The sequence below is a fragment of the Streptomyces sp. NPDC006435 genome (assembly GCF_040612315.1).
Taxonomy (GTDB): domain Bacteria; phylum Actinomycetota; class Actinomycetes; order Streptomycetales; family Streptomycetaceae; genus Streptomyces.
The window spans coordinates 57,045-110,730 of the sequence record NZ_JBEXPY010000022.1 but is presented as its reverse complement, the minus strand read 5'-3'; the positions used below and the strand labels follow the sequence as shown (position 1 = coordinate 110,730).

General features: G+C 71.3%; 66 protein-coding genes (2 of these 66 only partly in view). 7 read left to right on the top strand and 59 right to left on the bottom strand.

Features of this window, described 5'->3' with window-relative positions:
• Positions 1-681: the 3' portion of a class I SAM-dependent methyltransferase gene (locus ABZZ04_RS22135; RefSeq protein WP_356933895.1), read on the top strand. Its footprint begins 630 nt before the window's first position; the window shows 681 of its 1,311 coding nt (coding positions 631-1,311); its start codon lies off the left edge, out of view; it ends in the stop codon at positions 679-681.
• A gap of 44 nt (positions 682-725) precedes the next feature.
• On the opposite strand, the gene ABZZ04_RS22130 is transcribed toward ABZZ04_RS22135, so the two are convergent.
• The 4 genes from ABZZ04_RS22130 to ABZZ04_RS22115 form a co-directional block, all read right to left on the bottom strand.
• Complete coding sequence (locus tag ABZZ04_RS22130; protein ID WP_356933894.1) at positions 726-1,391, bottom strand: hypothetical protein; 666 nt, start codon at positions 1,389-1,391, stop codon at positions 726-728.
• 11 nt (positions 1,392-1,402) lie between these two features.
• Positions 1,403-2,791 (bottom strand): DUF6596 domain-containing protein, encoded by a 1,389-nt coding sequence (locus ABZZ04_RS22125; RefSeq protein ID WP_356933893.1) that lies wholly within the window; start codon positions 2,789-2,791, stop codon positions 1,403-1,405.
• A 100-nt stretch (positions 2,792-2,891) separates the two neighbouring features.
• Positions 2,892-3,260, bottom strand: coding sequence for a YciI family protein (locus ABZZ04_RS22120; protein ID WP_356933892.1), 369 nt, complete (start codon positions 3,258-3,260; stop codon positions 2,892-2,894).
• Positions 3,261-3,300: 40 nt separating this feature from the next.
• On the bottom strand, positions 3,301-4,932 hold the full coding sequence (locus ABZZ04_RS22115; protein WP_356933891.1) for an MFS transporter: 1,632 nt from the start codon (positions 4,930-4,932) through the stop codon (positions 3,301-3,303).
• Positions 4,933-5,009: 77 nt separating this feature from the next.
• Here ABZZ04_RS22115 and ABZZ04_RS22110 point away from each other — a divergent pair, with 77 nt between their 5' ends.
• Entirely contained in the window at positions 5,010-5,888 is an 879-nt protein-coding gene (locus ABZZ04_RS22110) for a TetR family transcriptional regulator (RefSeq protein ID WP_356933890.1), read from the top strand.
• A gap of 40 nt (positions 5,889-5,928) precedes the next feature.
• On the opposite strand, the gene ABZZ04_RS22105 is transcribed toward ABZZ04_RS22110, so the two are convergent.
• The 4 genes from ABZZ04_RS22105 to tsaB are packed head-to-tail and all read right to left on the bottom strand — an operon-like array spanning position 5,929 to position 8,478.
• Positions 5,929-6,189: a hypothetical protein gene (locus tag ABZZ04_RS22105; protein WP_356933921.1), complete on the bottom strand. Its 261-nt coding sequence runs from the start codon at positions 6,187-6,189 to the stop codon at positions 5,929-5,931.
• Between the two features lie 20 nt (positions 6,190-6,209).
• Positions 6,210-7,316 (bottom strand): tRNA (adenosine(37)-N6)-threonylcarbamoyltransferase complex transferase subunit TsaD, encoded by a 1,107-nt coding sequence (gene tsaD, locus ABZZ04_RS22100; RefSeq protein ID WP_356933889.1) that lies wholly within the window; start codon positions 7,314-7,316, stop codon positions 6,210-6,212.
• Positions 7,316-7,801: a ribosomal protein S18-alanine N-acetyltransferase gene (gene rimI, locus ABZZ04_RS22095; RefSeq protein WP_356933920.1), complete on the bottom strand. Its 486-nt coding sequence runs from the start codon at positions 7,799-7,801 to the stop codon at positions 7,316-7,318. The genes tsaD and rimI overlap by 1 nt, the downstream gene beginning before the upstream one ends.
• A gap of 29 nt (positions 7,802-7,830) precedes the next feature.
• Positions 7,831-8,478, bottom strand: coding sequence for a tRNA (adenosine(37)-N6)-threonylcarbamoyltransferase complex dimerization subunit type 1 TsaB (gene tsaB, locus ABZZ04_RS22090; RefSeq protein ID WP_356933888.1), 648 nt, complete (start codon positions 8,476-8,478; stop codon positions 7,831-7,833).
• Between the two features lie 170 nt (positions 8,479-8,648).
• On the opposite strand from tsaB, the gene ABZZ04_RS22085 reads away from it, so the two are divergent.
• Positions 8,649-9,215, top strand: a complete 567-nt coding sequence (locus ABZZ04_RS22085) for a hypothetical protein (protein ID WP_356933887.1) — start codon at positions 8,649-8,651, stop codon at positions 9,213-9,215.
• Between the two features lie 123 nt (positions 9,216-9,338).
• Here the strand turns inward: ABZZ04_RS22085 and ABZZ04_RS22080 are convergent, their stop codons facing one another.
• The 11 genes from ABZZ04_RS22080 to lanA form a co-directional block, all read right to left on the bottom strand.
• A complete protein-coding gene (locus ABZZ04_RS22080; protein ID WP_356933886.1) occupies positions 9,339-9,518 on the bottom strand; it encodes a hypothetical protein in 180 nt (59 codons plus the stop codon).
• Between the two features lie 283 nt (positions 9,519-9,801).
• Positions 9,802-10,332, bottom strand: a complete 531-nt coding sequence (gene tsaE / locus ABZZ04_RS22075; protein ID WP_356933885.1) for a tRNA (adenosine(37)-N6)-threonylcarbamoyltransferase complex ATPase subunit type 1 TsaE — start codon at positions 10,330-10,332, stop codon at positions 9,802-9,804.
• 59 nt (positions 10,333-10,391) lie between these two features.
• Positions 10,392-11,615 carry an alpha/beta hydrolase gene (locus ABZZ04_RS22070; RefSeq protein WP_356933884.1) on the bottom strand — a complete coding sequence of 408 codons (1,224 nt, stop codon included), beginning with the start codon at positions 11,613-11,615 and terminating at the stop codon, positions 10,392-10,394.
• 108 nt (positions 11,616-11,723) lie between these two features.
• On the bottom strand, positions 11,724-12,878 hold the full coding sequence (gene alr / locus ABZZ04_RS22065; protein ID WP_356933883.1) for an alanine racemase: 1,155 nt from the start codon (positions 12,876-12,878) through the stop codon (positions 11,724-11,726).
• 106 nt (positions 12,879-12,984) lie between these two features.
• Positions 12,985-13,371: a DUF488 family protein gene (locus ABZZ04_RS22060; protein WP_356933882.1), complete on the bottom strand. Its 387-nt coding sequence runs from the start codon at positions 13,369-13,371 to the stop codon at positions 12,985-12,987.
• Positions 13,372-13,452: 81 nt separating this feature from the next.
• On the bottom strand, positions 13,453-14,964 hold the full coding sequence (locus ABZZ04_RS22055; RefSeq protein WP_356933881.1) for an NAD(P)H-hydrate dehydratase: 1,512 nt from the start codon (positions 14,962-14,964) through the stop codon (positions 13,453-13,455).
• A 4-nt stretch (positions 14,965-14,968) separates the two neighbouring features.
• Entirely contained in the window at positions 14,969-15,337 is a 369-nt protein-coding gene (locus ABZZ04_RS22050; protein ID WP_356933880.1) for a holo-ACP synthase, read from the bottom strand.
• A 20-nt stretch (positions 15,338-15,357) separates the two neighbouring features.
• Positions 15,358-17,205: a glutamine--fructose-6-phosphate transaminase (isomerizing) gene (glmS, locus tag ABZZ04_RS22045; RefSeq protein ID WP_356933879.1), complete on the bottom strand. Its 1,848-nt coding sequence runs from the start codon at positions 17,203-17,205 to the stop codon at positions 15,358-15,360.
• Between the two features lie 261 nt (positions 17,206-17,466).
• Complete coding sequence (locus tag ABZZ04_RS22040) at positions 17,467-18,918, bottom strand: lanthionine synthetase LanC family protein (protein ID WP_356933878.1); 1,452 nt, start codon at positions 18,916-18,918, stop codon at positions 17,467-17,469.
• Positions 18,915-21,998: a lantibiotic dehydratase gene (locus tag ABZZ04_RS22035; RefSeq protein ID WP_356933919.1), complete on the bottom strand. Its 3,084-nt coding sequence runs from the start codon at positions 21,996-21,998 to the stop codon at positions 18,915-18,917. Before ABZZ04_RS22035 ends, ABZZ04_RS22040 begins: the two co-directional genes overlap by 4 nt.
• Positions 21,999-22,269: 271 nt before the next feature.
• Positions 22,270-22,428: an SCO0268 family class II lanthipeptide gene (gene lanA / locus ABZZ04_RS22030; protein WP_356933877.1), complete on the bottom strand. Its 159-nt coding sequence runs from the start codon at positions 22,426-22,428 to the stop codon at positions 22,270-22,272.
• A gap of 483 nt (positions 22,429-22,911) precedes the next feature.
• On the opposite strand from lanA, the gene coaA reads away from it, so the two are divergent.
• Positions 22,912-23,907, top strand: coding sequence for a type I pantothenate kinase (gene coaA / locus ABZZ04_RS22025; RefSeq protein ID WP_148838722.1), 996 nt, complete (start codon positions 22,912-22,914; stop codon positions 23,905-23,907).
• Between the two features lie 50 nt (positions 23,908-23,957).
• Entirely contained in the window at positions 23,958-24,938 is a 981-nt protein-coding gene (locus tag ABZZ04_RS22020; RefSeq protein ID WP_356933876.1) for a DUF389 domain-containing protein, read from the top strand.
• A gap of 195 nt (positions 24,939-25,133) precedes the next feature.
• On the opposite strand, the gene glmM is transcribed toward ABZZ04_RS22020, so the two are convergent.
• From glmM to ABZZ04_RS22000, 4 genes are all read right to left on the bottom strand, one after another.
• Complete coding sequence (glmM, locus tag ABZZ04_RS22015) at positions 25,134-26,492, bottom strand: phosphoglucosamine mutase (protein ID WP_356933875.1); 1,359 nt, start codon at positions 26,490-26,492, stop codon at positions 25,134-25,136.
• A gap of 231 nt (positions 26,493-26,723) precedes the next feature.
• On the bottom strand, positions 26,724-27,251 hold the full coding sequence (gene rpsI / locus ABZZ04_RS22010) for a 30S ribosomal protein S9 (RefSeq protein WP_072486701.1): 528 nt from the start codon (positions 27,249-27,251) through the stop codon (positions 26,724-26,726).
• A 44-nt stretch (positions 27,252-27,295) separates the two neighbouring features.
• Complete coding sequence (gene rplM / locus ABZZ04_RS22005; protein ID WP_148838718.1) at positions 27,296-27,739, bottom strand: 50S ribosomal protein L13; 444 nt, start codon at positions 27,737-27,739, stop codon at positions 27,296-27,298.
• A gap of 286 nt (positions 27,740-28,025) precedes the next feature.
• Positions 28,026-29,654: an ATP-binding cassette domain-containing protein gene (locus ABZZ04_RS22000; protein WP_356933874.1), complete on the bottom strand. Its 1,629-nt coding sequence runs from the start codon at positions 29,652-29,654 to the stop codon at positions 28,026-28,028.
• Positions 29,655-29,735: 81 nt separating this feature from the next.
• Between ABZZ04_RS22000 and ABZZ04_RS21995 the strand changes: the two genes are divergently transcribed.
• Complete coding sequence (locus ABZZ04_RS21995) at positions 29,736-30,590, top strand: hypothetical protein (protein ID WP_356933873.1); 855 nt, start codon at positions 29,736-29,738, stop codon at positions 30,588-30,590.
• Positions 30,591-30,607: 17 nt separating this feature from the next.
• Positions 30,608-32,551 (top strand): hypothetical protein, encoded by a 1,944-nt coding sequence (locus tag ABZZ04_RS21990; protein ID WP_356933872.1) that lies wholly within the window; start codon positions 30,608-30,610, stop codon positions 32,549-32,551.
• A gap of 7 nt (positions 32,552-32,558) precedes the next feature.
• On the opposite strand, the gene truA is transcribed toward ABZZ04_RS21990, so the two are convergent.
• The 36 genes from truA to rpsJ form a co-directional block, all read right to left on the bottom strand.
• Complete coding sequence (truA, locus tag ABZZ04_RS21985; protein ID WP_356933871.1) at positions 32,559-33,413, bottom strand: tRNA pseudouridine(38-40) synthase TruA; 855 nt, start codon at positions 33,411-33,413, stop codon at positions 32,559-32,561.
• 154 nt (positions 33,414-33,567) lie between these two features.
• A complete protein-coding gene (gene rplQ, locus ABZZ04_RS21980) occupies positions 33,568-34,071 on the bottom strand; it encodes a 50S ribosomal protein L17 (RefSeq protein ID WP_356933870.1) in 504 nt (167 codons plus the stop codon).
• A 209-nt stretch (positions 34,072-34,280) separates the two neighbouring features.
• On the bottom strand, positions 34,281-35,303 hold the full coding sequence (locus tag ABZZ04_RS21975; RefSeq protein ID WP_003966937.1) for a DNA-directed RNA polymerase subunit alpha: 1,023 nt from the start codon (positions 35,301-35,303) through the stop codon (positions 34,281-34,283).
• Positions 35,304-35,440: 137 nt separating this feature from the next.
• Positions 35,441-35,845: a 30S ribosomal protein S11 gene (gene rpsK / locus ABZZ04_RS21970; protein ID WP_125496499.1), complete on the bottom strand. Its 405-nt coding sequence runs from the start codon at positions 35,843-35,845 to the stop codon at positions 35,441-35,443.
• Between the two features lie 104 nt (positions 35,846-35,949).
• Positions 35,950-36,330: a 30S ribosomal protein S13 gene (gene rpsM / locus ABZZ04_RS21965; protein ID WP_148838713.1), complete on the bottom strand. Its 381-nt coding sequence runs from the start codon at positions 36,328-36,330 to the stop codon at positions 35,950-35,952.
• 194 nt (positions 36,331-36,524) lie between these two features.
• Complete coding sequence (gene rpmJ, locus ABZZ04_RS21960; RefSeq protein WP_003956441.1) at positions 36,525-36,638, bottom strand: 50S ribosomal protein L36; 114 nt, start codon at positions 36,636-36,638, stop codon at positions 36,525-36,527.
• Positions 36,639-36,697: 59 nt separating this feature from the next.
• The gene (gene infA / locus ABZZ04_RS21955; RefSeq protein ID WP_003956442.1) at positions 36,698-36,919 is read right to left on the bottom strand and encodes a translation initiation factor IF-1; all 222 of its coding nucleotides are present in this window, start codon (positions 36,917-36,919) and stop codon (positions 36,698-36,700) included.
• Positions 36,920-37,182: 263 nt separating this feature from the next.
• Positions 37,183-38,019: a type I methionyl aminopeptidase gene (gene map / locus ABZZ04_RS21950; protein WP_356933869.1), complete on the bottom strand. Its 837-nt coding sequence runs from the start codon at positions 38,017-38,019 to the stop codon at positions 37,183-37,185.
• A gap of 140 nt (positions 38,020-38,159) precedes the next feature.
• Positions 38,160-38,816 carry an adenylate kinase gene (locus ABZZ04_RS21945; RefSeq protein ID WP_356933868.1) on the bottom strand — a complete coding sequence of 219 codons (657 nt, stop codon included), beginning with the start codon at positions 38,814-38,816 and terminating at the stop codon, positions 38,160-38,162.
• Positions 38,816-40,135 carry a preprotein translocase subunit SecY gene (gene secY, locus ABZZ04_RS21940; RefSeq protein WP_356933867.1) on the bottom strand — a complete coding sequence of 440 codons (1,320 nt, stop codon included), beginning with the start codon at positions 40,133-40,135 and terminating at the stop codon, positions 38,816-38,818. Before secY ends, ABZZ04_RS21945 begins: the two co-directional genes overlap by 1 nt.
• A 225-nt stretch (positions 40,136-40,360) precedes the next feature.
• Complete coding sequence (locus tag ABZZ04_RS21935) at positions 40,361-41,101, bottom strand: class I SAM-dependent methyltransferase (RefSeq protein WP_356933866.1); 741 nt, start codon at positions 41,099-41,101, stop codon at positions 40,361-40,363.
• A gap of 8 nt (positions 41,102-41,109) precedes the next feature.
• Positions 41,110-41,640 carry a hypothetical protein gene (locus ABZZ04_RS21930; RefSeq protein WP_356933865.1) on the bottom strand — a complete coding sequence of 177 codons (531 nt, stop codon included), beginning with the start codon at positions 41,638-41,640 and terminating at the stop codon, positions 41,110-41,112.
• Positions 41,625-42,638 carry an alpha/beta fold hydrolase gene (locus ABZZ04_RS21925; protein ID WP_356933864.1) on the bottom strand — a complete coding sequence of 338 codons (1,014 nt, stop codon included), beginning with the start codon at positions 42,636-42,638 and terminating at the stop codon, positions 41,625-41,627. Before ABZZ04_RS21925 ends, ABZZ04_RS21930 begins: the two co-directional genes overlap by 16 nt.
• Positions 42,635-43,504, bottom strand: a complete 870-nt coding sequence (locus ABZZ04_RS21920) for a hypothetical protein (protein WP_356933863.1) — start codon at positions 43,502-43,504, stop codon at positions 42,635-42,637. Before ABZZ04_RS21920 ends, ABZZ04_RS21925 begins: the two co-directional genes overlap by 4 nt.
• Before the next feature lie 154 nt (positions 43,505-43,658).
• Positions 43,659-43,925: a hypothetical protein gene (locus tag ABZZ04_RS21915; RefSeq protein WP_356933862.1), complete on the bottom strand. Its 267-nt coding sequence runs from the start codon at positions 43,923-43,925 to the stop codon at positions 43,659-43,661.
• Positions 43,926-44,299: 374 nt separating this feature from the next.
• Positions 44,300-44,755, bottom strand: a complete 456-nt coding sequence (gene rplO, locus ABZZ04_RS21910; protein WP_018519290.1) for a 50S ribosomal protein L15 — start codon at positions 44,753-44,755, stop codon at positions 44,300-44,302.
• 1 nt (position 44,756) lies between these two features.
• Positions 44,757-44,939, bottom strand: coding sequence for a 50S ribosomal protein L30 (rpmD, locus tag ABZZ04_RS21905; protein WP_005313525.1), 183 nt, complete (start codon positions 44,937-44,939; stop codon positions 44,757-44,759).
• A complete protein-coding gene (rpsE, locus tag ABZZ04_RS21900) occupies positions 44,939-45,544 on the bottom strand; it encodes a 30S ribosomal protein S5 (RefSeq protein ID WP_072485533.1) in 606 nt (201 codons plus the stop codon). The genes rpmD and rpsE overlap by 1 nt, the downstream gene beginning before the upstream one ends.
• 46 nt (positions 45,545-45,590) lie before the next feature.
• Positions 45,591-45,974: a 50S ribosomal protein L18 gene (rplR, locus tag ABZZ04_RS21895; RefSeq protein WP_093540756.1), complete on the bottom strand. Its 384-nt coding sequence runs from the start codon at positions 45,972-45,974 to the stop codon at positions 45,591-45,593.
• 2 nt (positions 45,975-45,976) lie between these two features.
• Positions 45,977-46,516, bottom strand: coding sequence for a 50S ribosomal protein L6 (rplF, locus tag ABZZ04_RS21890; RefSeq protein WP_148838709.1), 540 nt, complete (start codon positions 46,514-46,516; stop codon positions 45,977-45,979).
• A gap of 21 nt (positions 46,517-46,537) precedes the next feature.
• On the bottom strand, positions 46,538-46,936 hold the full coding sequence (gene rpsH, locus ABZZ04_RS21885; RefSeq protein WP_148838708.1) for a 30S ribosomal protein S8: 399 nt from the start codon (positions 46,934-46,936) through the stop codon (positions 46,538-46,540).
• A 224-nt stretch (positions 46,937-47,160) separates the two neighbouring features.
• Positions 47,161-47,346: a type Z 30S ribosomal protein S14 gene (locus ABZZ04_RS21880; RefSeq protein WP_003948630.1), complete on the bottom strand. Its 186-nt coding sequence runs from the start codon at positions 47,344-47,346 to the stop codon at positions 47,161-47,163.
• Positions 47,347-47,348: 2 nt separating this feature from the next.
• Entirely contained in the window at positions 47,349-47,906 is a 558-nt protein-coding gene (rplE, locus tag ABZZ04_RS21875) for a 50S ribosomal protein L5 (protein ID WP_189544134.1), read from the bottom strand.
• Entirely contained in the window at positions 47,906-48,229 is a 324-nt protein-coding gene (gene rplX, locus ABZZ04_RS21870) for a 50S ribosomal protein L24 (RefSeq protein ID WP_073786786.1), read from the bottom strand. Before rplX ends, rplE begins: the two co-directional genes overlap by 1 nt.
• 2 nt (positions 48,230-48,231) lie before the next feature.
• Positions 48,232-48,600 (bottom strand): 50S ribosomal protein L14, encoded by a 369-nt coding sequence (gene rplN, locus ABZZ04_RS21865; RefSeq protein ID WP_003966950.1) that lies wholly within the window; start codon positions 48,598-48,600, stop codon positions 48,232-48,234.
• 109 nt (positions 48,601-48,709) lie between these two features.
• Positions 48,710-48,994 carry a 30S ribosomal protein S17 gene (gene rpsQ, locus ABZZ04_RS21860; protein WP_030977953.1) on the bottom strand — a complete coding sequence of 95 codons (285 nt, stop codon included), beginning with the start codon at positions 48,992-48,994 and terminating at the stop codon, positions 48,710-48,712.
• Positions 48,994-49,218 carry a 50S ribosomal protein L29 gene (gene rpmC, locus ABZZ04_RS21855; RefSeq protein WP_014047786.1) on the bottom strand — a complete coding sequence of 75 codons (225 nt, stop codon included), beginning with the start codon at positions 49,216-49,218 and terminating at the stop codon, positions 48,994-48,996. The genes rpsQ and rpmC overlap by 1 nt, the downstream gene beginning before the upstream one ends.
• The gene (gene rplP / locus ABZZ04_RS21850; protein WP_072485538.1) at positions 49,218-49,637 is read right to left on the bottom strand and encodes a 50S ribosomal protein L16; all 420 of its coding nucleotides are present in this window, start codon (positions 49,635-49,637) and stop codon (positions 49,218-49,220) included. Before rplP ends, rpmC begins: the two co-directional genes overlap by 1 nt.
• 5 nt (positions 49,638-49,642) lie before the next feature.
• Positions 49,643-50,482, bottom strand: coding sequence for a 30S ribosomal protein S3 (gene rpsC, locus ABZZ04_RS21845; protein WP_148838707.1), 840 nt, complete (start codon positions 50,480-50,482; stop codon positions 49,643-49,645).
• The gene (rplV, locus tag ABZZ04_RS21840) at positions 50,482-50,829 is read right to left on the bottom strand and encodes a 50S ribosomal protein L22 (protein ID WP_004571827.1); all 348 of its coding nucleotides are present in this window, start codon (positions 50,827-50,829) and stop codon (positions 50,482-50,484) included. The genes rpsC and rplV overlap by 1 nt, the downstream gene beginning before the upstream one ends.
• A 43-nt stretch (positions 50,830-50,872) precedes the next feature.
• A complete protein-coding gene (gene rpsS, locus ABZZ04_RS21835) occupies positions 50,873-51,154 on the bottom strand; it encodes a 30S ribosomal protein S19 (RefSeq protein ID WP_093540761.1) in 282 nt (93 codons plus the stop codon).
• A 12-nt stretch (positions 51,155-51,166) separates the two neighbouring features.
• Positions 51,167-52,003, bottom strand: a complete 837-nt coding sequence (gene rplB, locus ABZZ04_RS21830; RefSeq protein ID WP_072485540.1) for a 50S ribosomal protein L2 — start codon at positions 52,001-52,003, stop codon at positions 51,167-51,169.
• Between the two features lie 39 nt (positions 52,004-52,042).
• Positions 52,043-52,366, bottom strand: coding sequence for a 50S ribosomal protein L23 (rplW, locus tag ABZZ04_RS21825; RefSeq protein ID WP_148838706.1), 324 nt, complete (start codon positions 52,364-52,366; stop codon positions 52,043-52,045).
• Positions 52,366-53,016, bottom strand: a complete 651-nt coding sequence (gene rplD, locus ABZZ04_RS21820) for a 50S ribosomal protein L4 (protein WP_327369309.1) — start codon at positions 53,014-53,016, stop codon at positions 52,366-52,368. Before rplD ends, rplW begins: the two co-directional genes overlap by 1 nt.
• A gap of 4 nt (positions 53,017-53,020) precedes the next feature.
• The gene (rplC, locus tag ABZZ04_RS21815; RefSeq protein ID WP_356933861.1) at positions 53,021-53,665 is read right to left on the bottom strand and encodes a 50S ribosomal protein L3; all 645 of its coding nucleotides are present in this window, start codon (positions 53,663-53,665) and stop codon (positions 53,021-53,023) included.
• 13 nt (positions 53,666-53,678) lie between these two features.
• A protein-coding gene (gene rpsJ / locus ABZZ04_RS21810) for a 30S ribosomal protein S10 (protein ID WP_003948644.1) crosses the window boundary here: on the bottom strand, positions 53,679-53,686 show its end. It continues 301 nt past the right edge of the window; 8 of the gene's 309 nt are visible here — the last part of the coding sequence; its start codon lies beyond the right edge, outside the window; it ends in the stop codon at positions 53,679-53,681.

Genomic DNA, 53,686 nt, shown 5'->3' with positions numbered 1-53,686 from the left:
CGACGCGGCGGGCGGGGCCGGATCTTCGACCCCGAGGCGTACTCGCCGCCGCTGTCCTGGGCGGTCGGCGCCGCGCTCGGGGCGCCCCGGGCCGCGCTGAAGATCGCACCCGGCATCCCGCACGAGGCGATCCCGGAGCGGGCGGAGGCCGAGTGGATCTCGGACGGCGGGGACGTGAAGGAGGCGGTGCTCTGGTTCGGCGAGGGCTTCGCGGCCGGTTCGTACCGGGCCACGGTCCTCCCGGACGGCGCCTCGCTGTGGTCGGCGGGCCCGCCGCCCGCACCGCCGGTCGGCCCGGTGGGCCGCTACCTGTACGAGCCGGACGGCGCCGTCATCCGCGCCGGTCTGGTCGCCGACGTCGTGGCGCGGTGCCGCGGCCGGCTGATCGACGGGACCATCGCGTACGTCACGGGCGACGAGCCGTACACGTCCCCGTACACCTCCGGATACGAGATCACCGACCGGATGCCCTTCAACATGAAGAAGCTGAAGGCGCTGCTGCGGGAGCGGGAGGTCGGCGTGCTGACCGTCAAGAAGCGCGGCTCCGCGGTCGAACCGGAGGAGTTGCGCCGCAGGATGAAGCTGCACGGCCCGAACTCCGCGACGGTCTTCCTGACCCGGGTGGCCGGGGCGCCGACGATGCTGATCGGCCACCCGATGGGCGGCCAGGACCGGCCCTGACGGCCCGACCGGCCCGGCCCGGCGGTCGTCGGGGCGGGCCCCGGTCAGCGGTGGGCGCCGCCCCCGGTGGAGAGCACCCGCTCCGGGGCGGGCGCCCCGGTCAGCACCCGCAGCACCCACCTGCGGTGCGCGAACGCCTTGACCAGGCCGATCAGTCCGACCAGCCAGCAGGTCATGCCGACCCCCATGACCAGGACGATCTCGCCGTAACCCACCCTGCCCGCAGGGGGGTTCGCCGGGATGACGAAGCACATGTACAGGCCCACCGCGCACAACGCGAAGGACGTCAGCAGCCAGGCGAGGGAGGCGCCCGGCATCCGCAGCGCCGCGTCGCGCTCCGGATCGCGGTCCAACCCGCCCCAGGCGTACAGCAGTTCGCGGATCCTCCGGTCGCGGCGCAGTCCGACGACGACCAGGATGACGGCGGGCACCACGCAGCAGACGCCCATGGCGAGCAGGATCACGCCGACCCCGGCGCTGATGATGTCGTACGTCTCCTTGAAGGTGATGAGCCCCGAGCCCACCAGCGCCCAGCCGAGCGTGCAGAGCGCTCCCCAGAGCCACAGCATCCCCAGCCGCCCCGGTGAGACATGGGCCTTCACCAACGCGCCGAGCACCACGGCCCGGTCGTCGAGCAGGGACTCCCGGTCGGCCCAGGAACGTATCTCCACGGGGGGCGGCGGTGGCGGCAGCTGGGCGCGAGGGGACATGGGACCAGACCCTATCGAGCGGGCCGCTCCGCCTCCGTCCCGCCCGGGGCGTCCGCGTCGGCCGGGGTTCGCGCACCCGTCCCGCCCGGGGCGTCCGTGCCCGTACCGGCCGGGGCGTCCGCGTCGGCCGGGGTTCGCGCCCCCGTGCCGGCCGGGTGCGCGGCGCGTTCCAGGAGCATGGCCCGTTCCCGTTCGTTGCGGGCCAGTCCGGCCGCCCGCGCGAACTCCGCCCGCGCCTCGTCCGTGCGCCCGGTCCTGGCCAGCAGGTCGCCGCGCACGCTGGGCAGCAGGTGGTAGCCCTTGAGCGCCGGGTCGTCGGCCAGTGCGTCGACCAGGGCGAGGCCGGCCTCCGGGCCGCGGGCCATCGAGACGGCCACGGCCCGGTTCAGCTCGACGACCGGGGAGGGCCCGATCGCGGCGAGGCGGTCGTAGAGGGCCGCGATGGTGGTCCAGTCCGTGTCCCGGTACGCCGGTGCGCGGGCGTGGCAGGCGGCGATCGCGGCCTGCACCGTGTACGGGCCGGGCCCGGCACCCTCGCCGGTCGCGGCCACGGCCCGTTCCAGGGCCGCCACGCCGCGCCGGATCAGCAGGCGGTCCCAGCGGGCCCGGTTCTGGTCGGCGAGGAGCACCGGCGAACCGTCCGGCCCGGTCCTGGCCGCGGTGCGCGACGCCTGGAGCTCCAGCAGCGCGGCCAGTCCGTGGACCTCGGGCTCGTGCGCCATCAGGCCCGCGAGCACCCGGGCCAGCCGCAGCGCGTCCTCGCACAGCCCGGGGCGCAGCCAGTCGTCGCCCGCGGTGGCCGCGTAACCCTCGTTGAAGATCAGGTAGATGACCTCCAGCACGGAGCCGAGGCGGGCGGCCCGCTCGGGTCCCTCCGGCACCTCGAAGGGGACGCCCGCCCGGCCCAGGGTCCGTTTGGCCCGGACGACGCGCTGGGCGACGGTCGGTTCGGGGACCAGGAAGGCACGGGCGATCTCCTCGGTGGTGAGGCCGCCGAGCAGCCGCAGGGTGAGGGCGATCCGGGCCTCGGTGGAGAGCACCGGGTGGCAGGCGGTGAAGATCAGCCGGAGCAGGTCGTCGTCGATGCCGTCCGGATCCGGGGGCTCGGGCGGCGGGACGTCCTCCAGGACCCGCCCCACCTCGGCGAGCTTGCGCGCGTACGTCTCCCTGCGGCGCACGAGGTCGATCGCACGGTGCCGCGCGGTGGCCATGAGCCAGGCTCCCGGCCGGTCCGGGACGCCCGACTCCGGCCACTGCTCCAGCGCGGCCACCAGGGCGTCCTGCGCGAGTTCCTCCGCCACGCCGACGTCCCGCACGATGCGGGCGACCCCCGCGATGATCCGCGCGGACTCGATCCTGAAGACCGTCTCGACCGCCGCCCGCGTGCTCGTTCCCGTCACGGTCACCCATCAGAGCAGCCGTGCCGGGGAGCGGCAAGCCGCGACGGACGGCACCGGACGGAGGTCGTCCGGAGACCGCCCGAAGGGCCCTCCGGCGGGCTCAGACCTGCGGGGTGGCCTCGTCGATCCGGCGCACCTCGGAGGTGACGGTCCAGTTCTCCGGGTGGGCCCGCAGGAACCGCTCGGTCCACTCCAGGGCCTCGGCCTTGTCCTTGGTCTGGAGGATGGCGTAGCCGCCGACGACCTCCTTGGTCTCGGTGAAGGGCCCGTCGGTGCAGCTGATCCTCCCGCCGGACCAGGTGACGCGGGTGCCCTCGGAGGTCGGGGCGAGGCCGGCCGTCTCCAGCATCACGCCGGCCCCGGTGATCTCCTCGAACAGGGCGCCCATGCGCTTCTCGAAATCGGGGTCCGGCGCCTCGGCGGGGAGGTTCTGCTCGTCGATGCGGATCAGGGTCATGAAGCGGGGCATGGTGACTCCTCGGTCGGAGGGCGGGGGCTTTCCCCGCCTCTCACCCTTGCGTCGAACGGGAGCCGGCCGGATCGACAGCTCCCGGAAAATTCTTCCGGGAATTTTCGGGGCGGGCCACCGGGGCGGTCGCGGGGCCCTGATCCGCCCCGGTCGCGGGGCCCGGGTCCGGGGCGGTCTCCGGGTCGGCGGCCTTCGCGGCGGTCTCCTGGCCGACGGCATCCGCGACGGCCTCCGGGGCCGGGTCGGCGGTCTCCACGGCCGGCCGCCCGCGCCCCGGGAGCAGTACCAGGGCCACCAGCGCGGCGAGCACGAGCAGTCCGGCGCAGACCCAGAAGGCGGCCGAGTAGCCCGCCGCCAGATCGGCGGGCCGTCCGCCGTCGCCGGTGACCCGGGCGGCGACGGTGACCAGGACCGCGAGCCCCAGCGAACCCCCGACCTGGCGGGCGCTGTTGAGCAGCCCGGAGGCCATCCCGGCCTCCTCCGGCGCGACGTCGGTGGTGGCCGCGGTGCCGAGCGGCACGAAGCACATCCCGACGCCGACGCTGCACACCAGGGACGGGCCGAGGATCGAGTACAGGAAACCGCCGTCCGCCCGCGCCGTCACCGCGAACCCGGCGAGGCCGAGCGCGGCCAGGAGGCCGCCGAGCGCCAGCAGCCGCCCGGTGCCGAGCACCGCGACCGCCCGGGTGGCGACGAGGGAGCCCGCGACGACGCCCGCCGAGAAGGGCAGGAAGGCCACTCCGGCGGCGGTCGGCCCGTAGTCGAGCACCTGCTGCATGTAGAGCGAGGCGAAGTAGAACGCGGCGAACTGCCCCGAGCTGAGCAGCAGGCAGAAGAGGTTCGCGGCCAGGACCGGCCGCCCCTTCAGCAGGCCGGGGCGCAGCAGCGGGGTGCGGGTCCGCAGTTCGACGGCGGCGAAGGCGGCCAGCAGGAGCACGGCGGCACCGAGCGTGCCCAGCGTCCCGGCCGACCCCCAGGACACGGTCGAGGTGCGTACGAGCCCGAGCACCAGCAGCGTCGTGCCCGCGGTGGCCAGCAGCGCCCCCGCCACATCGAGCCGGGCGCCGGTCCGGGGCCGGTCGCGCTCCAGCCCGGCGCGCGCCGAGCCCACCAGCACGAACGCCACGATCGGTACGTTCACCAGCATCACCGCGCGCCAGCCCGCCACGTCGGTGAGCACCCCGCCCGCGAGCACGCCGACCGCCCCGCCCGCCGCGCCCGCCATGCCCCACAGCCCCAGGGCGCGCGAACGGGCGGGCCCGGCCGGGAAGGCGATGGCGATCAGGGCGAAGGCGACCGGGGCGAGCGCCGCCGCACCGACGCCCTGCACCGCCCGCGCGGCCACCAGCCCGGCCGGCGACCAGGCCACTCCCCCGGCCAGGCTCGCCGCACCGAACAGCGCCAGGCCCGCCGTCAGCACCCGGCGGCTGCCGAGCAGGTCGGCGAGGCGTCCGCCGAGCATCAGCAGCCCGCCGAACGCCAGGGCGTAGGCGTTCACCACCCACAGCAGGCCCTGGGGCGTGAAGCCGAGGTCCTGGCGCATGTCCGGCAGCGCCACGTTCACCACGGACATGTCCAACGCCACCAGGAACTGCACGGTGAGCGCCGCCACCAACAGCCAACGCGTGTGCCGTGACTGGTCGTTCACGACTTCCCCTTCCCTCGCGGTCATCCGGTCGAGCCATTACTATACGCGTATAGAAATTGATCGCGAGCGGGCGCCGAGGGGGAACGGGGGACAATGCCCGGGTGCCAGGGACAGAGAAGGAACCGGGATCGGCGGAAAACCCGGAGGAGCCGGTAACGGCGGAGGAACCGGGAACACCGGAAGCGGCGGGAACGGCGAAGGGGCCGAAGGATCCCGGAGCCGCGAAGGAACCGGGAACGGCGAAGGAACCGGGGACGGCGGAGGAACCGGGGAAGCCGGGGCCGGCGAAGAAGCGGGCGGCGGCCAGGCGCCCGGCGGGGCGGCCGCGCAGGCTCGACCCGGACGCGATGGTCGCCATCACGCGCCGCATCATCGAGGAAGAGGGCGTGAACGCCCTGAGCATGCGGCGGGTGGCGAAGGAGCTCGGCTCCACCCCGATGGCGCTCTACCACTACGTGCGGGACAAGGACGAGCTGCTGATGCTCACCCTGTCGGGCACCGCGGCCGCCTTCCCCCGCCCCGAGCTGCCCGAGGACCCGCGCGAGCGGCTGGTCGCGGTGGCGGCGCACATGCACGGCATCCTGGCGCGGCTGCCGTGGGTGCTGGACGTCCTGGCCCTGGGCGGGCTGACCGACAGGAACGCGCTGTGGATGGTCGAGGAGATCGTCGACTCGGCGATCGCCTGCGGCCTCTCCCCCGCCCGCGCGGTGCGCGCGTACGGGACGATCTGGAACTACGTCTACGGCGACCTGACCTTCCGCCGGGCGGCCGACCGGCGCGCGGAGAACCCGCCGAGCAGGCGCTACTTCCCCGAGATGGTCACCGAGGAGGACGCGGCCGAGCTGCCCCGGCTCGTCGAGATCAGGGACCGGTGGCGCGAGTACGTCGCCGACTACGAGGTGGCGGAGGAGCTCGACGCGATCGTCGAGGGGCTGCTCGCCCGGGGCACCGGACCCGGCCGGAACGCCCCGTCCGCCTGAGCGGCCCCGGGGCTCGAAAACCCCGCCCGGCCGGGGCGGCTCAGCCGGCGGACTCGACGGCCTCCAGGGACTCGAACCGCCAGCGGTGCACCGGGCGGGTGATCAACTCCGCGTCCGGCTCCGGGAGTTCGGGCAGCTCGTCGCCGTACTCGCCCGCCCACCAGGTGATGACCAGGACCCGGTCCTGCGGGGCGCGCAGCAGTTCGCGGCGGAGCGGCTCGCGGGCCAGCTCGCCCGCGCGGGCCCGCGCCCACTCCAGCAGTTCGGGGCCCCGGCCGGCGGTGGCGCGGGCCTCCCACATCAGGGCGACGGTCGTACGGTTCACGAGTAGAGGTTGTCCTTGCTGATCTCGTGCACGTGGTCGTGGTCATGGGTGTGCGCGTGGGCGCCCGGCACATGGGCGTCGGTGACCGGCAGCGAGGAGTCCGCGGACAGCTCCAGGTCCGAGGCCGGCCGGTTCCGGGCCACCATCTCCGCGCCCAGCGCCGCGACCATCGCACCGTTGTCCGTGCACAGCCCCGGCCGCGGCACCCGCAGCCGGATGCCGGCCCGCTCGCACCGTTCCTCGGCCAGCGCCCGCAGCCGCGAGTTGGCCGCGACGCCGCCGCCGATCATCAGGTGGTCGACACCCTCGTCCTTGCAGGCGCGCACGGCCTTCCGGGTGAGGACGTCCACCACGGCCTCCTGGAAGGACGCCGCCACGTCCCGTACCGGCACCTCCTCGCCCGCCGCGCGCTTGGCCTCGATCCAGCGGGCCACGGAGGTCTTCAGGCCCGAGAAGGAGAAGTCGTAGGCGGGGTCGCGCGAACCGGTCAGCCCGCGCGGGAACGCGATCGCCGCCGGGTCGCCCTCCTTCGCCAGCCGGTCGATGACCGGGCCGCCGGGGAAGCCCAGGTTCAGCACCCGGGCGATCTTGTCGAACGCCTCGCCCGCCGCGTCGTCGATGGTCGCGCCCAGCGGCCGCACGTCCGCGGTGATGTCCGGCGCGAGCAGCAGCGAGGAGTGGCCGCCGCTGACCAGCAGCGCCATCGTCGGCTCGGGCAGCGGACCGTGCTCCAGCTGGTCCACGCAGATGTGCGAGGCGAGGTGGTTCACCCCGTAGAGCGGCTTGTTCAGCGCGTACGCGTACGCCTTCGCCGCCGACACGCCGACGAGCAGCGCGCCCGCGAGTCCGGGGCCCGCGGTGACGGAGATGCCGTCGAGGTCGCGGGCGCTCACCCCGGCCTCCTTCAGGGCGCGCTCGATGGTCGGGACCATCGCCTCCAGGTGCGCGCGGGAGGCGATCTCCGGGACGACGCCGCCGAAGCGGGCATGCGTGTCCACGCTGGACGCGACGGCGTCGGCCAGCAGTGTCGTGCCCCGGACGATGCCGACGCCGGTCTCGTCGCAGGAGGTCTCGATGCCGAGTACGAGCGGTTCGTCAGCCATCAGTCAGTCTCTGTTCCCTGTGCGTGCTCTTGCACGTGCTCTTGTACGTGGTGGCGCATGACGAGCGCGTCGACGTTGCCCGGCTGGTAGTAGCCGCGGCGGAAGCCGATCGGTTCGAAGCCGAAGCGTTCGTACAGCTTCTGCGCCCGGGTGTTGTCGACGCGGACCTCCAGGAGCACCTCGACGCACTCGAAGGCGGTGGCGTGCCTCAGCAGGTCGGTGAGGAGTTCCGCGCCGAGGCCGCCGCCCCAGTGATCGCGGGTGACCCCGATCGTCTGCACGTCGGCGAGGTCGCCGGCCGCGGCGAGTCCCGCGTACCCGACGATCCGGCCGGTGGCGCGGTCCTCGGCGACGACGTAGCGGCGGGTGGCCCGCGGGCCCCGGGAGTGCGCCAGCTCCGACCAGAACATCCCGGCCGACCAGGCGTCGTCCGGGAACAGCTCCTGTTCGAGCTCCAGCACCGGGTCGATGTCCCACCAGCGCATCTCGCGCAGCACGGCGGCGGTCGTGGTCGTCACTGCGGGGTGACCACCTTGTAGTTCTTCGGGACCTGGGCGTCGGGCCTGCGCAGGTAGAGCGGGCTCGGCGGCAGCAGTTCGGCACCCTCGGCGAGGCGCTCGGCGGCGAGCGCGGCAAGTGCTCCGGCGCTGACGTGCTCCGGTCCCCGGGCGTCCGGGAACGCCTCCGGGTAGAGCACCGCGCCCGCGCCGACGACGGGGAGCCCCGCCAGTTGCTCGGCGATGTCGGCCGGCCGGTCCACGGCGGGCCCGGCGACCCGGGTGCGGGAGTCCTCGTACCGCGCCCAGTAGACCTCCTTGCGGCGGGCGTCCGTCGCGACGGCGAACGGGCCCTCCAGTCCGGCCCGGCCCGCGGCGTACGCGAGGCCGTCCAGGGTGCACAGCCCGTGCACGGGGACGGAGAGGGCGGAGCCGAAGGTCGCGGCCGTGACCAGGCCGACCCGCAGCCCGGTGTAGGGGCCGGGGCCGACGCCCACGACCACGTCCGTCACGGCGTCGAGTTTCAGGCCGGCCTCGGCCAGGACCCGGTCGACGGCGGGCAGCAGCAGCTCCCCGTGCCTTCGGGCGTCGACCTGACCGGACTCGGCGACGACGGAGGTCCCGTCGTGCAGGGCGACGGTGACGGCGGGGGTTGCGGTATCCACGGCGAGCAAGAGCACGCAAACAGCCTACGGCTCCGCCGACCGGTGCACGGCGCCCCGTACGGTGTCCCGGTCCCACCCGCCCCGGCTGCTACCGTCACCGTGCACACACGCGGGTACGACGTAAACGCTAAACGCTTGTACGACATACGGAAGCGAAAGGGGCGCGCACGGTGTCCAGAGGCAGCTCGGGAATCGTGGCCGGGCTCACCGCGGCCGCGCTCGTCGCGGTCGGCGTCCTGGCCTACCAGGCCTCGGCGAACGCCCCCGACAACCTCGCGGCCCCCCGGCCGAAGGCGTCCGCCTCAGCCTCCGCCACCGAGCACGCCGAGCCGAAGGAGAAGAAGTCGCGGCCGACCGCGCTCCCCGCGGGCTCCGGCACCGGGCAGCGGGTCGTGTACGCGCTGGCCGACCGGCGGGTGTGGCTCGTGGACGCGGCCGGGAAGGCGACCCGGACCTTCGAGGTCATGCCCAGCTCGCTGAACCCGCTGCCCGGCACCTACCGGGTGAGCACGCGCTCGGGCGCCCCGACCAAGGGCTCGGACGGCGTGATGATCGAGCACGTGGTGCGGTTCGCGGTGGTGGGCGACGCCGTCGTGGGGTTCAGCGCGGCGGTGGACGGCTCGATGGAGAGCCCGGACCCGACGCTGAAGACGGGCGGCGTGCGGATGTCCCGGGACGACGGCGACGCCATGTGGAAGTTCGCGATGGTGGGCACGAAGGTGGTCGTCGTCCGCTAGGACACGCGTTCCGCCCCGCGGAATCCGGTCCGGCCCCGGGAGGCAGCCCCCCGGGGCCGTTTCGTCGGTTCTTCGTCGGGTCCTCGCCGGACTCTCGGGATCTTCGTCGGATCGGAGTACCGGTCAGCTCGCCCGGCGTTCGGGGACGGCCTCGGTCCGGGGCACTGCGGTGACGGGAGTGACGGGGGTGACGGCCGCCGGGGTGGGCGGCGTGGAGACCGCCGTGGCCGCGGCGCAGGCCGCCAGCAGGTCTCTCATCGATGTCGGCGGCGGCGGCACTTCACGGTCGGCGAACGTCGTCATGGATGCCTCCTGGGGCTCCGGCGGAAGGCGTGGTTAGGCAGACCTAACCCGCTCTCGCCATCCATGTGACCACGCCCGGACCGCCCCGCGCAACAATTTGCCGACAGACTGTCGGAAAGGATGACGTGCCGCGGCCGGGTTCCCGCCCCGGGGCCGCCCGGTGTCCGGGGCCACCGGGCGTCCGGGACCACCGGGGCGTGTTCCGGAAGTCCCGTCCGGAAAGTCCCGTCCGCATGTCCCGGCAGGAAGTCCTGGCAGGAAGTCCCGTCGGGCCGGGAACGTCCTAGAACTCGCGCAGTCCCGCCCAGCGCGCGCCGATGCCGACCAGTGTCACCTCGCGCCGCTCGTCGTCCGTGTCGCCGACCGCTCGGTCGATCACCACGTGGAGCCGGTCGTCCGACAGCTCCTCGACCTTGCCGTCGCCCCACTCCACGACCACCACCGACTCCGGCAGCGACACGTCGAGGTCCAGGTCCTCCATCTCGTCGAGCCCGCCGCCCAGGCGGTACGCGTCGACGTGGACCAGCGCCGGGCCGCCGGTCAGCGACGGGTGGACGCGGGCGATCACGAAGGTGGGGGAGGTGACCGCGCCGCGCACGCCGAGGCCCTCGCCGAGCCCCCGGGTCAGCGTCGTCTTCCCGGCGCCGAGCTCACCGGTGAGCATCACGAGGTCGCCGGGGCGCAGGATCCCGGCGATCCGGCGCCCCAGGGCCTGCATCTGTTCGGGGGACTCGACGGGGAGGCTCATGGTGACGCCGTCCGGCACGGCGTTCTTGACGACCTCGGCCGCCGGACTGTTGTGCGGTGCTTCCATGCCCGCCAACGTTAGAGGATCCGGCGGTGTCGACGCGGCGGGCGGAACGCGCCGCCGGGTCACCGGCCCCGCTGCTCCGCCGTCGGCACCGCGCCGACCCGGGCCAGCAGGTCCGCCAGCCGGTCGGTGACCGTCTCGGGGTGCTCCAGCATCACCAGGTGGCCGGCGTCCGGCACGATCACGAGCTCCGCGTCCGGGAGCTGGTCCGCGATGGCCTCGCTGTGCGAGGCGGGCGTCACCAGGTCCTTGTCGCCCGCCAGGATCAGCACCGGGACGTCCCGGAAGGCGGGCAGCGCGGCGCTCTTGTCGTGCTCCGTGAAGGCCGGGTAGAACTCGGCGACCACGTCGATCGGGGTGGACTCGATGAGCCGCTCGGCGAACCGCGCGACCGACGGGTCGACGTCCCGCGAACCGAACGAGTACCGCTTGATCAGCCCCGCGAAGAGGTCGGCGGTCGCCCGCCTGCCCCGCTCCACCAGTTCGGCCTGGGAGCCGAGCGCCCTGAGCACCCCGGGCAGCACCCGCCGCACCGCGTTCACGCCCGCGACCGGCAGCCCGAAGCTGACCTCGCCCAGCTTCCCGCTCGACGTGCCGACGAACGCGACGGCGGCGACCCGGTCCCGGATGAGTTCGGGGTACTGGTCGGCCAGCGCCATCATCGTCATGCCCCCCATCGAGTGCCCGACGAGCACCAGCCGCCCCTCCGGGGCCGCCGCCTCGATCACGGCCATCAGGTCGCGGCCGAGCCGGTCGATGCCGACCGGCACCCCCTGCGCCTGGGACCGGCCCCGCTCGGAGCGGCCGTGGCTGCGCTGGTCCCAGTGGACGGTGCGGACCAGGCCGCGCAGCGCCGCCCGCTGGAAGTGCCAGGAGTCCTGGCCGAGGCAGTAGCCGTGGCTGAAGATCACGGTGACGGGCGCGGGGGCCTTGCGGCCGAAGAGCCTGCGGCGGCGCGTCCCGGTGCCCGTGGCGTCGCCGTCGGCCGGGGCCTCCGCCGCGCCGCCGTCCGGTTCGACCTCGTCGACCTCGTAGTACAGCTCGGTGCCGTCGTCGGCCGTGGCCCGGCCCGGCATCCCTCGCACCGAGCCGTACGGGCCCGTGGCGTCCAGCGTCAGCCTGGCCCTGCGGCGCATGCCCCGGCCGACGGTGAGCCGTTCGACCGCGACACCGGCCGCCGCGCCCGCCGCGAGCACGCCTATGGCCGCTCCGGCGATGCCCGCCCGGCGCCAGCCGACCGCCGTGGCGGCCGTCGTCACCGCGTCCCCCGCACCGATCTCGCTCACCGTGCCGCGCTCCTCGTCGGTCGTATCCGTCAGGTCGGGACCGGCCCGTTCCGGCCGTGACTCGGATCGTGCCCGGTCAATCGTGCCCGGTCAGGTGTGCACGTTCGGTCAGGACTCGGCGGGGGTCGCGTTCAGGTGCACGCGCGGCACGCGGGTACCGATCCGGGTCACGATCTCGTACGCGATGGTGTCGGCGGCCCGCGCCCAGTCCTCGGCGGTGGGCTCGCCCCGGTCCCCCGGGCCGAAGAGCACCGCCTCGCTGCCCACCCCGACCTCGTCCCCGCCCAGGTCGACGACGAACTGGTCCATGGCGACCCGGCCCGCGATCCGCCGGGTGACGCCGCCGACGAGGACCGGGGCGCGGCCGGAGGCGTGGCGCGGGATGCCGTCCGCGTAGCCGACCGGCACCAGGCCCAGGGTGGTCTCGGCGGCGGTGGTGTAGTGGTGGCCGTAGCTGATCCCGTGACCGGCCGGCACCCGCTTGACCAGGGCGATCGAGGCGGCGAGCGTCATGACGGGGCGCAGCCCGAAGTCGGCCGGGGTGCCCAGCTCGGGGCTGGGCGAGATGCCGTACATCGCGATCCCGGTCCGCACCAGGTCGAAGTGCGCCTCGGGGAGCGTCAGCGTCGCCGGGGAGTTGGCCATGTGGCGCACCTCGGGGTCGACGCCCTCCTTCTCCGCGTACGCCACCATGTCCCGGAACGCGGTCAGCTGGGCGGCGATGGAGGGGTGGCCGGGCTCGTCGGCGCAGGCGAAGTGGGACCACAGGCCGGTGATCCGGATGGTGCCCGCGGCCTCGGCGGCGCGGGCGGCGGCGACCAGTTCCGGCCAGTCGGCGGGCTGGCAGCCGTTGCGTCCGAGGCCGGTGTCGGCCTTGAGCTGGACCCGGGCCGGCGCGCCCGCCTCCGCCACCGCGGCGACGACCTCGCGCAGGGCCCACATCCCGCTCACCGACACGTCGATGTCGGCCTCGATCGCCTCGCGCCAGGGACCGCCCGGGGTCCACAGCCAGCACATCACCCGGCCGCCGAGCCCGGCGGCCCGCAGGGCGAGCGCCTCCTGCGGCGTGGCGGTGCCCAGCCAGGTCGCCCCGGCCTCCAGCGCGGCGCGGGCGCAGGGCACCGCCCCGTGCCCGTAGGCGTCGGACTTGACGACGGCCATGAGTTGCGCGCCCGCCGCCCGTGCGCGCAGTTCGCGCACGTTGGCACGCAATGCGGCGAGGTCGATCTCGGCACGGGCTCTCAAGGACGCTGTCTCGTTCATCGCGCCCAGTCTCTCAGAGGCGTACGGCGGGGTACCGGGGCGGCGGTCCGGGTGCCCCCGCGTGCCGGTGCCCGCGAGCGGCGGGCGCCGGGGGCGCGAGGACGCCTCAGTGGTGGTGCAGTTCGTGCTCCAGGTGGTCGACGATGACCGGGACATGACTGTGCGGTACGTCCTTGACCGCTGTGACCAGGGTCACCGGGCCGCCTTCCCGGACCAGTTCGACCAGCTCCCGGACGGCCGCCGTGTGGACGGGGTCGGCCAGTTCGGCGCGGTAGCGGTCGACGAACTCGTCGTAGCGGGTGGCGGTGCGGTCCTCGTGGTACCAGTCGCGGAGCTCATCGGACGGGGTGATGTCCTTGAGCCACTTGTCGATCGCCGCCCTCTCCTTGGACTCGCCGCGCGGCCAGAGCCGGTCGACCAGGACGCGGGTGCCGTCCCCGTCCTCCTTCGGCTCGTACACCCGGCGTACGCGCACCTCGTCGCTGCTGCCCACGGTCGGTCCTCCTGTCGGCGTCTGTTCGGCGTCCGTCGGCGTCCTCCGGTCCGGTCGGCGTCCGCCTGCGCCCAGGATCGCTCAGGCCCGTACGTCCCGCCACGCCGCCGGGAGCGCCTCCGCGACGTCCTGCGCGGAGACGGGGGCGCCGTCGGCGGCGAGCCGGGCGGCCAGGCCGTGCAGATGGGCGCCGACCGACGCGGCGTCGCGCGGGGCCAGGCCCGCGGCCAGCAGGGAGCCGATCAGGCCGGAGAGGACGTCGCCGCTGCCGGCCGTGGCCAGCCAGGCGGTACCGGTCGGATTGACCCGTACCGGGGCGTCCCCGGCGCCGTCGGCGACCAGCGTCGTGGAGCCCTTGAGCAGGACCGTGGCGCGGTGGCGGGCGGCCAGTTCGCGCACCGCGGCGAGCCGTCCCGCCTCGACCTCCTCGCGCGCCACGCCCAGCAGTGCGGCGGCCTCCCCGGCGTGCGGGGTGAGGACGGTCGGCGCGGTGCGGGCGCGCACGGCGGCGGCGTCGAGCAGCCGCAGCCCGTCCGCGTCGACGAGCACCGGCACCTCGGTGGCCAGTACGTCGTCCACCGCCCCGGCGGCCTCCGCGCCGTCGCCGAGGCCGGGCCCCACGACCCACGCCTGGACCCGGCCCGCCTTCGACGGCGGCCCCGTGTGCACCAGCGTCTCCGGATGGCGCGCGATCACCGCGTCGGCGCCCGGACCGACGTACCGCACGGCACCCGCGCCGCCGCGCAGCGCCCCGGAGACGGCCAGCACCGCCGCCCCGGGGTAGCGGGCCGAACCGGCGACGACGCCGACGACCCCGCGCCGGTACTTGTCGCTCCCGCCGCCGGGCACCGGCAGCAGCGCGGCGACGTCCGCGTACTGGAGCGCCTCCAGGTCGGGCACCGCGGGCAGCTCCGGCCCGAGCCCGATGTCCACCAGGCGCAGCGCGCCCGCGAGTTCGGCGGCGGGGTCGACGAGCAGGCCCGGCTTGTACGTGCCGAAGGTGACGGTGGCGTCGGCGCGCACCGCGTCCCCGAGCACCTCGCCGGTGTCGGCCTCGACCCCGCTGGGCAGGTCCACGGCGAGCAGGGGCGCGCCGGTCGCCGCGAAGGCCCGCACGAGCGCGGCGGCCCCCGGGCGCAGCCCACCGCGTCCGCCGATGCCGGTGACACCGTCCACGACGAGGTCGACGTGTCCGCCCCAGGCGTCCGCCACCGCGGCCTCCGTCTCGGCGAGGACGCCTTCCGCCGCGCCCGCCGCTCCGTCCGCCGGTCCGTCCGCCACCCGGCCGCCGGCCGCGAGCAGCGCGGCGAGTCCGCCCGCGTGGGCGCGGCCCGGCGCGGTGAGCACGGCGCGCACGCCAGCGCCCCGGCGGGCCAGCCGGGCGCCCGCGTACAGCGCGTCGCCCCCGTTGTCGCCGCTGCCCACCAGGAGGACGATCCGGGCCCCGTACACCCGGCCGCGCCCGCGCAGCACGTCGGCGCAGGCCGCCGCGAGTCCGGCGGCGGCACGTTGCATCAGGGCGCCCTCGGGGAGGCGGGCCATCAGGGCCCGCTCGGCGGCCCGTACGGTCTCGACGCTGTACGCGGTACGCATGTGCTCAACCCTCCGCGATCACCACGGCCGACGCCACCCCCGCGTCGTGGCTGAGCGAGACGTGCCAGTGCCGCACGCCCAGCTCGGCCGCGCGGGCGGCGACCGTGCCGCTCACCCGCAGCCGGGGCTGCCCGCTGTCCTCGACGTACACCTCGGCATCCGTCCAGAGCAGCCCGCCCGGCGCGCCGAGCGCCTTCGCCAGGGCCTCCTTCGCGGCGAACCGGGCGGCGAGCGAGGCGATGCCCCGCCGGTCACCACTGGGCAGCAGCAACTCGCTCTCGACGAAGAGCCGTTCGGCCATCTGCGGCGTGCGCCGCAGCGCCGCGTCGAACCGTTCGATCTCGGCCACGTCGATCCCGACCCCGATGATCACGGGCGTCCCCTCATCCCTCGCTACTCCACGGTCACGGACTTCGCCAGATTGCGCGGCTGGTCCACGTCGTTGCCGCGGGCCCGGGCCAGTTCGCAGGCGAAGACCTGCAGCGGCACGGTGGACACCAGCGGCTGGAGCAGCGTAGGCGCAACGGGAATCCGGATCAGGTGGTCGGCGTACGGGACGACCGCCTCGTCGCCCTCCTCGGCGATGACGACGGTGCGGGCGCCGCGGGCCCGGATCTCCTGGATGTTCGACACGATCTTGTCGTGCAGCACCGACCGGCCGTGCGGCGGGGGCACCACCACGACGACCGGCAGCCCGTCCTCGACGAGCGCGATCGGCCCGTGCTTGAGCTCGCCCGCGGCGAAGCCCTCGGCGTGCATGTACGCCAGTTCCTTGAGCTTCAACGCGCCCTCCAGGGCCACGGGGTAGCCGACGTGGCGGCCCAGGAAGAGCACCGTGTCGTGGGCGGCGAGGGAGCGGGCCAGTTCGCGCACCGGCTCCATGGTCTCCAGGACCCGTTCGACCGCCCCGGAGATCTCGGAGAGCTGGCGGACGACGGTGCGGATCTCGTCGCCCCACTTCGTGCCGCGGACCTGTCCGAGGTACAGGGCGACGAGGTAGCAGGCGACCAACTGGGTGAGGAAGGCCTTGGTGGAGGCGACGGCGACCTCGGGTCCGGCGTGCGTGTAGAGCACGGCGTCGGACTCCCGGGGGATCGTGGAGCCGTTGGTGTTGCAGATGGCCAGGACCTTCGCGCCCTGTTCGCGGGCGTGCCGCACGGCCATCAGGGTGTCCATCGTCTCGCCGGACTGGGAGATCGCGACGACCAGGGTGCGGTGGTCGAGGATCGGGTCGCGGTAACGGAACTCGCTGGCCAGCTCGGTCTCGCAGGGGACGCGGGTCCAGTGCTCGATGGCGTACTTGGCGATCATCCCGGCGTGGAACGCCGTGCCGCAGGCGACGACCACGACCTTGTCGACCTCCCGCAGCTCGTGCGGCGGGATGCGCACCTCGTCGAGGCGGAGCGAGCCCTCGCCGTCGATCCTTCCGAGCAGCGTGTCGGCGACGGCCCCGGGCTGTTCGGCGATCTCCTTGAGCATGAAGGAGTCGTGGCCGCCCTTCTCGGCGGCGGAGACGTCCCAGTCCACGTGGTACTTGCGGACCTCGGCGGGGCGCCCGTCGAAGTCGGTGACGGTGACGCCCTCCCGGCGCAGCTCCACCACCTGGTCCTGGCCCAGTTCGATCGCGGAACGGGTGTGCGCGATGAACGCGGCCACGTCGGAGGCCAGGAACGCCTCGTCCTCCCCCACCCCCACCACGAGCGGCGAGTTGCGCCGGGCCCCGACGACCACCTCGGGCGCGTCGGCGTGCACGGCCACGAGGGTGAACGCGCCCTCCAGTCGGCGGCAGACCTGTCGCATCGCCTCCGCCGGGTCCGCGCAGGAGGAGAACGCCTCGGCCAGCAGGTGGGCGACGACCTCGGTGTCGGTCTCGGAGACCAGGTCGTGGCCGCGGCCGGCGAGTTCGGCGCGCAGGGCGGCGAAGTTCTCGATGATCCCGTTGTGCACGACGGCGACGCGTCCCGCGTTGTCCAGGTGCGGGTGGGCGTTGGCGTCGGTGGGCGCGCCGTGGGTGGCCCAGCGGGTGTGCCCGATGCCCGTGCTCCCGGCCGGGAGCGGTGCCTCGACCAGTGCCTTCTCCAGATTGACGAGCTTTCCGGCCCGCTTCGTCGCGGCCAGGCCGCCGTCCGCGAGGACGGCGATGCCCGCCGAGTCGTAGCCCCGGTATTCGAGGCGCTTGAGACCCGCCACGACGACGTCCTGCGCCGACTGCCCACCGACGTAACCGACGATTCCGCACATACCGTTCCCTTCATGCCCATTCGCGGCCGAACCCCCTCTTCTTCGCATCGTCGCAGAAGGCGCACGGGGCGGCAGGGAGGACGGCGGCGCGGTGGGCGGGACGTCCGGTGCGGCGGGGCGGGGCGTCCGGCCCGGGAGGGCCGGCAGGAACGGGCCCGGGACGGTGGGACCGGGGACGGGGCGGTGGGACCGGGGACGGGACGGCGGGACCGGGGACGGGACGGCGGGACCGGGGACGGGACGGCGGGACCGGGTCCGCCATCAGGACAGCAGCAGCGGCATGTCCCAGTCCGAGGGCGTGCCCCCGACGGAGTACGAGTCCAGGGCCAGGGCCACGCCCGCCGCCCCGTCGAGGTACCCGGAGACGTCCGTCCCGAACGGCACCTTCGTCATGGTGAAGCGGTGTCCGAAGGGCAGTTCCGGGTCGAAGTCCGCGACCAGCCGGGCCGCGATCCGGTCGCGCAGCACCTCGATCCGCTCGTCGCCGATGTGCTCGTTCAGCCGGCCGAGCTGGTGCAGGGCGCCCGCCCAGCCGTGGCACAGGGCGTGGTCGTTGATGCCCCACCGTTCCATGGGCAGGGCCAGCAGCCGTTCCGCGGACGCCTTCGCCGTGCCGGTCCAGTCCGTGCGGTCCAGCGCCAGGCCCGCCAGCTGGAGCCCGCGGGAGACGCCGGGGGCTCCGTAGCACCAGGAGGGCCATCCGGCGGGCTCGGCGAAGGCGTCGGGCCCGGCCAGCCACTCGGTCAGGCTCAGGTGCGGGGGCCAGAACACCCCGTGCCCGTCGCGCACCGCCCACCGCATGAGCAGCCCGGCGGCCGACTCGACGGCCTCCCGCTGGCCCGGCACCCGGACCCCCTGCATCCAGGCCGTCGACAGCAGGGCCAGCGGTCCCGCGACACCGTGCGACAGTCCGAGGTTGAGGTGCCCGTCGGGCAGCCGGTGCTCCGCGCCGATCCGGGGCGCGTCCAGGGCCCACCACCGCGGCACCTTGTGGCCCCGGTGCTCCACCTCGCCCTGCGCGAGGCGGACCAGATAGGCCAGTACGGTCTCCAGCTCCTCGCCGCAGGTCCCGGCGCGGGCCAGCAGGTAGCGGCCCACGCCGGTCATTCCGCGCACCAGCTCGTAGTGGCCGATGGTGGGCAGCGGGGAGTCCTGCGGGACGGCGGGCAGCGCGGTGCGCACCAGTTCCCGCTGGTAGCCGTCCAGGCGCTGGAGCGCGGAGACGTAGCCGCCGGTGGCCCGGTGGGCGAGCAGTACGGCGAAGGCGAGGGCGCCGGGCCCCTTGAAGATGCCGCTCGGTGCGGTGTCCCCGGTGCCCGCGGCCCGGGTGGCGACCGCGAGGTAGCCGTGCGCGCGGGCGGTGCGGTCGGTGCCCGGACGGGCCGCGCCGCTGAAGGCGATGGCCAGGCCGGGACTGCCGCTGCCCAGGGTCATCTCGGCCCAGATGCCCTCGGCCTCGCCGTCGTCGGACGCCTCGGCCGGTATCCGGGTCGCGGCCATGGTGGCGGCGGGGTCGGCCAGCTTGTCGAGGATCAGCTCCGAGACCTGCCCGGCACGCTCGCGCGGACCGGTGGCGGACGGCACGGCGGCGGGTGGTTCGGTGGCGGACGACCCGGCCGCAGGCTGCGCGGTGACGGACGGTGCGGCAGGCGCCGGGGTCCGGAGCGGTTCCCGGTCCGGGCCGGGGCGGCCGGTGCCGTGCGGTGCGGTCATCGGGTGCTCCTCGCGGACGACCGGGCCTCGTGGGCCCGGCGGGCGACCTGGGTACGGGCGGCCCCGCGCAGGACCGCGTAGCCGCGGGCCTCCGCCGCGGCGTCGATGCCGAACAGCCGGTTGTGCCGCATGTGCAGCAGCGAGAGCACCGCCTCGTCGCGATCGGCCTCGTCGGCGGCGAGCACCAGCTTCCCGTAGGCCCGCGCCTCGGGGGCGTCGGCCCACAGTTCGGCGAGCGCCGGGACGCCGAGCCCGGCGGCGACGGTGCGGGCGGTGTCGCCGGGCACGTCGCCCGGGCGGACCAGCCGGTCGGCCAGGGCCCGGTGGCGTTGGTAGACCTCGTGGTCGGGGCCCTTGGTGAACATGTGGTCCGCCCAGGCGCACCAGTCCCAGTCGCCCAGCGAGTCCAGCAGCACCGCGTGCCCGGCGGCGGCCAGCACCTCGGGCGGCACGCCCGCCGCCCCGGCGCGCCGGGCCCGCAGCTGGAGCAGCGCGGACCGGCTGTCGGTCAGGAAGAGTTCCTCGACGGCCTCCTGCGCGGCGGGGCCGAGGTAGCGGTCGGTCTCCGGGCGGTACGTGTCCAGCGTCATCGTCCGCACCGCGCCCGCCCCGGTCAGCCGGCGCACGTGCCGGGCGACGGCGGGCAGCACCCGGTCCCGCAGCACGGCCGGGTCGCCGTGCAGCCGGATCCGCAGGTGCGGGTCGGGGTCGCGGTAGCGGATGAAGAACCAGCGGTCGAGATCCTCCTCCACCTCGGCCAGCAGTTCGGGGAGGCGGTCGGCGAGGAGGTCGTCGTGGGTGGCCTGTTCGGCGTACAGCTTGACGGTCAGCCAGTCCTCGCCCGGCAGGTGGACCGCGGTGGGCGCGAGCCTGATGCCGGACCTGGCGAGCGGCGCCGGGGCGTCCGGGGAACCGGCCGGCGGGGCGTGCGGGGCACGGACCAGCGGGACGACGATCTCGGTGCTGTGCCCGGAGTTCCAGCCGAGCCCGGCGCCGTCCGCGGTGAGGTCCTCGTACAGCTGGAACCGGGGTTCCTTCGCGGTCAGTTCGGCGCGCAGCAGCCCCTGGTCCCACGGTTCGCGCAGGTCGACCGGGAACATCTGGTCGTTGCGGGCGATCTGGACGCGGTCCGGCACCCGGCCCCGGCGGCGCCACTCGTTCAGGCCCCGCGCCCACACGGCCGCGTCCGGCGACCGGGCGGCGTCCCGCAGCCTGCGGTCCGCGAGCCAGCGGCGCGGCGCGGTCAGCACCCGTCCGTACCGGACGCCCGGCAGGTACGGGAGGATGTCGAGCCCCGCCCAGTCCCAGCCGGACCAGACCCGGGGCCGGGCCGCCGCGAGGTCGCAGAGGAAGCGGGCGACGGGCGGCGCCTGGGTGTCGAGGGCCAGCATGTGCGGGATCACGGGGACGACCTGACGGCCGGTCGGGCCGTGCAGCAGCCGCAGCCCGTTCTCGCCCGCCGCGACCAGGAGGGTGCGCCAGTCCAGGCAGTGCGGGTCGCCGCGGTCGTCGGCGACGCCGATGGGGATGCGGTACGGCAGCAGCGGCGGCACCTGCACGATGTTCAGCGAGCGCGGGTCGCTCGGCGCGACCTCGACCTGGGCGACGAGGACGTCCTCGTCGCCGGGGCCCGCCACCAGCCGGGCGAGGCCGTCGGTGAGCCCGGTGAGGGCGGCGAAGCGGCCGGCGGTCGCCCCGGCGGTCCAGGAGCCGATGTGCGGGCTGCCCAGGAGCAGGAAGTCGCCGCGGTCGAGGGCCTCCCGGCTGTCCGCGAGGATCTGGAAGCAGAGTTCGAGGGTGCGCGGCGGGCGGCTCACCGGGGTGTGCCCGGCGGCCTCGGCCAGGCGTGCCACGTCGGCGTCGGTGAGTTCGACGTCGCCGCCGTCGAGGATCGCCTGCTGGGTGAGTTCGGCGATCGCGGCGCGGCGGGGGCGGTCGGGGTCGTCGCCGGAGCCGGGACGGGGGCGGGGGGTGTCGGGCGCGTGGGCCCCGTACTCGGGCGGCAGGCCGAGGCCGCGGTGCGGGTCGACGAGGTCGGCGAGCGGGACGGCGCAGGCGGTCCCGTACCGCTCGATGAACCGGTCGCGGTACTCCCGCATGTGGTCGAGGGCGCCCCACTGCGGGGTCATCGCCCAGATCGCGGCGGCGTAGCGGCGCACCTCCTCCCCGACCGCCCCGGGCAGCACGATGCCGTCGGGCATCCGCAGGTCCACGTGGACGGGGGGCCGTCCACCGTCGTCGGCCGCCGCGCCGTCGCCCTCCACGGCCCGGACGGCGGCGAGCAGGGCGCGCCAGGAGTCCCGGCCCGCACCGGGCGGGTCCGCCTCGTGGGCGCCGGCGGCGGCACGGGCCGCCCGCAGTGCCTCGGCGGCACCCGGCACGGTCCCGTCCACGGCGGCCTCGATCCGGTCGAGGAGGGCGGCGTCGATGCGGTGCGGGGTGAGCGGGGTGAGCAGGAAGCCGTGCTGGACGAGCCCGGCGAGCAGACCGTCGACGCGGTCCGCGGCGACGGCGGGGAAGCGCCCGGCCAGCTCGTCCAGCAGGACGGCGTACGGTACGGGCCGCTCGGCGGCCTCGCGGACCGCGGCGACGAGGGCGTTGTCCCGGACCGAGACCTCGCGCCCGCCGGTGTGCAGGGTGAGCCGCCCGTCCCGCCGTACGCACAGGTCGTTCAGGACGACGTCGGTCCGGCGGCGGACCGCGGGGACGGCGAGCCAGTCGAGCACCCGGCGGTGCAGCCAGCCGCCGTCGAGACGGACCGCCACCTCGCCGGGACCGGTGGTCCGGGCATCGGCGGCGGGCCCGAACGAGGCCCTGCCGACGCCCGCGAACAGGCCGAAGGGGGTGGGGCGGCCGCCGGCCCGGCGCGCGTAGCGGGTGAGGGTCCGGGCGGCACTGAGGACGCGCTTCGGGCCGAGGGCGGCGACGCCCTCGTCGGTGGCCAGGCGCCGGAGACCGAGCGCGAGGCTTCCGCTGGCGACCTCGACGGCCTGGCGGAGCAGCGGATCGGCGGCCAGCAGCCGGAGTCCGGGCACCGGGTCGTCGGCGTCGACCCGGTGCTCGTCGCGGTCGCGCGGCATGCTCGCGATCCGTACGAGCACGGGCTCGCGGACCTCGAAGAGGTCCAGGTCCAGGTCTGATCGCACGTCGGTCGTCCCCCAGGGTGCGGTGGTGCGGGAAGGGCGGGGCGGGCTCGGCCCGCCCCGCCCGTTCCGCTCAGGGCCTCTCGCTCGGATCGTGCCGGACCCGGCCCGGGCGGGAGACCCCCGACCGGGTCGCACCGGCCACCGGGTCGTACCGGCCGGTACGCCCGGCCGTCGCGTCACACCGGCCGGACGTCCGGTCGTCGCGTCAGATGCAGCAGACGGGACAGCGGGTGCCGATCGCGTAGCTGCTCGGGGAGCTGTAGTTGCCGCCACCGATCTCCTGCGTCTGGTCGGGTGCCTCGGCGATGCGGAGGTCCAGGTCCAGGTCGGTGGCGTCGTTGGTGAGAATCATTTCGGTGCGCATGTGTCCCCCAAGGGTCATCGAAGCGAACAAATGATTGATCTACCAGAGCGTCCGTTCGACGCCCGCCTGCACACCTTTCACTGCGGCGCCATCGCGCGGGGAGCCTGTTTCCGGCCAACCGGGAAAGGGTCGCACCCACCCCCCTCCGGGCACCGGAAACATGCCCTGCCCCGGCCGGGCCGGAGCTTTCCCCACCTCCCGCGCGGTGGGCGCGCCGCCCCGGAGGCCACGGGCCGACCGCGCGTCCTCCCATCGGTATCCGGCCGCCCCAACGGCATCTCGCGCATCCGGCAAGTTCTCGCTCTTGCCCCTGCCCCACTCCTGCACCCGATCCCGACGGGGTCCTGTGAAGGTCACCGACGGATTCGGGAATTCCGCTGCGGGGCGATGCCGTCAGCCCGTACGAGGACGGCGGCGGCCCGCCGTACCCCACGTGACCGAGCCCACCCCCCACTCCGTTAAAACTCCCGCAACAATGAACCCGTGATCACTTCGCCGCCACGGAGCACCCACCGACGCGCCGAGCCCGCGGCGACGCCGTACGTCGATCTGTCCCGCGCCGAATGGAGCGCCCTGCGCGACAAGACCCCGCTGCCGCTGAGCGCCGACGAGGTCGAGCGGCTGCGCGGCCTCGGGGACGTCATCGACCTCGACGAGGTACGGGACGTCTACCTGCCGCTCTCCCGCCTCCTCAACCTCTACGTCCAGGCCACCTCGGGCCTGCGCGGCGCGCTGAACACCTTCCTCGGGGACGCCGGGAACGGCCACGGCGAGCAGCGCGGCACCCCGTTCGTCATAGGCGTCGCGGGCAGCGTCGCGGTCGGCAAGTCCACCACCGCGCGCATCCTCCAGGCGCTGCTGGCCCGCTGGCCCGAGCACCCGCGCGTCGAGCTGGTGACCACCGACGGCTTCCTGCTGCCGATGAAGGAGCTGCGGGCCCGCGGCCTGATGTCCCGCAAGGGCTTCCCCGAGTCGTACGACCGGCGGGCCCTGACCCGTTTCGTCGCCGACATCAAGGCCGGCAAGGACGAGGTGACGGCGCCCGTCTACTCGCACCTGATCTACGACATCGTCCCGGACGAACGCCTCAGCGTGCGCCGCCCCGACATCCTGATCGTCGAGGGGCTGAACGTCCTCCAGCCCGCGATGCCCGGCAAGGACGGCCGGACCAGGGTCGGGCTCGCCGACTACTTCGACTTCAGCGTGTACGTGGACGCGCGCACCGAGGACATCGAGACCTGGTACCTCAACCGCTTCCGCAAACTGCGCGACACCGCGTTCCAGGACCCGTCCTCGTACTTCCGCAAGTACACCCAGGTCTCCGAGGAGGAGGCCATGGAGTACGCGGCGACGATGTGGCGGACCATCAACAAGCCGAATCTGGTGGAGAACGTCGCACCCACCCGGGGCCGTGCCACCCTGGTGCTGCGCAAGGGCCCGGACCACAAGGTCCAGCGGCTGTCCCTGCGCAAGCTCTGAGCCCCCTCCCCGCTCTCTTCCCGCCGCCCTCGCCCTCCGGGAGTGCCCGCGTGCTGCATCTGCGTCTGATCGTCCCCGCCGGCCGCACGGACGAGGTGCTCCGCCTGGTGGAGGACACCGTCGGCACGACGCACCTCGTGGTGATGACGGGGGCCGCCCGCGACCCCGCCGGCGACCTGGTCCTGTGCGACGTGGCCCGCGAGGCGGGCGACGGGCTGATCTCCGCACTGCGCGGGCTGGGCATCGACGAGTCCGGTTCGATCACCGTCGAGAACATGGACCTGACGCTCTCCGCGCACGCCGACCGGGCCGAGGAGGCCGCCCCGGGCGAGGGCGCCGACGCGGTGCTGTGGGAGGAGCTGACGGAGGCGACCCACGAGGAGTCGACGTTCAGCGTCACGTACGTCGCGTTCCTCGCGGTCGCGACGATGCTCGCCGCCTGCGGTGTGATGCTCGACAACGCGATCCTGATCGTGGGCGCGATGGCGGTCGGCCCGGAGTTCGGCCCGCTGGCCGGGATCTCCACGGCCCTGGTGCAGCGCGCGCCCCGGCTGGCGCTGCGGTCCCTGTACGCACTGGTCGGCGGCTTCGCCGTCGCGATGGTGCTGACGGCCGGGTTCGCCTGGCTGATGGACTCCTTCGGGCTGTTCGCCCGCTCGATGATCGAGGGCGAGCGCCCCAACACCGCGTTCATCTGGAAGCCGGACGCGATGTCGTTCGTGGTGGCGTTCCTGGCCGGGATCGCCGGGACGCTCTCGCTCACCTCGGCGAAGTCCGGGGCGCTGATCGGGGTCGCCATCTCGGTGACGACCGTGCCGGCCGCGGCCAACGCGGCGGTGGCGTTCAGCTACAGCGACTACGGCCAGATGTGGGGCTCCACGCTCCAGCTGATGGCCAACCTCGGCGGGATCGTGGTCGCGGGCACCCTGACGCTGCTGCTCCAGCGGGCCCTGTGGGCGGCGCACCACCGCCGGACGGGCCCGCCCGGCGGCCGGAACCTGAACCGGAAGACCGGCGACGACCGGAGCTGAGGAAGCCGGGCCCCGAAGGGCCGGAGCCGGAGAACCGATCACCGGAACCGGGAGACCACCGGAACCGGAGACCGCCGGGGCCGGGAAGCCACCGGAACCGGGAAGCCGCCGGAACCGGGTACGGAAAAGGCCGTCCCGCGACCCCCGGCAATCGGGGAGCACGGGACGGCCCCGGTCCGTACGGGGCGGCGGCGGTCAGCCGAGCGCGGACTTCACCACGTCGGCCAGCCGCTCGGCGACGGCCCGCGCCTGCTCGATGTCGGCCGCCTCGACCATGACCCGCACCAGCGGCTCGGTGCCCGACTGGCGCAGCAGCACGCGTCCGGTGGAGCCCAGCTCGCGCTCGGCCTCGGCGACGGCCTCGGCGATCTCCGGGGAGGTCCCGACCCGGGACTTGTCCACGTCGGGGACGTTGATCAGCAGCTGCGGCAGCCGCTGCATGACCCCGGCCAGGTCGGCGAGCGTACGGCCGGTGGCGGCGACCCGGGCCGCCAGCAGCAGGCCGGTCAGCGTGCCGTCGCCGGTCGTGGCGTGGTCCAGGACGATGACGTGGCCGGACTGCTCGCCGCCCAGCGCGTAGCCTTCGGCCTTCATCGACTCCAGCACGTAGCGGTCGCCGACGGCGGTCTGGACGAGCTGGATGCCCTCCCGCTCCATCGCGATCTTGAAGCCGAGGTTGGACATGACCGTGCCGACCACGGTGTCCTTGCGCAGCTGTCCGGCCTCGCGCATGGCGAGGGCCAGGACCGAGAGGATCTGGTCGCCGTCGACCTCCGCGCCGGAGGCGTCCACCGCCAGGCAGCGGTCGGCGTCGCCGTCGTGCGCGATGCCGAAGTCCGCGCCGTGCTCGACGACGGCGGCCTTCAGCGGCTCCAGATGGGTGGAACCGCAGCCGTCGTTGATGTTCAGGCCGGTCGGGTCGGCACCGATCGTGATCACCTCGGCGCCGGCCCGGGCGAAGGCCTCCGGCGAGACGCGGGCGGCGGCCCCGTGCGCCTCGTCGAGCACCACCTTCAGTCCGTCGAGCCGGTTCGGCAGGACCGCGACGAGGTGGGCCACGTAACGGTCGAAGCCCTCCGTGTACTCGGTGACACGTCCCACACCGGCACCGGTCGGGCGCTCCCACGGCTCACCGGTGCGGTGCTGCTCGTAGAGCGACTCGATCCGGTCCTCCAGCTCGTCGGAGAGCTTGTGACCGCCGCGGGCGATGAACTTGACACCGTTGTCCGGCATGGAGTTGTGGCTCGCCGAGAGCATCACGCCGAGGTCGGCCCCCAACGCCCCGGTGAGGTACGCCACCGCGGGGGTGGGCAGCACACCGACGCGCAGGACGTCCACGCCCGCGCTGGCGAGACCGGCAACGATCGCGGCCTCCAGGAACTCCCCGGAGGCGCGTGGGTCACGGCCCACCACGGCCGTCGGCCGGGCGCCGTCGGCGGCGCTCCCCTCGGTGAGCACGTGCGCCGCGGCCACCGAGAGGCCGAGCGCCAGCTCCGCCGTCAGATCCGCATTGGCGACACCGCGCACGCCGTCCGTGCCGAAGAGTCGTCCCACTGGTGTCCTCCGAAGATGCTCCGAAACCGCAAACCAAACCGACCAAAGCAATGCAACACAGCGACACAATGCGCACAACACCGCGCATCGATTGCCGAGCAACACAACGCCACGCAAACAAGACTATGAACGTCTTATGCCGTTATACGCCCGGGAGTGCCGATAAACGAACGCCCCGACAGCACGAGAAGTGCCGCCGGGGCGTGCGTGTAAAGCAGGTGAGCAGGCGGTTTAGCGCTTGCTGTACTGCGGGGCCTTGCGGGCCTTCTTGAGACCGGCCTTCTTGCGCTCGACCGCACGGTCGTCGCGGGAGAGGAAGCCGGCCTTCTTCAGCGTGGGACGGTTGTTGTCCACGTCGGCCTCGTTCAGCGCACGGGCCACGCCGAGGCGCAGGGCACCGGCCTGACCCGAGACGCCGCCACCCGAGATGCGGGCGATGACGTCGTAGCGGTTGTCGAGCTCGAGCACCTTGAAGGGCTCGTTGACTTCCTGCTGGTGCACCTTGTTGGGGAAGTAGTCCTCAAGGGTGCGACCGTTGATCTTCCACTTGCCGGTGCCCGGAACGATCCGGACGCGGGCGATGGCGTTCTTCCGACGGCCAAGGCCGGCGGCGGGCTGCGGGTCGCCGAAGCGGGACGCCAGCGACTCGCTGGTGTACTCGCCCTCGACGGGAACCTCGGACTCGAAGGTGGTGACCTCGGCGAAGACCTCTTCGCCCTCGGTGCCCTCGACGGGGTTCTCAACAGTGGTCTCGGCCACGATTCTCCTCAGATCTTTCTTTTGGTCTTAGGGGGAGGCCGGAACTACTGCGCGACCTGGGTGATCTCGAACGGGACCGGCTGCTGAGCAGCGTGCGGGTGCTGGTCGCCCGCGTAGACCTTGAGCTTCGAGAGCATCTGGCGGCCCAGGCTGTTCTTGGGGATCATGCCCTTGATGGCCTTCTCGACGGCCTTCTCGGGGCTCTTGGCGAGCAGCTCGTCGTAACGGACGGAGCGCAGACCACCCGGGAACCCGGAGTGGCGGTACGCCATCTTCTGGGTCTTCTTGTTGCCGGACAGGTGAACCTTGTCGGCGTTGATGATGATGACGAAGTCGCCCATGTCCATGTGGGGGGCGTAGATCGCCTTGTGCTTACCGCGGAGAAGGTTCGCAGCCGTGGTGGCCAGACGACCCAGGACGATGTCCTGAGCGTCGATGATGTGCCACTGGCGAGTGACATCGCCGGGCTTGGGGCTGTACGTACGCACTTCGTAGCCTTCGCTTCTTCAGTGGATGGGGTCCATACACACGACACCTCTGAAGCGATCATGCAGCTGGGGCCCACAGTGCCGGGAACACGCCCGTATGCGAGCCACTGGTAACTGCTCCAGAGAACTTGCGCAAGGGCTCTTCGCGTGAGAACACGCAGCCCATACGCATAACAACCGTCGACATTACCCGCCCCGCCCCGGACGGGTCAAAACGCGCCGCCCGGGACGACGCCGGGGCCGGCAGCCTCCGCCGCCGGCCCCGGCCCCGCCTCTCCCGTCAGCCCTACCGCGCCCGCTCCACCCGGCGCTCGTCCCACACCGGCTCCCGGGTCTCGCGCACGACCCCGTCGGAACCGAAGACCAGATAGCGGTCGAAGGACTTCGCGAACCAACGGTCGTGCGTGACCGCCAGCACCGTCCCCTCGTACGCCTCCAGCCCGTCCTGGAGCGCCTCGGCCGACTCCAGGTCGAGGTTGTCCGTGGGCTCGTCGAGCAGCAGCGCGGTCGTGCCGGCCAGTTCCAGGAGCAGGATCTGGAAACGGGCCTGCTGGCCGCCGGACAGCTTCTCGAAGGGCTGGTCGCCCTGGCGCTCCAGCTCGTAGCGGCGCAGCACGGACATCGCGCCGCCGCGGTCCTTGGCGTGCTCGGTCCACAGGATCTCGACGAGCGTGTGCCCCAGCAGCTCCGGGTGGGCGTGGGTCTGCGCGAAGTGTCCGGGCACGACCCGCGCCCCGAGCTTCCACTCCCCCGTGTGCGCCACCGGCTCGCCCGCCAGGAGACGCAGGAAGTGCGACTTGCCGGAGCCGTTCGAGCCGAGGACGGCGACCCGTTCCCCGTAGAAGATCTCCAGGTCGAACGGCTTCATCAGCCCGGTCAGCTCAAGGTTCTTGCAGGTCACCGCCCGCACCCCGGTCCGGCCGCCGCGCAGCCGCATCTTGATGTCCTGCTCGCGCGGCGGCTCCGGCGGCGGGCCCGCGTCCTCGAACTTCTTGAAGCGGGTCTGCATCGCCCGGTAGCGGGACGCCATGTCGGGGCTGATCGCCGCCTGCTGCCGGAGCCGGTGGACCAGCGCCTTCAGCCGGGCGTGCTCCTCCTCCCAGCGCCGCAGCAGCTCCTCGAACCGGGCGAACCGGTCCTTGCGCGCCTGGTGGTACGTGTCGAAGCCGGCGCCGTGCACCCACACGTCGCTGCCCGCCGGGCTGGGCTCCACACTGACGATCTTCTCCGCGGCGCGGGCCAGCAGCTCACGGTCGTGGGAGACGAACAGGACCGTCTTGCGGGTCTCCTTCAGCCGCTCCTCCAGCCACCGCTTGCCGGGCACGTCGAGGTAGTTGTCCGGCTCGTCGAGCAGCAGCACCTCGTCGGGCCCGCGCAGCAGCGCCTCCAGCACCAGCCGCTTCTGCTCGCCGCCGGACAGGGTGCGCACCTCGCGCCACTGCGCCTTCTCGTACGGGACGCCGAGCGCGGCCATCGTGCACATGTCCCAGACGGTCTCGGCCTCGTACCCGCGGGCCTCCGCCCAGTCGCTCAGGGCCTGCGCGTACTTCATCTGCGCGGCCTCGTCGTCGACGGTGAGGATCAGCTCCTCGGCCCGGTCGACCGCCAGGGCCGCCTCCCGGATACGGGGCTGGGACACCGAGACGAGCAGGTCCCGGACCGTGCGCTCGTCCCGCACCGAGCCCACGAACTGCGGCATGACCCCGAGCCCGCCGCTCACCGAGACGGTGCCGCCGTGCGGCTGGATCTCCCCGGAGAGCAGCCGCAGCAGGGTCGTCTTCCCGGCGCCGTTGGCCCCCACGAGGGCGACCACCGCCCCGTCCGCCACCCTGAACGAGGCATCACCGAGCAGTACCCGCCCATCCGGTAGGTAGTACTCAAGGTGGCCTGCTTCGAGATGTCCCATGCACAGCATTGTCACGGTCCGCGAAGCCCTGCCCAACCGGTTTACGTTCCGTCCGCCGCCGTGACCGGGAGGCACATTAGGATTCGCCGCATGAGCTTTGGGCATGGGGGGCCCTCCTGGGGGCCCGGGGACGCACAGACCCCTGACTGGGCAGCGATGGCCGACGCCTCGGCCGCACGCAACCGACGCAAGAAGTGGCTGCTGATCGGCGGCGGGGTGCTCGCCACCGCGGCGGTCGGCGCGATCGTGGCCACGGCGGTCATCTCGACCGACGAGAACAACCGCTCCGCCGGATCGGGCAAGCACGCGAGCGAACTGCCCGCGCCGTCCGACCTGCCGAACGAGACCGCCGAACCCGAACCGTCCTTCTCCTCGGTGGCGCCGCCGCCCCCGCCGAACCCGAAGGACTACATATCCAGCGGGAAGAAGGACCGGGCGCCGATCACCGCCGACGCCTTCTTCCCCGGCAAGAAGCTGACGATGGGCGGTCGCGTCTACGTCAAGGGCGCGACCCAGCAGACCAAGAACTGCGCCGCCACCACCAAGGGCGCGCTCGGCTCGATCCTCGTGAACAACGGCTGCCAACAGGTGATCCGGGCGACGTACAGCAAGGACGGTGTCGCCGCCACCATCGGGATCGCGGTCTTCGAGACGGAGGAACGGGCCAAGAAGGCGGCCCGGCAGTCCTCCGGCAGCATCGCCACCCTGAGCGGCGCGGGAGTGCCCTCCTTCTGCCCGGCCGGCTCCGTCTGCCGCCGCACCGCCAACTCCTACGGCCGTTACGCCTACTTCGCCATCAGCGGGTTCACCAACGGCAAGAGCGTCACCACCGCCGACAAGAACGCCTACGCCATCGGCGACGACCTGACGAACTTCACGTTCCGCCAGATCCACCACCGCGGCGAGCTCCAGGCATCGGCGGCGGCGACCGCGGCCACCGGCTGACGCGGCCGGGAACCCACGTGCGCCTTCCGTTCCTCCTCACCCTCCCCCGGGTGCTGCGTCACAGCGCCGCCGTCGGCGCCGACCTGCCACCGGACGAGGCGGTCGTCGTCGACGCCCCGGACCCCGCGCTGCGCGCCGCCCTGACCTCGGCCGCCCAGGGCGACCACGGCCCCGCCCGCACCCTGCTCGCCGCGACCCGCGAGCACGCCCAGTGGGAGCTGAGGGACGGCTACGTCTCCCGCCTCGCCACGGCCGCCCTGCACAACCCCGGCTGGCTGGACGCCTGGCAGGCCGAGCTCCCCGACGACCCGGACGCGGCCCTGGTCGGCGCGGCCCTGCGGATCGACCGGGCGTGGGAGATCCGCACCGCGGACCACGCCGACCAGGTCTCGCGCGACCAGTTCCGGGCCTTCTTCGCGCTCCTGGAGGACGCCGCCCCGGTGATCGGCCGGGCCGCGGAGCTCAACCCCGCCGACCCCGTGCCGTGGCGCATCGCCCTGACCCACGCGGTGGGCAGCCAGGCCCCCCGCCCGGTCTTCGACGACTACTGGGACCGGGTCATGGCCCGCGACCCGCACCACTACGGGTGCCACGCCGCGGCCCTGCAGTACCTGTGCGCGAAGTGGCACGGCTCGCACGAGGAGATGTTCGGCTTCGCCGAGGACGCCGCCGACACCGCCCCGCCCGGTTCGAAGCTGCACGCGCTGCCGCTGTTCGCGGCGCTGGAGTACGCGGTCCTGTCGTCCGGGCCGCCCGACGACGGCCCCGACCCGCACGCGCACCGCGTGGACGCCGCGGTCGCCCGCGCCCTGGACCTGTCCGCCGCGTACGGGCCGGGCAGCCCGGAGGCGGCCGGCTTCCGCAACTGCCTCGTCCTGATGCTGCTGCGCGCGGAGCGCTGGGAGGAGGCGCTCGAAGCCTTCCGCTCCGTCGGCGCCCACGCGACCAGGTACCCCTGGGCGTACCTCGGCGACGACCCGCGCCAGGAGTTCCTGGACACCCGCTCGGGCGTCCGGGTCCACCTGGCGGCGCGGACCCCGTTCTTCGGCCGCCCCGCACCCTCCGCCGTCGTTCCCGGCCCCGCCCCCGAGTGGGCGCCCGGGGCGCCCTGCGCGGTCGCGATCGCGGCGGCCCGCCCGGCGGACGTGGCCCAGGCGGCACTGGTCTGCGGCGTCTCGCTGCGCACCGCCCCGGCGACCGACACGCACACCTACGTCGAGGCCGTCGCCGACGCCCGGCCCGCCAAGCGCTCGCTGCTGTCCACGGAGGACCCGCTGACCACGGCGGCCGACAACTTCACCACCGGCGAGAAGTGGCCCACGCTGGTGCTGCGCCGCACGCCCGAGCGCTGCGGATTCACCCTGTTCCTCAAGGGCCGCCCCCTGGCCGCCCACGAGTGGGACGCCACCGCCCCGGCCCCCGACCACGCCGCGGTCACCGCCACGGCCGAGGCCCTGTCCCGGGCCTTCGCCCTCGACGACCCCCGCCCGCTGACGCACGTACTGCGCTCCACCGGCAACCCGTCCCGCCACCAGGCGGACCTGCTGGCCGCGCTGTCCCTGCCCCCGCTCCCGCCGGGCTTCGGCGACCGCCCCGAGGTCCTCGGCGCCCTCCCCGGCGCCCGGGTCCTCGCCCACCGCGGCCTGCTGGCCGGGGTGCGCTCCACGCTGATCACGCCGAACGGCGCCCATCCGGCGCCCCCCGGCTCCCGGGAACCGCGCGGGGCGGGCTGGTGGCTGCTGCGCGTCCTGGGCCTGCTGCTGTTCACGGCCGCCGCCGTGCTCGGCTGGTCGCCCCCGGAGGTCCGTCCGGTGCGCGGGACGGCGGCCGGGCTGGTGGCCCTGTACCTGGCGGTCCGGCTGGTGCGGGCCTGGCAGTGGCGCAGGACCCGCGACACGGCCGCCGTCGCCCCGGACGAACCCCCGGCCCGGGTCGACCCGTCCGGGCCGGAGGGCCGCTGACGCCCACTCAGCAGCAGCCCGCCCCGGGCAGGGTGCGCACATTGCGCGCCTGCACGGCCCGGTCGGCCAGCAACTCGTCGGCGGGATAGGCGACTTCCTCCAACGTCAGCCCGTGCGGGCGCACCACGTGCACCCCGGGGTCCCGCACCCCGGCCGCGAGCACCTGCGCGGGCCACTCGGCCGGGCGGCGCCCGTCACCGACGAAGAGCGCCGCGCCGATCAGCGCACGGACCATGTTGTGGCAGAACGCGTCGGCCTGGACCGTCGCCGTCAGGATGCCGCTCGCCCCGTCCCGCACCCAACTCAGCTTCTGCAGCGTGCGGATGGTCGTCGCGCCCTCGCGCTTCTTGCAGTACGCGGCGAAGTCGTGCTCCCCCGTCATCCGGGCGGCCGCCCGGTTCATCGCGTCGACGTCCAACGGCCGGTCGTGCCACAGCACATGACCCCGCAACAGGGGGTCCACCCCGCCGGGACGGTCGCAGACCCGGTACGCGTACCGCCGCCACAGCGCCGAGAAGCGGGCGTTGAACCCGTCGGCCGCCGGCGCGATCCGCCAGATCCGCACATCGGGCGCCATCCGCCCGGCCATCCGCCGCAGCAGCTTGTCCCCGTGCTCCTCCCACACCTCGACCGGCAGGTCGACGTGGGCGACCTGGCCCCGGGCGTGCACCCCGGCGTCGGTGCGGCCGGCGACCGTCAGGTCGTACGTCCGCCCGGACCGGGTCACGGTCCGCAGCGCGTCCTCGATCTCCCCCTGGACGGTCCGCCGCCCGGTCTGCTTGGCCCAGCCCGAGAAGTCCTTGCCGTCGTACGCCAGGTCCAGCCGCAGCCGTACGGAGCCGGGCTCCACTTCGTCACTCACCCCAGGGTCCTTTACTACCGGTGCGTGCAGGTACATCAGGTGCATACGGAACGGGCCCGCACCGCCCCGAAGGGTGATGCGGGCCCGTCCTGCGGTCACAGAGTTTGTTGAGTGACCTCTGATCGAGCGGTCACCCAGCAGGCTCTCAGAACGCTCAGGCGTCCTTGGACTCGGCGTCGGCGTCGGCCGGCTTGGCGTCCTCGACGGCCTCGGTCTCGGCGGCGTCCTTCTTGAGGGCGTCCTCCTTGACCGCACGCTTGGTGGCGGCCTCGGCCTCACCGGTGGCCTGCTGCGCCACGGTCAGCGCCTCGACCAGCTCGATGACGGCCATCGGGGCGTTGTCGCCACGACGGTTGCCGATCTTGGTGATGCGGGTGTAACCACCGGGGCGGTTCTCGTACCGCGGGGCGATCTCGGTGAAGAGCGTGTGGACGATGCCCTTGTCCGTGATCGACTGCAGCACCAGGCGACGGTTGTGGATGTCGCCCTTCTTCGCCTTGGTGATGAAGCGCTCGGCGACCGGACGCAGGCGGCGGGCCTTGGCCTCGGTCGTGGTGATGCGGCCGTGCTCGAACAGCGACTTCGCGAGGTTGTTGAGAAGAAGCTTCTCGTGCGCGGCGCTGCCGCCCAGACGGGCACCCTTGGCGGGCTTCGGCATGGTGTTTCTCCTTGTGTGCTGCACCGGCCGTATCAGGTACCGGTGTCAGTTCCCGGGCGGCGGTCGCCACCCGGAAGGTCAGAAGTCTGCCGGTCGCACTCGAAATCCGTCATCAGCGGAAAATCGAGCCCGTCCGGCGATTGAGGACAAAGCCTCACTCCGGTCCGGGGCGCCCCTCACGAGGAACGGGCGCCCCGGCCGGAGGCAAATCAGTACTGCTCGGTCTCGACGAAACCGGCGTCCGCGTCGTCGTCGGCGCCGAAGGCGTCGGCGGCGGCGGTCGGGTCGAATCCGGGCGGGCTGTCCTTGAGCGCCAGGCCCATGCCGGCCAGCTTCGCCTTGACCTCGTCGATCGACTTCGCACCGAAGTTGCGGATGTCGAGCAGGTCGGCCTCGGAGCGGGCGACGAGCTCACCCACGGAGTGGATGCCCTCGCGCTTGAGGCAGTTGTAGGAGCGGACCGTGAGCTCCAGCTCCTCGATCGGCAGCGCCAGGTCGGCGGCGAGCGCGGCGTCCGTCGGGGACGGGCCCATGTCGATGCCCTCGGCGTCGATGTTGAGCTCGCGCGCCAGGCCGAACAGCTCGACCAGGGTCTTGCCGGCCGAGGCCATGGCGTCACGCGGACGCATGGCCTGCTTGGTCTCGACGTCGACGATCAGCTTGTCGAAGTCGGTGCGCTGCTCGACACGGGTCGCCTCGACCTTGTAGGTGACCTTGAGAACCGGCGAGTAGATGGAGTCGACCGGGATGCGGCCGATCTCCTGGCCCACCTGCTTGTTCTGGACGGCGGAGACGTAGCCGCGACCGCGCTCGACGGTCAGCTCCATCTCCAGCTTGCCCTTGCCGTTGAGCGTGGCGAGAACCAGGTCGGGGTTGTGCACCTCGACACCGGCCGGGGGCGCGATGTCGGCGGCGGTGACCAGACCCGGGCCCTGCTTGCGCAGGTACATCACGACCGGCTCGTCGTGCTCCGAGGAGACGACCAGCTGCTTGATGTTGAGGATGAGGTCGGTGACGTCCTCCTTGACGCCCGGCACGGTGGTGAACTCGTGCAGGACACCGTCGATCCGGATGCTGGTGACGGCGGCACCGGGGATCGAGGAGAGGAGCGTGCGGCGGAGCGAGTTGCCGAGGGTGTAGCCGAAGCCCGGCTCCAGCGGCTCGATGACGAACCGGGAACGGAACTCGTCAACGACCTCTTCGGTCAGCGACGGACGCTGAGCGATAAGCATGTTGAGATCCTTCAGTCGTGGGCACCCACTATTTGATGCCCGACAGATGAAACAAGGATACGGGCGGCATGCCCCCGGAAGGGACATACCGCCCGGATCCGCGTCACTGACGCACGGTCGTCACCGACCGTGACGGATCAGACGCGACGGCGCTTCGGCGGACGGCAGCCGTTGTGCGGCGTCGGGGTGACGTCCTGGATCGAGCCGACCTCCAGGCCGGTGGCCTGGAGCGAACGGATCGCGGTCTCGCGGCCGGAGCCCGGACCCTTCACGAAGACGTCGACCTTGCGCATGCCGTGCTCCTGCGCGCGGCGGGCGGCCGACTCGGCGGCCATCTGCGCGGCGAAGGGGGTGGACTTGCGCGAGCCCTTGAAGCCGACGTGGCCGGCGGAGGCCCAGGAGATCACGTTGCCCGAGGGGTCCGTGATCGAGACGATGGTGTTGTTGAACGTGCTCTTGATGTGCGCGTGGCCGTGAGCGACGTTCTTCTTTTCCTTGCGACGCACCTTCTTGGTAGCGCCCTGACGACCCTTGGGGGGCATGTCTTGACTCCAGATGGAGAGGGGAGGTGATCGGTCCTACAGCGAAGACCGCTGGTTGCTGCGGGTTCCGGTGGTCCGGACGTCCGCAGTGCGTCCGCTGAGGACTACTTCTTGCCCGGCTTCTTCTTACCGGCGATCGCGCGACGCGGGCCCTTGCGGGTACGAGCGTTCGTGCTGGTGCGCTGACCGTGGACCGGCAGGCCACGGCGGTGACGCAGGCCCTGGTAGCAGCCGATCTCGACCTTGCGGCGGATGTCGGCCTGGATCTCGCGGCGGAGGTCACCCTCGGTGCGGAGGTTGGCGTCCACGTACTCGCGGATCTTGACCAGGTCCTCTTCGGCCAGGTCACGAACGCGGGTGTTCGGGTTCACGTCGGTGGCGGCGAGGATCTCCTTGGACCGGGTGCGCCCGATGCCGAAGACGTAGGTGAGGGCGACCTCCACGCGCTTTTCGCGCGGGATGTCAACACCTGAAACGCGTGCCATGCAATGGCTCCAGTTGTCATGTCGGGGGTCTTCCGCAGTGCCGCTCCCGACCGCCGACCCCTCCTGGGAGAGGTGGTACGTCCGGGTCCCCGGCCCCCGCCGGAGGTGTCGTCAGCCGAAGCTTGGACGGACTCTGCGTATGTACGGTGTTACGTGCGTCGCGCGAAGTGCTGCGAGATGCAGGGGGTCGTGCGTCAGCCCTGGCGCTGCTTGTGGCGCAGGTTGTCGCAGATGACCATGACCCGGCCGTGACGGCGGATCACCTTGCACTTGTCGCAGATCTTCTTGACGCTCGGCTTGACCTTCATGGGATGTCAGGTTCTCCGGGTCAGTGCCATCACCGCGCCGAGGCGGGTGGAGGCAAGATCTACTTGTAGCGGTAGACGATCCGGCCACGCGTCAGGTCGTACGGAGAGAGCTCCACGACGACCCGGTCATCCGGAAGGATTCGGATGTAGTGCATCCGCATCTTGCCGCTGATGTGCGCGAGGACCTTGTGACCGTTCTGGAGTTCCACCTTGAACATGGCGTTCGGGAGGGACTCGATCACGGTGCCCTCAATTTCGATGGCACCTTGCTTCTTGGCCACGCTTCGCCTTTCGAATCGGCTACCTTGATCGACTTCCGTCATCGCATGTGGAATGTGGACACACTGATGCACGAGAGCCGACGAGTCAGTCTACGTCAGCGAACCCCAAAAGACGAATCCGTCAAGTTTGCCCAGCCGGGGAGATCCTTAGACCTTCGCAAGCGGGTCAAATCCACCACGCGGGCCCCGTCGGGCACTCGGCTCACACGCTCCCCGCAGGTCCCACCGCCGGTACCGGACCGGTCCGGCCCGGGCGGACCGGTTCAGCCGAGGGGGTCCGGGGCCGCCTCGATGCCGTACTGCGCCAGCTTCGCCCGTCCGCAGTCGGGGGCGGTCAGGACCAGGGGACCCTGTTCGGTGAGGGCGATCGAGTGCTCCCAGTGGGAGGACCAGGTGCCGTCCGTCGTGATGACGGTCCAGTCGTCCTGGAGCACCTCGGTCTGCGCCGTGCCCAGCGAGACCATCGGCTCGATGGCCAGGCAGACGCCGGGGACCAGCTTGATGCCCTTGCCGCGCTTGCGGGAGACGTAGTTCAGCAGGTGCGGGTCCATGTGCATCTCGGTGCCGATGCCGTGGCCGCCGTAGTCCTCGATGATCCCGTACTTGCCGGTGGCGGGACGGGGCTGGCGGCGGATGTAGGACTCGATCGCCTTCGAGATGTCGACGAGCCGGTTGTTCACCTTCATCGCGGCGATGCCGGCCCACATCGACTCCTCGGTGACCCTGGACAGCTCGACCAGCTCCGGGGCGTGACCGGTACCGACGAAGGCGGTGTACGCGGCGTCGCCGTGCCAGCCGTCGACGATGGCGCCGGCGTCGATGGAGATGATGTCGCCGTCCTTGAGGACGGTCTTGTCGTCCGGGATGCCGTGGACGACGACCTCGTTGACCGAGGTGCAGATCGTCGCGGGGAAACCGCCGTACCCGAGAAAGTTCGACTTGGCGCCGTGGTCGGCGATCACCTTGCGGGCGACCTGGTCCAGGTCGCGCGTGGTGGCGCCGGGCACCGCCGCCTCACGGGTGGCCGCGTGAATGGCAGCGACCACCAGCCCCGCCTCACGCATCTTCGCGATCTGCTCGGGGGTCTTGATCTGCACCATTGCGCGGCGCCTCTCTGCGTCGGACTGCATCGAACCGTGGTCGGGGGTGCGGCGTACCAGGACAACGATACGGCGCAAACAGTCGGCCGCGGCGTCCGAGGACGCCGCGGCCGACTGCACGAGTACTGCGGGTGTTGCGCTCAGCCCTGGTCGGACTTGAGGGCCTCCATCGCCCGCTCGGTCACGTCGGTGACCTTGCCGAGCGCGGAGATGGTGACCACCAGGCCCTGGGCCCGGTAGTAGTCGATGATCGGCTCCGTCTGGGTGTGGTAGACCTCCAGCCGGGTGCGGACCGTCTCCTCGGTGTCGTCGTCCCGCTGGTACAGCTCGCCGCCGCAGACGTCGCAGACGCCCTCGGCCTTCGGCGGGTTGTACGTCACGTGGAAGACGTGCGAACCGTCGTTCCGGCAGATCCGGCGGCCGGCGATGCGCTTGACCACCTCGTCCTCGGGGACCTCCAGGTCCAGGACCGCGTCGAGCTTGGTGCCCTCGTCCTTGAGCATGGCGTCGAGTGCCTCGGCCTGGCCCACGTTGCGCGGGAAGCCGTCCAGCAGGAAGCCGCCCTCGGCGTCCGGCTGGGACATGCGGTCCTTGGCCATCCCGATGGTGACCTCGTCCGGCACCAACTGACCTGCGTCCATGTAGGCGCGGGCCTGCTTGCCAAGGTCGGTGCCCTGGCTGATGTTGGCGCGGAAGAGGTCGCCCGTGGAGATCTGCGGAATCGACAGGTTCTTGGCAAGGTACGCAGCCTGCGTTCCCTTGCCGGCACCGGGCGGCCCGACGAGGACGATTCGCATCAGCGGAGGAACCCTTCGTAATTGCGCTGCTGGAGCTGACTCTCGATCTGCTTCACGGTCTCCAGCCCCACACCCACGATGATCAGGATGCTCGTCCCGCCGAACGGGAAGTTCTGGTTGGCACCGTTGAAACCTGCCAACGCCATCGTCGGCACAAGAGCGATCAGACCCAGGTACAGCGAGCCCGGCCAAGTGATCCTGTTGAGCACGTAGCTCAGATACTCGGCAGTAGGTCGACCGGCCCGGATACCCGGGATGAAGCCACCATACTTCTTCATGTTGTCGGCGACTTCCTCGGGGTTGAACGAAATCGCCACATAGAAGAAGGCGAAGAAGACGATCAGGAGGAAGTACGCCGTGATGTAGTACGGGTGGTCGCCCTTGACGAGGTGGTCCTGGATCCATGTCGCCCAGCCCGCAGTGGAGTTGGAGAACTGGACGATCAGGGCGGGGATGTAGAGCAGCGAAGAAGCGAAGATGACGGGAATCACACCCGCCTGGTTCACCTTCAGCGGGATGTACGTCGAGGTGCCGCCGTAGGAACGACGGCCGATCATGCGCTTCGCGTACTGCACCGGAATGCGGCGCTGGGCCTGCTCGACGAAGACGACGAGGCCCACCATCACGAAACCGATCAGGATGACGGTGCCGAACTCGATCCAGCCGTCGGCCAGCTTGCCGCTGGTCTTGATGGCCCACAGGGCGCCGGGGAAGCTGGCGGCGATCGAGATGAACATCAGGATCGACATGCCGTTGCCGATGCCGCGGTCGGTGATGAGCTCACCGAGCCACATGACGGCCGCGGTGCCCGCGGTCATCGTGATGACCATCACGATGGTGGTGAAGATCGACTGGTCGGGGACGATCTGGCTGGCGACCGGGCAGCCGCTGAACAGCGAACCGCTGGTGGCGACGGAGACCAGGCCGGTGCCCTGGAGGATGGCGAGCGCGACGGTCAGGTAACGCGTGTACTGCGTGATCTTGGCCTGGCCGGACTGCCCCTCCTTCTTGAGCGCCTCGAGTCGGGGAATCACCACGGTGAGCAGCTGAAGGATGATGCTGGCCGTGATGTACGGCATGATGCCGAGCGCGAAGATCGTGATCTGCAGCAGCGCACCACCGCTGAACATGTTCACCAGGCCAAAGAGGCTGTTGTTGCCCTTACTGGCCTGATCCACACAGATCTGGACGTTCTCGTAACTCACTCCCGGTACCGGGATGTGCGCCCCGAGCCGGTAGATCACGATGATGCCGAGCGTGAAGAGCAGCTTCTTGCGCAGGTCGGGCGTCTTGAACGCCCGGGCGAACGCGGTGAGCACGGTGCCTCCTGCGACCCCCGCGCAATGCGAAGAGGTGACGGTCTTGAGGTTCGACGGGGACTAATGACTCAAACCCGCGCAGACCGCCCATTGGGCACACCGCGCGGAAGTTAACAGTGCACGCCACCTTACCGGCGCTCCCCCCTCCTGAAACAACCATCCGGGCTGGCGACAGCCGAACCACGGCGGAAACCCGGGCGAACGTCCGACCGCGCGAAGTCCGATCTATACGGCTCTGCGGTAGAGCGAGATGTGGCGACCCGAGGAACGGGTGAAGGCGCCCCCCTCCCAGTCGCCCCAGCGCTCCACCAGCCGCAGCCCCTCGGCCTCCGCCATCAGGTCGAGTTCGGCGGGCCACGCGTAGCGGCTGATCTCCGGATAGGTGCGCACCGTGCCCTGGGACACGAACGTGCGCAGAACGATCAGCAGCTGGTTCACCGGATCGCAGGTCATCGAGTCCACCAGAAGGGTGCCGTCGCCCAGCACGCTCGACTGGGTGTGCTCCCGGGACATCGTGTGGTAGAAGCTCGGGTCGTACCCCTCGACGATCAGGTGGCCCCCCTCGACCAGGTGCGCGGACGCCCGGGAGAGCGCCGCTCGTTGCAGGCCCTGCGAGGGGAGCATGAACAACGTGTTGTTCGTTATCACGCACAGGTCGAAGTCGTCGCCCACGTCCGCCTTCGTCATGTCGGCGACGTGGCGGGTGACCAGGCCATCGGTGTCCCGGGCGCGCAACTGGTCCAGCATCGCCGACGAGATGTCGACCGCCTCGACGGTGTAGCCGCGCCCGGCGAGCGCGACGGCCAGCTGTCCCGTACCGGCGCCGAAGTCCACGACGCGACAGGGCGGCTCGACGACGGACCCCACTCGCGCCAACGCGCTCGGCAGGTCGAGGAAGGGGTACAGAAGATCGTGGTACCGCCCGATGCCCTCCCCGTACCGGGCCAGATCCGCATTCGTTTCCACTGGTCTCCTCACAGGCCGTGAACGTCGGAGGCGAAGAACATCTCGGGCGGCAGCGTTTCGTCGTAGCCCGGGGAGAGTGCGATCAGGAACTGGGTCCGTTTCGCGGACGGGTCGTGCCGGCACTGCTTCGACACGTAGTTCAGGATCACGAGATACGGCACCGTGAACTGGAGCCGCTCCAGCGGCTCCTCGCGCCGTATGAAGACCTTCAGCTCCTCCACGGCGTCGAAGACGACCTTCTCCCGGCGGCGGTTGGGGTTCCACACCATGTGGTGGACACGCCGCTCCTCGACGATGACCTTCTCCTCCCAGTCGCTCATCGTGCCGTCGGGGAGCTCGTCCCGGAACAGCAGGTGGGTGTCGTGCATACCGGGGTGCGGGCCGAAGAACCGCCAGCTCGGGATGAATATCTGCAGCGGGTCCACCCTGCGCTGGATCCATTCGGCCTTCCGCATCTGGTTGAGCGCGCTCACCGCCCACCAGGAGCCCAGCGCTCCGTACAGCGCCACCCGTCGTCCCGTCCTCAGCGCCTGTCGCACCGCTCGTTCCCTTCCTCCGCTGTGCCGCCGGGGGTGCCGACGGCTCGTTCCCGGACCCAGGTGATGGCGTCCGCGACCACACGGGCGTGCACCCGGTCCATGACGAGGTCCTCGTGTCCGGCCTTCTCCACCACCTCGTGCCGCCCCACCTCGGACAGGCCCGCCAGTTCCTCCTGGAGCCGGCCGTGGACCGCGTCGCCCCGGACCGTCCGCCCCGCGGTCACCACGGCGACCGGTGCGGTGCCGACCGTCGTGAGGCCGCGGGCCTCGTCGTTCCAGCCGTGCAGGCAGCGGTTCAGCTCGTGCGCGGCCCCGGCCCACGGACCGGGACGGGCGAGCCGGCGCCGCGTGGTCTCGGCCACCGACTCGGGCAGCCGGGTGATGTGGCTGCACTCCAGCGCCCGGTACATCCCCCCGGTCGCCGCGCGGACGCGGCCGAGCAGGAGGTTCTGCCGGAAGACGGGCAGCGACTCGCGCTGGACCCTGGAGCGTTCGAACTGATCCGGGTGCGAGGCGTCCACGAAGACCAGCCCGGCGACCTCGGTGGGGTGCTCCGCCGCGAAGCCGCGGATCAGGAGCCCGCCCACCGAATGGCCGACGAGCACGTACGGCGGAGGCAGTTCCGCCGCCTCGAGCAGTTGCCGCAGACGCCGGGCGTGGTCCCCCGCGGCGCTTGGGGTCCGGCGCGGCGCCCGGGGCGACCAGCCGGTACCGGACCGATCGTAGGCGAGGAACGGTACGGACGACCCCAGGTGGTCGGTCACCCAGAACCACTCCGGCATCGCCGAGAGCAGCGCGTTCTCGAAAACAACGACGGGGCCCGCGCCCTCCGCGTGCCAGGTCGCGTGGAGACGGGATCCGTCGGGCAGTTCCACCAGCTTCCCCGGCGGCGCCGACCGCGCCCCCACGGCCCGCGAGACCGCGTACGCCCCCGCGGCGAGGGCGGTGGCGCCCAGCAGACCCGCGGCCACCGGGCCCCGGAGCCCACGACCGGTCATGAGCCACCGAGCCCGAGCCGGGCGCGGAGCCGCCGGCGGCTGTAGTCGACGGCCGGGTAGGTTCCGGTGAAGGACCACAGAAAGCGGTTCAGGCCCATGTACCGGCCGTTGGCCAGGTGGAACGTCGCGCCTGCCGCGAGACCGGCACGCGCCACCGGCGCCGGTGCCACCAGCAGGAGCGGGAAGAGGGTCTCGGAGAGGATGACGAGCCAGGCAAGGGCTTTGGCCAGCTCGGGCCTGTCCTTGACGAACTCGTAGAAGCCGCGGTCGCCGTAGGTCCGGGTCCGCAGCACCCCGGGGATGGCCTCACCGCTGCGCCACGTCGGGGATGTCAGCTTCACCAGCCCCGAGGTCAGGTACGAGAGCGCGCTCTGGGCGGTGAGGTAGTGGGCACACGCCGCACGCACCCGGCTGTCCGAACCGGACAGCTTCTCCAGGCCGGCCACGACGAAGTTGATGAGGGCGAGCTGGTCGGAGCCGTCCATGCCGAGCCCGCCCGAGCGGACGGTGGACGCCGCGCTCGATCCGGCGAGCAGGGCCAGCAGGGCCGTCCGCTCCGCCCGGCCCGGGTTCCCGAGCAGCAGCCGGGCCGCCGCGGCGAGGCGTACCACCGGGATCACGGCATCGCTCGGCGGCTGAACGAGTTTCGAGACGACACGGCCCGCGGGACGGTCGAGAAAAGGGAACCGGATCCTGGCGATCTCCCAGGGAAGCAGATCCCCGTTGTTCTTCCGGCCGGTACGGCTCAGTTGCTCCAGTGCGGCCAGGAGCGCCCCGGCCGACGTGATGCGCTCGACCCTGCGAATGACGGATTCCAGCTCGTGCCCTGAACCTTTGATTCCTGCGACTTTCTTCCCCGAACTCAATGAACCTCGCCCATCCTGAGATATCAAAAGGATTCCGCGTCCGAATCCGCCACATGAGCCCGGCGGCCGCCCCCGAGAGCGGGCGACGGCCGCCGGTTTTCTTCTTCTCCACCGCCACGAAGTCAGCTCGCGAGCTCCGGGCGGGTCAGGCGGATCAGGCGGACAGGCGCGCCGCGATCAGCTGGTCGGCGGAGAGGCCGGCCCCGGCGGAGAGCTCGGGCATCTCGGCCGCCATGTCCGGCATGTAGCCGCCGAGCTGCGTGATCGTGGGCGTGGCCGTCACCGCCGGAATGGCGGTCGCCACGAGAACCGTCATCGGCGTGGCGAGAACGGGGCCGCTTTCCGCGTGGGCGGAGACGCCGCGGGCGTCCGGGCCGACCTCACGGTTCGCCAGGCTGGTGACGTCTGCACGAAATGACATCGCGATTCCTTCCGTAAAAAGCCCTCCGCCGAAATATGGAAGAAAAAGCAATCTCCCAGGAACGGCAAAGGGCAGGTCAAAAGGTCGCGATGATCATAGGCAGACGATTATTGAAGCAACAAGCGAAAAATAACGGAAACGAAAAATAATCGGCTGGATCCCCGCCCGGGAAATAACTCGCATTTCGGACGCCCCGAGCGTCTGTCCTGCACGTTGATCGAAACCTCCCTCCCGTGGACCCGCTGCCACGACGACTGAAAATGATCATTATTGATCGATGATGTTCGCTGAGGAGTGGAGATGCTTCTTCCCGGGAACGACAACGGCCCGGATCCCCCGTGAGGGGATCCGGGCCGCGTGAGTCAGGCCGAAGCTCAGACGAGCTCGGTGACGGTACCGCCGGCGGCGGTGATCTTCTCCTTGGCGGAGCCGGAGACGGCGTCAACCGAAACCTGCAGCGCCACGGAGATCTCGCCCTGTCCGAGGACCTTGACGAGGTGGTTGTTGCGCACGGCACCCTTGGCGACCAGGTCGGCCACGGTGACCTCGCCACCCTCGGGGTAGAGGGTCGCGAGCTTGTCCAGGTTCACGACCTGGTACTCGGTGCGGAACGGGTTCTTGAAGCCCTTGAGCTTCGGGAGACGCATGTGGAGGGGCATCTGCCCACCCTCGAAGCGCTCCGGAACCTGGTAACGGGCCTTGGTGCCCTTGGTGCCACGACCGGCGGTCTTACCCTTGGACGCCTCACCACGACCCACACGGGTCTTGGCGGTCTTGGCGCCCGGGGCGGGCCGGAGGTCATGGGCCTTCAGCGGCTTGTTCTCCGCCATGTCAGTCGACCTCCTCAACCGTCACGAGGTGGCGGACGGTGTGCACCATGCCGCGGAACTCGGGGCGGTCCTCCTTGACAACCACGTCGTTCAGGCGCTTCAGCCCGAGCGAACGAAGGGTGTCGCGGTGGTTCTGCTTGCTGCCGATGTACGACTTCGTCTGCGTGATCTTGAGGCGAGCCATTACGCACCCGCTCCCGCACGCGCACGGAGCAGAGCCGCGGGGGCGACGTCCTCGAGCGGCAGACCGCGGCGGGCCGCGATCTCCTCGGGACGCTGCAGGCCCTTGAGGGCCTCCACGGTCGCGTGCACGATGTTGATCGCGTTGTCGGAGCCGAGCGACTTCGACAGGATGTCGTGAACGCCGGCGCACTCCAGGACGGCGCGCACCGGGCCACCGGCGATAACACCGGTACCGGGGGAAGCAGGCTTCAGCAGGACGACGCCCGCAGCCTTCTCGCCCTGGATCGGGTGGGGGATGGTGCCCTGGATGCGCGGGACCTTGAAGAAGTTCTTCTTGGCCTCTTCCACGCCCTTGGCGATGGCCGCGGGAACTTCCTTGGCCTTGCCGTAGCCGACACCGACGGTGCCGTCACCGTCGCCCACCACGACCAGCGCGGTGAAGCTGAAGCGACGACCACCCTTCACAACCTTGGCGACGCGGTTGATCGCGACGACGCGCTCGACGTACGCGGTCTTCTCGGCGGCAGCTGCGCCGCCGTCACGGCCCTTCCGGTCCCGCCGCTCGCCGCCACCGGCACCGCTTCCGCGGCGCTGGGGTCCAGCCATTGGATTTACCTCTCTCTGTTACGTCCGCTGTGCGTAGGAACCGGGCTCAGAACTTCAGACCGGCTTCACGGGCGGCGTCAGCCAGAGCGGCAATCCGCCCGGCGTACTGGTTACCACCGCGGTCAAACACGACGGCCTCGACGCCTGCGGCCTTGGCGCGCTCAGCGACCAGGGCGCCGACCTGCTTGGCCTGGGTGCTCTTGTCGCCCTCGCCACCACGGATGGAGACGTCCAGGGTCGACGCCGACGCGAGCGTGTGGCCCGCGATGTCGTCGATGACCTGGGCGACCATGTGGCGGTTGGACCGCGTCACGACCAAGCGGGGGCGCTCCGGCGAACCGGAGATGTGCTTGCGGACACGGATGTGGCGACGCTTGAGGGCGGCACGCTTGTAGGCGTCGCCCTTGGCGATCTTCACGCCGTATGCCATGGCTACTTACCAGCCTTTCCGACCTTGCGGCGGATGACCTCGCCGGCGTACTTGACGCCCTTCGCCTTGTACGGGTCGGGCTTCCGCAGCTTGCGGATGTTGGCCGCGACTTCGCCGACCTTCTGCTTGTCGATTCCCTCGACGGACAGCTTGGTCGGGGACTCGACCTTGAAGGTGATGCCTTCCGGCGCCTCGACGACGATCGGGTGGCTGTAGCCCAGGGCGAACTCCAGGTTGGAGCCCTTCGCCTGGACGCGGTAACCGACACCGCTGATCTCGAGCGCCTTGGTGTATCCCTTGGTCACACCGGTGATCATGTTCGCCACCAGCGTGCGGGACAGGCCGTGGAGGGCCTTGTTCTGACGCTCGTCGTTCGGGCGGGTGACGTTGAGAACGCCGTCCTCACCCTTGGTGACCTCGATCGGCGACGCGACGGTGTGCGTGAGGGTGCCCTTGGGACCCTTCACCGCGACCGTGCGGCCATCGATGGTGACGTCCACACCGGCGGGAACCTGGATGGGGAGCTTGCCGATTCGCGACATGAGCTATTCCTCCGTTCCCGACTACCAGACGTAGGCGAGGACTTCCCCACCTACGCCCTTCTTGCTGGCCTGCTGGCCGGTCAGGAGACCGTGGGACGTGGAGATGATCGCCACGCCCAGGCCGCCGAGGACCTTCGGCAGGTTGGTGGACTTTGCGTAAACACGCAGACCCGGCTTCGAGATGCGCTTGATGCCGGCGATCGAGCGCTCGCGGTTCGGGCCGAACTTCAGCTCGAGGACGAGGTTCTTGCCGACCTCGGCGTCCTCGACCTTCCAGCCGGTGATGAAACCCTCCTGCTTGAGGATTTCCGCGATGTGCGACTTGATCTTGCTGTGCGGCATCACGACGGAGTCGTGGTACGCCGAGTTCGCGTTGCGCAGACGCGTGAGCATGTCTGCGATGGGATCAGTCATGGTCATGAATTGGCCTTCGGCCTCTCTCGCCGGGGTTTCCTGTATGCGCCATCCCTCTCCCCACTCAGTGGCGGGACGGGTGCGGTGCGGGGACCTACGGCGTAGTAAGTCGGTCTTGGGCGGCAGGCGCCCAACCCTTCAAGCCTACGGCATGAAAGGCGGGGCTCCTGCCGACCAGATGCTTACCGAGAGCTTCCGGGTACTTCCAACGCCCAGGGGGCGGAGGAGAGTTACCAGGAGCTCTTGGTCACGCCCGGCAGCTCGCCACGGTGAGCCATCTCACGGAGGCACACGCGGCACAGGCCGAACTTGCGGTAGACGGAGTGGGGCCGGCCGCAGCGCTGGCAGCGGGTGTACCCGCGGACGCCGAACTTCGGCTTACGGGCGGCCTTAGCGATCAGAGCCTTCTTCGCCACGGTCAGTTCTCCTTGAACGGGAAGCCGAGGTGACGAAGGAGGGCACGACCCTCGTCGTCGTTGGTCGCCGTGGTGACCACGGTGATGTCCATGCCCCGGACCCGGTCGATCTTGTCCTGGTCGATCTCGTGGAACATGACCTGCTCCGTGAGACCGAAGGTGTAGTTGCCACGGCCGTCGAACTGCTTCGGCGACAGACCGCGGAAGTCACGGATACGCGGCAGCGCGAGCGACAGCGTACGGTCCAGGAACTCCCACATCCGGTCACCGCGGAGGGTGACGTGGCAGCCGATCGGCTGGCCCTCGCGCAGCTTGAACTGCGCGATGGACTTGCGGGCCTTGGTGACGGCCGGCTTCTGGCCGGTGATCGTGGTGAGGTCGCGCACGGCGCCGTCGATCAGCTTGGAGTCGCGGGCGGCGTCGCCCACACCCATGTTGACCACGATCTTGACCAGGCCGGGGATCTGCATGACGTTCTCGTAGGAGAACTCCTCACGCAGCTTGCCGGCGATTTCCTCGCGGTACTTCGTCTTGAGACGCGGAGTGGTGGTGGTAGCCATCAGATGTCCTCACCCGTCCGCTTGGCAACGCGGATCTTGTTGCCTTCGTCGTCGAAGCGGTAACCGACGCGCGTGACGACCTTCTTGCCGTCCTTCTCCACGACGAGCTGAACGTTGCTCACGTGGATCGGGGCCTCGGTCGTGACGATGCCACCGGTCTGCGAACCGCGAGCGGTCTGACCGGCCTTGGTGTGCTTCTTGACCCGGTTGACACCCTCGACGAGGACACGGTCCTGAGCCGGGTAGGCCACGATGACCTTGCCCTGCTTGCCCTTGTCCTTGCCGGTGATGACCTGTACCAGGTCACCCTTCTTGATCTTCATGCTTACAGCACCTCCGGCGCGAGCGAGATGATCTTCATGAACTTCTTCTCGCGCAGCTCCCGGCCCACCGGGCCGAAGATGCGGGTGCCGCGGGGGTCGCCGTCGTTCTTCAGAATGACGGCGGCGTTCTCGTCGAAGCGGATGTACGAGCCATCCTGACGACGACGCTCCTTGACGGTGCGAACGATGACGGCCTTGACGACGTCACCCTTCTTCACGTTGCCACCGGGGATCGCGTCCTTGACGGTGGCGACGATGACGTCACCGATGCCCGCGTAGCGGCGACCCGAACCACCGAGAACACGGATGGTGAGGATTTCCTTCGCACCCGTGTTGTCGGCGACGCGAAGTCGCGACTCCTGCTGGATCACGTCTATCTCCTGATCGTCTGCCGGTTCCCGACGGGGAGCTCCGTGAATGACTTACGGAGCTCCCCGCCGAGCCTGGCGGAACTTGCCTGAGGGGAATGCCCCTCAGGAATTACTTGGCCTTCTCGAGGATCTCGACGACGCGCCACCGCTTCGTGGCGGACAGCGGCCGGGTCTCCATCAGGAGGACGCGGTCGCCGACACCGGCGGCGTTCTGCTCGTCGTGCGCCTTGAGCTTGTTCGTACGGCGGATGACCTTGCCGTACAGCGCGTGCTTGACACGGTCCTCGACAGCGACGACGACGGTCTTGTCCATCTTGTCGCTGACGACCAGACCCTCACGGGTCTTGCGGAAACCGCGGTCGGTGTTCGTCTCAGTCACAGTCTTCTCGCTCATCAGACGCTCTCCACCGTCTCGATGCCCAGCTCGCGCTCGCGCATCAGGGTGTAGATCCGGGCGATGTCCTTACGGACGGACTTGAGCCGACCGTGGTTCTCGAGCTGCCCGGTCGCCGCCTGGAAGCGGAGGTTGAACAGCTCTTCCTTGGCCTCGCGGAGCTTGTTGAGCAGCTCCTCGTTGCCCAGCTCGCGCAGCTCGGACGCCTTGGTTCCGGCCGACATCACGCCTCACCTGCCTCGCGCCGAACGATGCGGCACTTCATCGGAAGCTTGTGAGCAGCGCGGGTGAGCGCCTCACGAGCAATCTTCTCGTTCGGGTAGGACAGCTCGAACATCACCCGACCGGGCTTGACGTTCGCGATCCACCACTCGGGAGAACCCTTACCGGAACCCATGCGGGTCTCGGCGGGCTTCTTCGTCAGGGGGCGGTCCGGGTAGATGTTGATCCAGACCTTGCCGCCACGCTTGATGTGGCGGGTCATCGCGATACGAGCTGCCTCGATCTGGCGGTTCGTCACGTACGCCGGGGTCAGCGCCTGGATGCCGTACTCGCCGAACGCAACCTGCGTGCCACCCTTGGACATACCGCTGCGCTTCGGGTGGTGCTGCTTGCGGTGCTTGACCCTACGGGGGATCAGCATTTCGGTCAGGCCTCCGTTCCGGTGCTCTCGGCGGCCGGAGCGGCAGCGGCGGGAGCCTCGGCCTTGGGGGCCTCGGCAGCCGGGGCCGACTGCTGCTGCGGCTTGCGGCCGCGACCGCCACGCTCGCCACCGCGGCCACGACCGGCCGGACGGTCGGCGCCGCCACGGGCCGGGCGGTTGCCGGCGCGGGCAGCGGCGTTCTCGGCGCGGACCTCGGCGATGTTCTTGACGTCGCCCTTGTAGATCCAGACCTTCACGCCGATGCGGCCGAAGGTCGTCTTGGCCTCGAAGAAGCCGTAGTCGACGTTCGCGCGGAGGGTGTGCAGGGGCACACGGCCCTCGCGGTAGAACTCCGAGCGGGACATCTCGGCGCCGCCGAGGCGGCCACCGCACTGGATCTTGATGCCCTTGGCGCCGGCCTTCATCGAGGACTGCATGCTCTTGCGCATGGCCCGACGGAAGGAGACGCGGGAGGAGAGCTGCTCGGCGACGGCCTGGGCCACCAGCTGGGCGTCCACCTCGGGGTTCTTGACCTCGAGGATGTTCAGCTGGACCTGCTTGCCGGTCAGCTTCTCCAGCTCGCCGCGGATGCGGTCGGCCTCGGCGCCGCGGCGGCCGATGACGATGCCCGGACGAGCGGTGTGGATGTCAACGCGGACGCGGTCGCGGGTGCGCTCGATCTCCACCTTGGAGATGCCGGCCCGCTCCATGCCCTTCGTCATCATGCGACGAATGGCGACGTCTTCCTTGACGTAGTCCTTGTACAGCTTGTCGGCGTACCAACGGGACTTGAAGTCCGTGGTAATGCCGAGCCGGAACCCGTGCGGGTTTACCTTCTGGCCCATTACCGGGTTCCTTCCTTGCTGCTGACGACCACGGTGATGTGGCTGGTCCGCTTACGGATCCGGTAGGCACGGCCCTGGGCACGCGGACGGAACCGCTTCAGGGTCGGGCCCTCGTCCACGTACGCCTCGCTGATGACCAGCGAAGAGGCGTCGGTGTGGTCGTAGTTGTGTGCGGCGTTGGCAATGGCGCTGTCCAGCACCTTGCCAACCGGCACGCTCGCGGCCTGCGGGGCGAAACGCAGGACCGCCTGAGCCTCCGTGGCATCCATGCCACGGATGAGGTCCACCACGCGGCGGGCCTTCATGGGCGTGACGCGGATGTACCGCGCCTGGGCCCTGGCTTCCATGGTTGTCCCTTCGGTGTAAGTCATTAGTCGTTCCACTCCGCGATTAGCGGCGCTTCGACTTCCGGTCGTCCTTGACGTGGCCGCGGAAGGTGCGAGTCGGCGAGAACTCGCCGAGCTTGTGGCCGACCATCGACTCGGTGACGAACACCGGGACGTGGATCTTGCCGTTGTGCACCGCGATGGTGTGACCCAGCATGGCCGGGACGATCATCGAGCGACGGGACCAGGTCTTGATGACGTTCTTGGTGCCTGCCTCGTTCTGAACTTCCACCTTCTTGATGAGGTGGCCGTCGACGAAGGGCCCCTTCTTGAGACTGCGCGGCATCTAAACCCGCTCCTAGCGCTTCTTGTTCGTCTTGCGGCGGCGGACGATGTACTTGTTCGATGCCTTCTTCGGCGAACGAGTACGACCCTCCTTCTGACCCCACGGCGAGACCGGGTGGCGACCACCGGAGGTCTTGCCCTCACCACCACCGTGCGGGTGGTCAACCGGGTTCATCGCGACACCGCGGACGGTCGGGCGGACGCCCTTCCAGCGCATGCGGCCGGCCTTGCCCCAGTTGATGTTCGACTGCTCGGCGTTGCCGACCTCGCCGATCGTGGCGCGGCAGCGGGCGTCGACCAGGCGGATCTCACCGGACGGCATGCGGAGGTGGGCCATGGTGCCCTCCTTCGCCAGCAGCTGCACGGAGGCACCCGCGGAACGGGCGAACTTCGCGCCGCCGCCGGGCCGCAGCTCGATGGCGTGGATGGTCGTACCGACCGGGATGTTGCGCAGCGCCAGGTTGTTGCCGGGCTTGATGTCGGCGGCCGGGCCGTTCTCGACACGGTCGCCCTGCGACAGACCACGGGGGGCGATGATGTAGCGCTTCTCGCCGTCCGCGTAGTGCAGGAGCGCGATGCGCGCGGTGCGGTTGGGGTCGTACTCGATGTGCGCGACCTTGGCCGGCACGCCGTCCTTGTCGTGACGACGGAAGTCGATCACTCGGTAGGCGCGCTTGTGGCCACCGCCCTGGTGGCGAACGGTCACACGACCGGCGTTGTTACGGCCGCCCTTGCTGTGCAGGGGGCGGACCAGCGACTTCTCCGGCGTGGACCGCGTGATCTCGACAAAGTCGGCGACGCTGGAGCCACGACGGCCCGGGGTCGTCGGCTTGTACTTGCGGATACCCATTTCTCAGTCCTCGTCCGATTCCGGACGACTCGACCTCCGTCAGGAGGTCGGGCCGCCGAAGATGTCGATACGGTCGCCCTCGGCGAGGGTCACGATGGCGCGCTTCGTGTCGGCGCGCTTGCCGAAACCGGTGCGGGTGCGCTTGCGCTTGCCCTGCCGGTTGATCGTGTTGACCCCGGTGACCTTGACCGAGAAGACCGCTTCCACGGCCTGCTTGATCTGGGTCTTGTTGGAGCCGGGCGCGACGATGAACGTGTACTTGTTCTCGTCGAGCAGCGCGTAGCTCTTCTCGGAAACAACCGGCTTGACGAGAACGTCGCGCGGGTCCGTGAAGGTCTTGCTGGTAACGGTCGCCTCGCTCATCAGGCGTCGCTCCCTTCGGTCTCAGCGGTCTGGGGGCCAGACACGAAGGACTCGAAGGCGGCCTGGGTGAAGACCACGTCGTCAGAGACGATCACGTCGTACGTGTTCAGCTGGCCCGGCTCCAGGATGTGCACCTGGGGCAGGTTGCGGGCGGACAGCCACGCGGCCTCGTCGGCGCGGTCGACGACCAGGAGCAGGTTCTTGCGCTCCGAGATCTTGCCGAACAGCGTCTTGGCGGCCTTGGTGGAGACGGCACCCTCGACCACGCCGGTGACGACGTGGATGCGGGAGTGACGGGCCCGGTCCGAGAGGGCACCGCGCAGGGCGGCGGCCTTCATCTTCTTCGGGGTCCGCTGCGAGTAGTCACGCGGCTGCGGGCCGTGGACGACGCCACCGCCGGCGAACTGCGGCGCGCGGGTCGAGCCCTGGCGCGCGCGGCCGGTGCCCTTCTGGCGGTACGGCTTGCGGCCACCACCACGGACCTCGCCGCGGGTCTTGGTCTTGTGCGTGCCCTGACGGGCAGCTGCCAGCTGGGCGACGACGACCTGGTGGATCAGCGGAACGCTGGTCTTGGCGTCGAAGATCTCCGCGGGGAGCTCGACGGTACCGGCCTTGTCGCCTGCCGGCGAAAGGATGTCAATGGTGCTCATTACCTCAAGCCCCCTTGGCCGCGGTACGGACCAGGACGAGGCCGCCGTTCGGACCGGGGACTGCGCCCTTGATGAGGAGCAGACCCTTCTCCGCGTCAACCGCGTGGATGGTCAGGTTCTGGGTGGTGACACGCTCGTTGCCCATGCGACCCGCCATGCGCATGCCCTTGAAGACACGGCCGGGAGTGGCACAGCCACCGATGGAGCCAGGCATGCGGTGCACACGGTGGGCACCGTGGGACGCCTTGCCGCCCTTGAAGTTGTGACGCTTCATGACACCGGCGAAGCCCTTGCCCTTGCTCTTGCCCGTGACGTCGACCTTGACGCCGGACTCGAACACCTCGGCGGTGACTTCCTGGCCGAGCGTGTACTCGCTGGCGTCGGCGGTGCGGAGCTCCACCAGGTGGCGGCGCGGGGTCACGTCGGCCTTGGCGAAGTGGCCCTTGAGGGGCTTGTTCACCTTGCGGGGGTCGATCTCGCCGAAGGCGATCTGGACTGCCTCGTAGCCGTCGGTGTCGTTGGTGCGGACCTGGGTGACGACACAGGGCCCGGCCTTGACGACGGTCACCGGGACGACCCGGTTGTTCTCGTCCCAGACCTGGGTCATGCCGAGCTTCTCGCCCAGGACGCCCTTAATGTTCTTAGCCATCTCGCGCGTCACCTCAGAGCT

Bases quoted from the DNA above. Each gene is read 5' to 3' on its own strand.
- ABZZ04_RS22130 (WP_356933894.1), bottom strand. From the start codon at position 1,391: ATGTCCCCTCGCGCCCAGCTGCCGCCACCGCCGCCCCCCGTGGAGATA.
- ABZZ04_RS22120 (WP_356933892.1), bottom strand. From the start codon at position 3,260: ATGCCCCGCTTCATGACCCTGATCCGCATCGACGAGCAGAACCTCCCC.
- ABZZ04_RS22115 (WP_356933891.1), bottom strand. From the start codon at position 4,932: ATGACCGCGAGGGAAGGGGAAGTCGTGAACGACCAGTCACGGCACACG.
- ABZZ04_RS22105 (WP_356933921.1), bottom strand. From the start codon at position 6,189: ATGTGGGAGGCCCGCGCCACCGCCGGCCGGGGCCCCGAACTGCTGGAG.
- tsaD (WP_356933889.1), bottom strand. From the start codon at position 7,316: ATGGCTGACGAACCGCTCGTACTCGGCATCGAGACCTCCTGCGACGAG.
- rimI (WP_356933920.1), bottom strand. From the start codon at position 7,801: ATGCGCTGGTGGGACATCGACCCGGTGCTGGAGCTCGAACAGGAGCTG.
- ABZZ04_RS22080 (WP_356933886.1), bottom strand. From the start codon at position 9,518: ATGACGACGTTCGCCGACCGTGAAGTGCCGCCGCCGCCGACATCGATG.
- tsaE (WP_356933885.1), bottom strand. From the start codon at position 10,332: ATGGAAGCACCGCACAACAGTCCGGCGGCCGAGGTCGTCAAGAACGCC.
- alr (WP_356933883.1), bottom strand. From the start codon at position 12,878: ATGAACGAGACAGCGTCCTTGAGAGCCCGTGCCGAGATCGACCTCGCC.
- ABZZ04_RS22055 (WP_356933881.1), bottom strand. From the start codon at position 14,964: ATGCGTACCGCGTACAGCGTCGAGACCGTACGGGCCGCCGAGCGGGCC.
- glmS (WP_356933879.1), bottom strand. From the start codon at position 17,205: ATGTGCGGAATCGTCGGTTACGTCGGTGGGCAGTCGGCGCAGGACGTC.
- ABZZ04_RS22040 (WP_356933878.1), bottom strand. From the start codon at position 18,918: ATGACCGCACCGCACGGCACCGGCCGCCCCGGCCCGGACCGGGAACCG.
- ABZZ04_RS22035 (WP_356933919.1), bottom strand. From the start codon at position 21,998: ATGCCGCGCGACCGCGACGAGCACCGGGTCGACGCCGACGACCCGGTG.
- lanA (WP_356933877.1), bottom strand. From the start codon at position 22,428: ATGCGCACCGAAATGATTCTCACCAACGACGCCACCGACCTGGACCTG.
- ABZZ04_RS22000 (WP_356933874.1), bottom strand. From the start codon at position 29,654: ATGCTGTGCATGGGACATCTCGAAGCAGGCCACCTTGAGTACTACCTA.
- ABZZ04_RS21995 (WP_356933873.1), top strand. From the start codon at position 29,736: ATGAGCTTTGGGCATGGGGGGCCCTCCTGGGGGCCCGGGGACGCACAG.
- rplQ (WP_356933870.1), bottom strand. From the start codon at position 34,071: ATGCCGAAGCCCGCCAAGGGTGCCCGTCTGGGCGGCAGCGCCGCGCAC.
- ABZZ04_RS21975 (WP_003966937.1), bottom strand. From the start codon at position 35,303: ATGCTTATCGCTCAGCGTCCGTCGCTGACCGAAGAGGTCGTTGACGAG.
- rpsK (WP_125496499.1), bottom strand. From the start codon at position 35,845: ATGCCCCCCAAGGGTCGTCAGGGCGCTACCAAGAAGGTGCGTCGCAAG.
- rpsM (WP_148838713.1), bottom strand. From the start codon at position 36,330: ATGGCACGCGTTTCAGGTGTTGACATCCCGCGCGAAAAGCGCGTGGAG.
- rpmJ (WP_003956441.1), bottom strand. From the start codon at position 36,638: ATGAAGGTCAAGCCGAGCGTCAAGAAGATCTGCGACAAGTGCAAGGTG.
- map (WP_356933869.1), bottom strand. From the start codon at position 38,019: ATGGTGCAGATCAAGACCCCCGAGCAGATCGCGAAGATGCGTGAGGCG.
- ABZZ04_RS21945 (WP_356933868.1), bottom strand. From the start codon at position 38,816: ATGCGAATCGTCCTCGTCGGGCCGCCCGGTGCCGGCAAGGGAACGCAG.
- ABZZ04_RS21925 (WP_356933864.1), bottom strand. From the start codon at position 42,638: ATGACCGGTCGTGGGCTCCGGGGCCCGGTGGCCGCGGGTCTGCTGGGC.
- ABZZ04_RS21915 (WP_356933862.1), bottom strand. From the start codon at position 43,925: ATGTCATTTCGTGCAGACGTCACCAGCCTGGCGAACCGTGAGGTCGGC.
- rplO (WP_018519290.1), bottom strand. From the start codon at position 44,755: ATGGCGGAGAACAAGCCGCTGAAGGCCCATGACCTCCGGCCCGCCCCG.
- rpmD (WP_005313525.1), bottom strand. From the start codon at position 44,939: ATGGCTCGCCTCAAGATCACGCAGACGAAGTCGTACATCGGCAGCAAG.
- rpsE (WP_072485533.1), bottom strand. From the start codon at position 45,544: ATGGCTGGACCCCAGCGCCGCGGAAGCGGTGCCGGTGGCGGCGAGCGG.
- rplR (WP_093540756.1), bottom strand. From the start codon at position 45,974: ATGGCATACGGCGTGAAGATCGCCAAGGGCGACGCCTACAAGCGTGCC.
- rplF (WP_148838709.1), bottom strand. From the start codon at position 46,516: ATGTCGCGAATCGGCAAGCTCCCCATCCAGGTTCCCGCCGGTGTGGAC.
- rpsH (WP_148838708.1), bottom strand. From the start codon at position 46,936: ATGACCATGACTGATCCCATCGCAGACATGCTCACGCGTCTGCGCAAC.
- rplE (WP_189544134.1), bottom strand. From the start codon at position 47,906: ATGGCTACCACCACCACTCCGCGTCTCAAGACGAAGTACCGCGAGGAA.
- rplX (WP_073786786.1), bottom strand. From the start codon at position 48,229: ATGAAGATCAAGAAGGGTGACCTGGTACAGGTCATCACCGGCAAGGAC.
- rpsQ (WP_030977953.1), bottom strand. From the start codon at position 48,994: ATGAGCGAGAAGACTGTGACTGAGACGAACACCGACCGCGGTTTCCGC.
- rpmC (WP_014047786.1), bottom strand. From the start codon at position 49,218: ATGTCGGCCGGAACCAAGGCGTCCGAGCTGCGCGAGCTGGGCAACGAG.
- rplP (WP_072485538.1), bottom strand. From the start codon at position 49,637: ATGCTGATCCCCCGTAGGGTCAAGCACCGCAAGCAGCACCACCCGAAG.
- rpsC (WP_148838707.1), bottom strand. From the start codon at position 50,482: ATGGGCCAGAAGGTAAACCCGCACGGGTTCCGGCTCGGCATTACCACG.
- rplV (WP_004571827.1), bottom strand. From the start codon at position 50,829: ATGGAAGCCAGGGCCCAGGCGCGGTACATCCGCGTCACGCCCATGAAG.
- rpsS (WP_093540761.1), bottom strand. From the start codon at position 51,154: ATGCCGCGCAGTCTCAAGAAGGGGCCCTTCGTCGACGGCCACCTCATC.
- rplB (WP_072485540.1), bottom strand. From the start codon at position 52,003: ATGGGTATCCGCAAGTACAAGCCGACGACCCCGGGCCGTCGTGGCTCC.
- rplW (WP_148838706.1), bottom strand. From the start codon at position 52,366: ATGAGCGAGGCGACCGTTACCAGCAAGACCTTCACGGACCCGCGCGAC.
- rplD (WP_327369309.1), bottom strand. From the start codon at position 53,016: ATGAGCACCATTGACATCCTTTCGCCGGCAGGCGACAAGGCCGGTACC.
- rplC (WP_356933861.1), bottom strand. From the start codon at position 53,665: ATGGCTAAGAACATTAAGGGCGTCCTGGGCGAGAAGCTCGGCATGACC.